Source organism: Noviherbaspirillum soli (assembly GCF_015352955.1).
Classification (GTDB): domain Bacteria; phylum Pseudomonadota; class Gammaproteobacteria; order Burkholderiales; family Burkholderiaceae_D; genus Noviherbaspirillum_A; species Noviherbaspirillum_A soli.
Genome location: NZ_JACYOX010000003.1, coordinates 112,663 through 169,238, shown reverse-complemented (window position 1 = coordinate 169,238; position 56,576 = coordinate 112,663). Strand labels below are relative to the sequence as shown.

Genomic DNA, 56,576 nt, shown 5'->3' with positions numbered 1-56,576 from the left:
CTGGCTGCCTTCAATGTTGAACGGGCCGGCACTGAAGGCACGCAAGCTGCCGCCGGCCGTCACGCTGCTGCCGACGCTGGTGCGGGTACTCGACTGGTAAGTGCTCTCGCGCCGCATGGATCCGAATATGCTGGGCAGGCCGTTCATGCCTGGCAGGCCGTAGGCTGACGACAGGTCGTACTCGCTACCGGTTTCCACGCCGCTTAACGTCAGCTTGCGGCCGGCTTTCATCGTCAGGTCGCCCGCCGCGCTGACCTGGGCGCCCTGCATGGTCAGGTCGCCACCGGTAGACATCGACAGGTCGCCGGTCGAGGCAATGCGGCTCACGGCTGTCACGCTGGTGGTGCTGCTAAACGCTGTCACGCTGGTGCTGCTGTTCTGCTTGCCTGTCAGGCTGCGCTCGGTGCCTGTGAGCGAGCGGGCAAGCAGGTTGTTGCCGGCCTGCAGGCTGACATTGCCGCCCAGGATGGCGCCGGCGCTGTTGTCGATGTCGCCCGTGGCCCGGATCACCAGCGCCTTGCTGGCCTGCAGCGTGCTACCGCGGTTGTCGACCTCGCTGGCCTGAATGCCCAGCGCATCGCCGGCCACCAGTGCGCCGGTCGGCGTGAGCTGCGCATGGCGCGCCAGGTAGACCTGCGGCGCAAGCACGGTCTGCCGGCTGCCGTCGGGCAGCGTCACGCTCTGCTCGACCAGCCAGACGATGTTGCTGGTGAGCTGCGCCATCTGCTCGTCGGTCAGGGCGATGCCGGGGGTGAGAGCGAAGCGCTCGGCGAAGGCGGCGCCGTTGGTCATCAGGTCGATGTACTGCGCTTCGGCGCTGGCATGGCCGTCGAGGAAGCGCTTGCCGGTCATGGCCGTGGCCTGGGAGAGTACCAGGCGCTGTTCGTGGAAGCCGTCGCCCAGCCGCTTTTGCGTGCGCTCGGGCTGGATGCCCAGGCGCTGCAGCAGGTAGTCGCTGGAAATAAAGGTCTTGTAGCTGGTGAAGCGCGGGTCGGTTTCGACCAGGTAGCGCCCTTGCGGTTGCGGTTCGATGCGGTACAGGCCGCTGGTGGGCAGCGTCTGGCTGAGCGCGCCGGCACGGGCGCCGTCGACCATGCGTGCCACGCCTGGCAGCGGCGCGGCTAGCGTGCCGGCCGCGGCCGCGACGGCTTGCATGATGCCCGGCATGCCCTGGATGGCCGGCTTCAGCTGCCGGTCGGCGGCGCTGCCGGTATAGACCGCGATATCCTCGCCCAGGCCGATGGCAAGCGGGCTGGCGCCACCAGGGCCGTTGACCCTGGTCACGGTTTGATTGACCAGCTTGCCGGCATTGATCACCACGGTTTGATTGGAGGTGATGGTGCCGCCCACGGTGCCGATGGGCTGGGTGATCGAGGGTTTGCTCCAGGACACCCAATCAACCGGTGGCGACGGCTCGGACAGGGCGCTGCCGAAGCCGGACTGGTTCTCGAAGGTGTAGGTGCGCTCCAGCCGTGTGCCGGTGTTGCGGATCAGCGCCTGGCTGCTGCTGTCGGACACGGCCAGGCCGTTGATGAGCAGGTTACCGCCAGCGGCAATCTGGCCATTGTCGTTATTGAGCAGCGTGCCGATCTGCAGTTGCATCGCGCCGCCGGAGGTGATGCTGGCCGCCTGGCCGCTGTCGGCTGCCAGGCGGCTTTCCATGACGGTCTGATGCGCCTTGCGCTGGACTTCCACCGGGTAGACGCCGGGCGCTCCGCCACCGGCGCGGGTGATGCGCTGGTTGGCCAATAGCTGCGTGGTGGGATCTGTATAGTCCGGCAGCGTTTCCAGGCGGACGCAGCTGGTGCTGCAATTGCCATAGTTGCCTGAGTAGCTGACCGATGCAAGTGTGTTACGGATCAGATAGTTGTTCTTGTCGGCCCACGGGTTGATGTCGGCAACCTGGTCGGGATTGGCCTCATTGTCACGCCGGTTGATGTAATAAATGGTCCGGGTGCCGCTTCCCACCGCAATGCGCGACTGGCTGCCATATTGCACATCCGACTGACCGTCCTCCAAGGGGTAGTTCAGGCCGCCCACCATCCACTGGAATGCCGAGTCGTTCGGGCTCAGCTTTACGGTCGCCTTGTGGATCACATGCCCGTCCGGCGTGAGCATGGCTTCATCGGACAGGATGGCTTTGGGATCGAGGTAGTAGGCGTCGAAGCGGTTGGTGTTGGAATTGCGTTCAGGCGTGCCCCTGCCGGGGGCGCGCGGCGTCCACCAGGGAAGCGGGTTGAGCGTAAAGGTCGCATCGGCCACCGTCACGTTCTCGGTGCGAACGTTTTCGCGGACGTTGTTGACGAGCTCGGCAGCCAGGTTGAGTTGGCCACCCGCTTCCACTGTCGACGACAGATTGTTGACCATGCCGATGCGATGCAGCAGCAGGCCGGCGCCATCCCTTGCCTCGTCGGCAGCCATATTGATGTCGCCCAGGCTGAACAAGGTGCCGCCGCGGCGGTTGGAGAGCGTGCTCCTGATCCAGAGATCGAGGTTGGACACAGCCGCGATCACCGCAGCCTGGCCATCGTTGTCGAGCCTGTCAGCCCTGAGGCTGACAAGGTCGCCGAGCACCATGCCGCGGTTATAAAAGCTGCTGCTGCGGCTGTCCACCCGATTGCCTTCGATACGGCCTGCATTGTCCACATCACCCGCAATGTTGAGCCGGGTCAGGCCGGTGGCCGGGTCGTCCGGGCTGCCCGATGCGATCACCGCGTTATTGAGATTGACCAGCCTTGCCGCGTCAAGCACGATGCTGTCCGCCGCACCCAGCGTGCCGGCATTGGTCAGCGTACCGGTGGTGGACAGGCGCAACTCACGGTTGGCGCTGATCAGGTTGCCGGCTTCGTTGGTGTAATCGCCTTGCAGACGCACATCGGCATCGCGGCCGCCCACCAGGCTGCCCTTGCCTATCAGGCGGTCTGCCACCACCAGCAAGTCGCGGTCGCTGCCTATCCGTCCGCCCCCATTGACCAGCTGGCCGGTATGGATGGCGACATGGCCAGCGCTGCCATTGGGGTTGGCGATGACGCCACTGCTGTTGTCCAGGCTGGCAGTGGTGAGATCGATGTCCGCCGCGCTGATTTCGCCGCCGTTATTGCGCAGGCTGGCGCCCGGCTGCCGCATCTGCAGCTTGCGGCCCGCAATCAGCTTGCCGCCATTGTCCGTCAGGCCAGTCACGGCAAGTGTCATGTCGCCACCCGCCACCAGGCTTGCCTGCGCCTGGTTCTGCAGCGTGCCGGCTGACACGAGCAGGTCGCCATTGCCGCCCATCAGGCCGGCATCCCGTGCGCCCTCGGGATTGGCATTGACGATGCTGCCGGCAGTCACCGAGGCAAGGCCCTGACCGGCATTGATTATCAAGCCGCCGCTATTGATCAGCTGGGCGCCACTGGCCTCCAGGGTGCTGCCCTGGCCCAACGCGCGCAACTTGCCGTTTGCATTGTCAAGCACCGTGGTGGCGCGCGCCGCAAGCTTGCTCCATGACTGCATCACGCCGCCACTGTTGCTGATCTGTGCGCTGGAAGCAATGGTGGCATCGCCCTGCGCGCTGACCATGCCGGCGCGATTGTCGATGCCGGCAGCATCAAGTTTCAGCTGGCCAAGACCGACGATGCTGCCCCCCTGGTTGCTGGCCGTGCCCCTGGCTTCCACGGTCAACGCCTCAGTGCCGCGATTGACGATCAGGCCGCCGTCGTTGCCTAGCTCACGTGCACGGACGCTGAGACTGCTGGCGCTCTCGATGGTGCCGCCGGCATTGTCCAGCTTGCCGGCGGCTGTGGTCAGCATGACCTGGTCACCGCTGACGATGCCGCCCTGGCTGCCCAGCAGGCCGTTGTCGATGCCGTCAGTGCTGCTGATATCGAGTTTTCCGACTGCGCTGATCCTGCCTGCGCGGTTCGATGTCGTGGCCGCCCGGAGCACGAGCTCGCCATTGGTGCGCAGCGCGCCGGCCTCGTTGCTCATTGCTGCCGTGCCCAGGGTCAGCAAGCCGCTGCCGGTATGGATGACGGCGCCGCCGTCGTTGCGGAATTGCTGGTCCGGGGTAAGCCGCAGGTCATGGGCTGCTGCGGCAATGTCGCCGTTACGGTTGTCCAGTTCGGCGTGGACATCGATCACGGCACGGCCAGCCGCATCGCTCTGCAGGATCAGGCCGCCATTGTTCTGCAGGGTGCCGGCATCCAGGTCAAGCGACGCCGCGCTGATCTGCCCGTCCCGGTTGTCGATCCGCCCGGCGCTGACCTGAATCCGTGCCGGGCTGGCAGCGTCACCGGCTTGCAGGCTGCCACCGGCATTGGCAAGCAAGGCGCCGGCCTCGACGGTGAGGTCGCCGCCGGAAACGAGAATGCCTTGGTTGTTGCGCAACGAGGTGGCCTCTACGCTCAGGCTGCGGGCGGCGCTGATGGTGCCGGCATTGCTGGCCTCGGTGGCATGGATGTCTGCCTGGCCATTGGTGGCTGCCGTGCCGCCGGCATTGACGAAGTCGCCGGTGTCTATCTTGAGCAGGCCGGTACCGGCATGGCGGATTGCGCCGGCATCGTTGTGCAACGCGCCGGCCGACAGCGTGAGCTTGTCGGCATTGGCCTCGATCAGGCCCTCGCTGTTGTCCAGCAGCCCCGACCGGGCATCGATGATGGCCGTGCTTGAACCCAACTGGCTGATCGATCCCTTGCGATTGTGGATGCTGGCGCCTGCCAGATGAAGCTGGTTGCCGCTGACGATGCCGCCGGCATTCCGCCAGCAGGCCCCGGCCTCGGCATGCAGCAGGCCGCCGGCCAGCAGGCGTCCGTCACTGTTGTCGAGCGTGTTGGCAATCATGGCTTGCAGATCGCCCGTGGCATGCATGACGCCGCTATTACTCAGCATGCCGGCGCGAAGGATGGCATTGCCCTTGCTGCCTATCACGCCGGACGGGCCACCCGCATTGGTCAGCAAGCCGTCTATCGTCAGGTCGAGCTGCTTGCCCAACGCATGCAGCTGGCCGCCGCTATTGTCCAGCTGCGCAGCACGCATGGTCAGATTTGCGCCGGCAGTCAATTTGCCATCCCGGTTGCCGGCTTGGTCGGTGATGGTCAGCGTGGCGTCGAGGACAGATGTGATTGCACCGCCTTTGTTGTCAAGCGAGGATGCGGCCAGGTCCAGCGTACCGTTGCTGCCGATGCTGCCGCCGTCGCGGTTCTCGAGCGCCCCAGCGCGGACCAGCAGCGTGCCTGAGCCGGCATGGCGGATGGCGCCGCCGTTGTTGAACAATGTGGCGCTTGCAATCGACAAGTCCTGTGCATTGCCCACGATCGTGCCTGCACTGTTATCGAGTTGTCCGTCAACATGAACCGTGTTGCCGGCTTCGTTGCCGGTCTGGCTGATGAGGCCGCCCCGGTTGCTCAAGGCTTGCGCGTCGATCTTGATCTGGGCGGCTTCGATGCGCGCGGCGTCGGGCTGTGTAGCGTTATTGAATACCGTGCCCTGCCGGGCCTGGATGGCGAGGCGCGTGCCGGCCAGGGTTTGCGCATCATTGAGCACGACATCGCCGCCCTGCGCCGTCAGCGTGAGCATGCCGCCAGCCTCGCTGCGGGCGCCGGCAAGGTCAAGCCTGGCGGCATCGAATGTGATGTCGCCGGCCGCCTGATTGCGCCCGCCCGCATGGATCTGGCCAGTGGCCTGGACAGACAGGCTGCCTCTGGCCGCCATGCTGCCATCAGCATGGACGCCGCCAGCCAGCATGCCCGAGGCGTAGACACTTGCGGCACGGATGGTCAGGTCGCCGCCGCTGGCAATGGTGCCGCCGTTGATGAGGCTCTCGCCGCTGCCAATGATGGCCTTCTGTGTGCCGTAGAGGGTGCCGCTGTTGTCCAGCACGCCGGCGCTGCTTGCCCTGATTGCGCCGGCAGCAGATAGGGCGCCGGCGAAGCGCAACCTGCCCTGGCTGTCGATGACCAGGTCGCCAGCCCTGGCATTGATCACCCCTTCGGTATTGACGCCGACGCCGGCTTCGGTGCCGATCAGACGGATCTTGTCGCCAAACATGCCGCCCAGCCGCGCCAGATCGATGGCGACCATCGGCCGATTGCCCTGGCCTTCGATGACAGTTGCCTCGAGCCCGGCATAAGCCACCTGGTTGGCGCCGGCAATGACGGAGACCCGCTTGCCCCACAGGCTGCCATTGATGTCAACGCTGCGGGCAATCAGGTCCAGTTGATCGAGCTCTGCCGCGTTCAGGCCGTTGGCGCCGATCCGCACCTGTCCGCGAACGACGCGCAGGCTGTCGAGCTCGCCGGCCGCCCCGATCACCGGCGTGCCAGTGCTGAGCACGGCGCGGCTGGTGTTGATGAAGCCGCAGCCATTGCAGCTGATGCCGTTCGGATTGGCAATCACGACCTCCGCCTTGCTGCCGGCCACTTCCGCATAACCAAGCAGCTGGCTGGGTGCCACGCCTGTGACTTCATTGAGGATCACGCGGGCGCTGCCGCCGGAGAGGTTGGGATTGCCGTCAATGAGCCCGGCCTGGCGCGTTTGCGTGATGGTGGCGGCATTGTTGAGCACCATGCCGCGCGCATCGATATTGAACTCGCTGTACTGGTTATGGGACACGCCGGCGGCGCTGGGCCTGGCAATGCGCACCAGCGGCAGGCCATTGGCGCTGGCTTCGACCAGCGGCCGCCGGCCGGCGGCTGCATTCGGATCGGCCACGATTTGCGCAAGCACCGGAGGAAACGCCAGGTACAGGCTGGCGAGCATCGGGCTGACGCGGTACAGCAGACGCTTGTTGCACGACGAGAACGGATGCCGACAGACGCGGCCGGCCGAAACCACGCCACCGCCGCAAGCCCGGGCCGTTTCGGCCACTGCCATCAGTAAGCCGCGGTGGCGGTTGAATATCACGCGAAAGGCAAGTTTGTTCATCGTTGCTCCTTGTCAGGCAATGCAGGCTTGTTTCGGTGAGACGGGTCAATACTGGACACTGAGGCTGAAGCCGAAGACCAGATGGGTGCCGGCAAATCCCGGCGGCTTCTTCACGGGCCAGCCGGTAAAGAGGTCATAGGAAACCTTGCCCAGATTGCCGCGCAGGCCAAGCGCGGCGCCCGCCAGATGCTTGCCCGCGAGCTGGCGGGTCGCCGGGCCTGAAACCTGCCCCGCATCCAGGCCCAGATAGATGGCATGCGCGCTGTCGGCAAGCGGCAGGCTGATGTCGTTGCGCAGATAGAAGCCGCGCTCCGCGGCCAGCACTGCTTCACCGTCAAAGCCGCGCACCGTGTAACGGCCGCCTATGCTGAACTGCTCGCTCAGGTACAGCGGCGAGCGGCTGGTTTGCAGGCGCAGCGTGGCGTTATGCAGGAAGGAATGGCCCGCCAGCTTGAAGGGGGTGGCCAGCGCGGCATCCAGCGTATGCAGGGTGTAGCGCAGCGTTGGCGCATCGGATGGACGGTCTGGCAGATCGGCCTGGCCGTTGAATCAGCTCACGCCCCAGCGCGTGGCTAGCGTCAGGTCCAGTTGCGACGGGCCAAGATAGTGCCGATGCAGCCAGCCGAGTTCCGCAAAGCTGGCATGGCGTCGCTGCACCGCGATTTCGGCATCGTCGATATAGGCCTGGCTCCAGCGCTTGCCCAGCCTGAGCTGCCAGCTGTTCTTTTGCGTCTGGTCGCGCTGGAACAGATGCTGCACTTTCCATTCGAGGTTGCGGGCATGGCCGCTGGAAAGGAAAGTCTGGTTATAGCCCGCGATGCGCTGGTGGTAGGCATGGCGGCTGGCGGATAGCGAGAAATTCCAGTAACCATACGGCACCGTATAGGCAAACTGGCCGCCGCCCGTGCCACGGGACGGGCCCGCGCGATCGGCGTCGCTCAGCAGGCCGGCACTAAGCATGTCATTCAGACCCAGGGGCCCGTCCAGCGCGAGTTGGACGCCAGCCTGTAGCTTGCCCGTGCTTCGGGTGCCGCCATCGTCCAGGCTGGCGACCAGGCGCCAGGGTTTGCCGCGCTTTACGCGCAAGACCACGTCGCTTTCGCCGACCTGCTCGCCCGGCGTGATGTCGATGTCGACGTCCTGGCTGGGAAGGCGTTTCATCTGTTCCAGGCCCTGCTCGAGGTCGCGCAGGTTCAGCAGGTCGCCCGGTGCGGCGGGAAAGGCCGTACGCCATTGGGCATCCCGGCCAGGCTCGGCAAACCGGATGCTGCGGATGATGCCGGGCAGCAGGGTCAGGGTCAGCGTGCCCGTCGACAAGTCCTGCTCGGGCACCATGATGCGGGTGGTGCTGTAGCCTTGCGCCAGCAGGCGCCGGCCGATGCGGGCAGCCAGCTCGCCGATGGCGGCCGGTCCCAGGCATTGCCCCTTGTATTGCTGCAGGTAGGCTTGCGCCCGCTGAAATGCGCCCTGTGCAAGATGGCGCTGGCCAGCCTCGCGCGCCGTGCCGGACAACTGCTCCGGCAGCGCCAGCACGATGCGCTGGATCGGGAAGCAGCTCGCATCGGTGGGCAAGGGCTGGCTGTCGGGATCGCCGTCACTCGGCGCCGGAAGCAGCCTGACTGCCGGCGCTTGCTGGCGCTGCCGCAGTTCCTGCTCGGCGTCTGCATCACGCCGGCGCAGCGCTTCGGTGTCGATGGTTGCCGGCGTTTGCGCCAATGCATGCGGTGCCGGCACGAGCAAGGCTGCCAGCATCATGTACAGCAGCGCCAGCAGGCTGATACGGCAAACGGGGTGATGACATAACCGGGATGTAGACGTCATGGAGACCATGCCTGGAGCCGGGAGCGGTGCGCACCATGTGCCGTGTCTGAGGCGGCTGCCTGCTTCACTCAGGCTTGAAACGGCACAGACAGCGAGACGCCATGTCGCGCGCTGTTGGCATGCGACATGGCTGTGCGCTCACGGCAAATACTGCGAGAGACCCGCACGGCGATCCACCGGCGGGAGGGTTGAGAGCTGGTTGTTAGCAGGCAGACGGCGGAAGTACCTTGCCGGCTACGCATGCAAGGACGTCAGCACCAGCTTCCGTGTCACGGAAGGGACGGGGTGGGTAACCCGAAGGACCGGTTATATCCCAACCGGGGTGGGTGTTTGAGGAGCAATCGCTCCTGCATGCCGCTGCCGTAGCGACAAGGCACCGGCATGCACCGCGAACTACGGGTTCAACAGCGTTTTACCCGTCAATGCCTATTACGCCATCCCCGCCCTCCTGTAGCGCGCTCACCATTTGCGCCCGCCGCGCCAGCATGGCGGACTGGTTGATATAGCCCTTGTCGGTGATCTCGCCGGCATCCACTGAAGCCGGCTCGCTCATTAGCAGTGCATGGATGGCATGGGTAGAACCGCCGCCCTGCTTGGGCAGGGATCTGATTCAGTTACCCGTAAGCAGTTGTGCTTTGCTTCGTTCGCTCTGGTCAGCTGGTGGCGGGACGTGCACCCGCAAGAGCGCCCAGGCTGGGCGCATAGGAAAAAAAAGGGGGATGGTCCACTGACCATCCCCCTTTGAAACGCGGCGGCAGCGCCCGCGCGCTGCCCGCCGTCCCGATCAGTCGGCGTAGACGCCGGCCTTCTTGATGATCGGCGCCCATTTATCCACTTCCGATTTCAGATGGCTGCGCAGCGCCTCCGGCGTGGCGCGGTTCTGCGCCACCGGCTCGGTGCCGAGGTCGCCGAAGCGCTGCTTGACGGCAGTGTCGGCCAGCGCGTACTGCAATGCGCTGCTGAGCTTGTCGATCACGGGCTTGGGCGTGCCCTTGGGGGCATACAGGCCATGCCAGACCGCTACTTCAAAACCCGGCAGGCCGGCTTCGTTCAGGGTCGGCACGCCCGGCAGCTGCGGCAGGCGGGTCTTGGTTGTCAGGCCATAGGCCTTGACCTTGTCGGACTTGATGTAGGCGCTGGTGTTGGTGGTCTGGTCGCACAGCAGGTCGACCTGGCCGCCGAGCAGATCGTTCATCGCCGGCGCGGTGCCCTTGTACGGCACGGTGGTCAGGTCGGTGTCGATCGCGTTCATGAACAGCATGCCGCACAGGTGCGACGCCGAGCCGACGCCGGCATTGGCCAGCGAGATCTTGTCCTTGTTGGCCTTGATGTAGGCCAGGGCCTCCTTGAAGTCCTTCGCCGGGAAGTCCTTGCGGGCGATCAGGGTCATCGGCACATCGGTCACCAGGCCGATCGGCTCGAAGCTGTCGAACACATTGTAGGGAAGCTTGCGGTACAGGCTGGGCGCGGTCGATTGGCCGATATGGTGCAGGAACAGCGTATAGCCGTCCGGCGCGGCCCGCGCCACCCTGGCGGCGGCAATCGTGCCGCCGGCGCCCGCGGTGTTCTCGATGATGACCTGCTGCTTCAGGCGGGTGCTCATGGACTGGGCGATCATGCGGCCCACGGTGTCGGTCGGACCGCCGGCGGCAAACGGCACCACCATCGTGATCGGCCGGGCCGGATATTCCTGCGCATGCGCGGATACAGCGGCGCCGATCAGGGCCAGGGCCAGCATGGTCAATACAGGTCGTCTCATTCTTCTCTCCAGTGCAGTGGGTTTGCTCGGAACAGCCGGCGGCGGATAAGGCCTTGCCAGCCATTGTTAATTCACGGGCGATACACTAGCTGCAATGTTTCTTGAGTGCAAGTGAATTGGCGCAGCAGGAATTTAGAGTGACATTTTTCGGCAACTGGTTCCCGAAGCTCAGCCATATAACCATGATTTGCTTGACAATGTATATATTCTCCGCCACCTTGTATACAAGAGCTGCCGTTATGTATGTCTGCAAACAAGCCAAATCATAAAGGAACATGCAGTCGGCGGTTTCCCACCCCTTTCTATGGATGGAGACAAACATGTTCAAACCTGCCCTGCTGCTTCTTGCCGGCCTCGGCTTTTGCGCCATGTCATCGGCGCAAACCTGGCCGGAACGCCCCGTGACCTTCATCGTGCCGTTCCCGGCCGGCGGCGGCACCGACACCTTTGCCCGCCCGCTGGCGGCCCAGCTTACCAAGCAGCTCGGCAAGACGGTGGTGATCGATAACCGCGGCGGCGCCGGCGGCACGCTGGGCGCTGGCCTGGCGGCCAAGGCGGCGCCGGACGGCTACACCTTCTTCATCGGCGCGGCGCACCATGCGATCGCGCCGGCTATCTATCCCAAGCTGGACTACAACATCCAGAAGGACTTCATACCGATCACCATGATCGCGACGCCGCCGCAGGTGATCGTGGTCAATCCGCAGCGCGTCACCGCGCCCGACCTGAAGTCCTTCATCGCCTATGCCAAGGAACATCCGGGCAAGATCAATTTCGGCTCGGCCGGCAACGGCACCTCGCACCATCTGGCCGGCGAACTGTTCAAGATCCAGACCAAGACCCAGCTGAGCCATGTGCCCTACCGCGGCGCCGGCCCGGCGCTGCAGGACCTGATGGGCGGCCAGATCGACATGATGTTCGACGGCCTGGGTTCCTCGTCGGGCCATATCAAGTCCGGCAAGCTCAAGGCGCTGGCGGTGGCCTCGGCCAAGCGCGCGCCCGGCTTCCCCGACGTGCCCACCACGGCCGAGGCCGGCGTGCCGGGCTATGAAGTGTCGACCTGGTACGGCCTGTGGGCGGTCAAGGGAACGCCGCAGCCCATCGTCGACAAGATGGCGGCGGAAGTAAGGAAGGCGCTGGCCAACCCGGACATCCAGACCCGCTGGCACGAGGCCGGCTCCGAGGTGCCGCAGATGTCGCAGCAGGAGTTCGCGGCCAAGGTGGATGCCGAGATCGAGCGCTGGGGTTCGGTGGTCAAGGCCGCCAACGTCAAGCTCGAATAAGCGGGCCGCGACGCGCCACCGACTCAACAATGACCTGGAAGGAATGAATGGGACATAGCGAACGCATCTGGAACCGGCAGCAGGCCAGCCGCGCCGCCCGCCACGCGCGGGCCGCGGCGGCGCTGGGCGGCGACCTCTCGGGCAAGCTGCTGCCGGCGGCGCGCATCGCCGACCTGCTGTATGCCGTGATCGAATGCGGCGACCGCGTCTGCCTGGAAGGCAATAACCAGAAACAGGCGGACTTCCTGTGCAAGGCGCTGGCCGGACTGGACGCTGCGCGCGTGAACCGGCTGCACATGCTGCAGTCGGTGATCGCGCTGCCCGAACATCTCGACGTGTTCGACAAGGGCATCGCCGAGCAGCTGGACTTTTCCTTTTCCGGCCCGCAGGCCACCCGGCTGGCGCGGCTGGTGTCGTCCGGCCGGATAAAGATCGGCGCCATCCATACCTACCTGGAGCTGTTCGGCCGCTACTTCATCGACCTGACGCCCCAGGTGGCGCTGGTGGCGGCCGAAGCGGCCGACCGCGACGGCAATCTCTACACCGGCCCCAACACCGAGGACACGCCGGCCATCGTCGAGGCCACCGCCTTCAAGAGCGGCATCGTGATCGCCCAGGTCAACCGCATCGTCGACAAGCTGCCGCGGGTGGACATCCCGGCCGACTGGGTCGACTACACGGTTCAGGCGCCGACGCCGAACTATATAGAACCGCTGTTTACCCGGGACCCGGCGCAGATTTCCGAGATCCAGGTGCTGATGGCGATGATGGCCATCAAGGGCATCTATGCCGAATACGAAGTCGCCCGGCTCAACCACGGCATCGGCTTCGACACCGCCGCCATCGAACTGATCCTGCCGACCTATGCCGAGTCGCTCGGACTGCGCGGCAAGATCGCCCGCCACTGGGCGCTCAATCCGCATCCGGCGCTGATCCCGGCGATCGAGGCCGGCTTCGTCGAGTCGGTGCATTCCTTCGGCTCCGAGCTGGGCATGGAGAACTATATCCGTGCCCGGCCCGACATCTTCTTCGTAGGCCCCGACGGCTCGATGCGCAGCAACCGCGCATTCAGCCAGGCCGCGGGCCACTATGCCTGCGACATGTTCATCGGCTCGACGCTGCAGATCGACCTGCAGGGCAATTCCTCCACCGCCACCGCCGGCCGCATTTCCGGCTTCGGCGGCGCGCCCAACATGGGCGCGGACGCCCGCGGCCGGCGCCATGCCAGCCCGGCCTGGCTGAAAGCGGGGCGCGAGGCCGGCGCCGGCCGCAACGGCATGCCGCGCGGCCAGAAGCTGGTGGTGCAGATGGTGGAAACCTTCCGCGAGCACATGCAGCCGGCCTTCGTCGAGCGGCTCGATGCCTGGACCCTGGCCGAGCAGGCCGGCATGGCGCTGCCGCCGGTGATGATCTACGGCGACGACGTGACCCATATCCTGACCGAGGAAGGCATCGCCAACCTGCTGCTGTGCCGCGGCGAGGAAGAGCGCGAGCAGGCCATCCGCGGCGTGGCCGGCTATACCGCCGTGGGCCTGGGGCGCGACAGGCGCATGGTGGAAAACCTGCGCGACCGCGGCGTGATCCGGCGCGCCGAAGACCTCGGCATCGACAAGCGGCAGGCCACGCGCGACCTGCTGGCCGCAAAGAACATGAAGGACCTGGTGCGGGCCTCGGGCGGCCTGTATGACCCGCCGGGCCGCTTCCGCAACTGGTGAGATCACGATGGAAACGCTGCAATTTCATTTTAAAAACCAGGGCGCGACGCGCCCGGTGGCCAAGGCCAGCCTGGTCGGCGTGGTCGGTTCGGGCAATCTCGAAGTGCTGATCGAGCCGGCGCCGGCCGGCGCCGGCTGCGCAATCGAAGTCCACACCGCCGCGCTCGGCTTCGCGCCGATCTGGCAGGCCGTGATGGAGGACTTCAACCAGCGCTGGCAGCTGGGCGACGTCTCGATCGCGATCAATGACATGGGCGCCACGCCCGCCGTGGTCAGCCTGCGGCTGGACCAGGCGGTGGAGGCGGTGGAGGCGGTGGCGCCGTCGGCGCCAGGCGGCAAGGGAGGTCATTAATGGGCAGTTATCTCGAAGCGAATGCACGGGAGCGGCTGCGCCAGCTGCTCGACGCCGGCAGCTTCACCGAATTCCTGCCGCCGCAGCGGCGGCTGATCAGCCCGCACCTGGCCCAGCTCGATGCGCCGGTATCGTTCGACGACGGCGTGGCGATCGGCAGCGGCCGGCTGCGCGGCAGGCCCGTGCTGGCCGCATCGCAGGAAGGCGGCTTCATGGGCGGCGCGGTCGGCGAGGTGCATGGCGCCAAGCTGGTGGGCCTGCTGCGGCGCGCCGTGCGCGAACGGCCAGAGGCCGTGCTGCTGCTGCTCGACTCCGGCGGCGTGAGGCTGCATGAAGCCAATGCCGGCCTGATCGCGGTCTCCGAGGTCATGCGCGCCCTGCTCGATGCACGCGACGCCGGCATCCCGGTCATCGTGATGATCGGGGGCGCCACCGGCTGCTTCGGCGGCATGGGCATCGTCGCCCGCTGCGCCAATGCGGTGCTGATGTCGGAGGAAGGCCGGCTGGCCATGTCGGGGCCGGAAGTGATCGAAACCACCCATGGCGTGGAGGAATACGACGCGCGCGACCGGGCGCTGGTCTGGCGCACCAGCGGCGGCAAGCACCGCTACCTGCTGGGCGACTGCGACGCGCTGCTGCCGGACAGCATGGATGCCTTCGCCGACGCCGCCGCCGAAGCCATCGACCGGCTGCATGCCGGCGCGGTGGCGCTGACGCTGGAAGAACTGGAGGCCGAGCAGCGCCTGCTCTCGCAGCGGCTGGACGCCTATGGCGGGCAAACCGAGCCGGCCGACATCTGGCGCGGCATGGGCATTGCCGACCCGGACGCGCTGCCGATGCTGGAAGCCGACGCATTCGTCGCGGCCGCCGCGCCGCACCGCAGGAGGGCCGCATGATGGACTGGAAGACACTGGCGGCGCAGCTGTTCCCGCAGGGCCACGAGATTACCGAGCGCGATCTGTTCCTGTCGGGCCAGGCCCGGGTGGCCGGGCGCGACGTGACCGTGATCGGCACCACCGGCCATGCGCCGATCGGCGTGGAGATCGCGCTGGCGCAGGCCGAGGCGGTGCTGCGCACGGTGCGCGAGCAGCCGGGCCGGCCCATCGTGATCCTGATCGACACCCAGGGCCAGCGCCTGCGGCACCGCGATGAAATGCTGGGCATTAACAGCTACATGGCCCATCTGGGCAAGTGCATCGACCTGGCGCGCCGGCGCGGCCACCGGGTGGTCGGCCTGGTGTATGACCAGGCGCTTTCCGGCGGCTTCATCACCAGCGGCCTGATGGCCGACGCCTGCTATGCGCTGCCGGAGGCCAGCATCCGCGTGATGGGCCTGCCGGCAATGGCGCGCATCACCAAGGTGCCGGAAGCCCTGCTGACCGAGCTGGCCCGCGACAACCCGGTATTTGCGCCCGGCGCCGAAAACTATCTGCGCATGGGCGGCGTGGTCGATCTGTGGCGCGGCGACCTGGCGCAGGCGCTGGCCGCGGCGCTAAACGAGGCCGGCCCTGCAGACCGGCGCAGCGAACTGGGCCGGGAACGCGGCGGCCGCAAGCTGGCCGCCAATGTGATCGAAGCGGTGATGGCCGATGACGGCGCGGCATGACCTGGTCTGGCTGTCCGACGCCGGCTGGGACGCCGCGCAGCGGGCGGCGGCACCGGCGCAGCAGCCGGTCCTGGCACAGTGGCGGCAGGCAGGCTGGCCCGCCACCGTGCGCCGTCGGGATGCCGACGCCGGGCCTGACCAGGTCTGCCTCGGCCTGACGCTGCCGATCGACGACACCGGCGCGGCGCGCATGCGGTTTGGCCTGCGCTGCATGCAGGCCGGAGTGGTGCGGCGCCGGCGGCCGCTGTCGCTGCAGGAAGCGGCCCCGGCATTGCCGACGGCCTGGCGTGCCGCCTATGCCAGCCTGGAACGGCAGGCCGCGGCGGCGCGGCTGGACATGCGCATCTATGGTTCCCTGGCGCTGCAGGCCGTCACCGGCGCGCCCTACCTCACCGCCCGCTCCGATATCGACCTGGCCTTCTTTCCCATTGATGCGGCGCAGCTGAACCACGGCCTGGCGCTGCTCGACGACCACAGCGAACAACTGCCGCTGGATGGCGAGATCGTCTTCCCGTCCGGCCAGGCGGTGGCCTGGAAGGAATGGCGCAATGCGGTGGCAGCGCCGGGCCGCACCCGGGTGCTGGTCAAGGACATCAACCGCGTGCTGCTGGCCGAGCCGGCCGACTTGCTGAATGAATTCACGGAGCGCGCGTGCCGGGCCTAGCCCTGCCATCGCTGTACGCCGCGCCGCGCGCCGGCCGTGCCTTCTGCGCCGCCGCGGCCCGGCTGGCGGTGCGCAGCCTCTATATCGAACTGGCGCTCTATCCCAAGCCCGGCCTGGTGTCCCTGGTGGACAACGGCAGCCATCGCGACATGCATGCCGGCACCTTCCTGCGCAGCCTGTTCGCGCTGCGCCATTACTTCGTGCGCATCACCCGCGCCGGCATGGACGGCGCGCCCTTCCCGGTGCTGCGCGAACTGGGCATTGCCGCCGAGCGGCGCATGCTGGCGGCGACCGGCGGCGTCAATACCCATCGCGGCGCGATCTTTTGCCTGGGCATGCTGTGCGCGGCCGCGGGCTGGCGCCACGGCCGCGGCATGGCGCCGTCGCCCGCCGGCCTGCGCCGCACACTGCTGGCGCAATGGGGCCATGCGCTGGGCATGCATCATGGCGGCGCCGGCGGCCAGTCGCACGGCCAGCGGGTGGCGGCGCTGCATGCAGTGGGCGGCGCCCGCGCCGAAATGGCGCGCGGCCTGCCTTCCGTGTTTGAACTGGCGCTGCCAAGGCTGAGAAGCACGCTGGCCGCCGGACGCGGCGAGCGCGCCGCCCGCATCGATGCGCTGTTCGCCTTGATGGCCGATCTGGGCGACACCAATGTCTACCACCGTGCCGGCGCGGCTGGCGCGCTGCTGGTGCGGCAAAGCGCGCAGGCCTTCCTGGCACGCGGCGGCACCGGCGCCGATGGCTGGGAGCGCATGGCGCTGGACTGCCACCGCCGCTTCGTCGCGCGCCGGTTGTCGCCGGGCGGCGCCGCCGACCTGCTGGCGGCTACCTGCTTCGTCCATCAACTGGACGGGATGGCCTGACCATGGCGGCGCGCCTGGCGATCCTGTGCCCTGGCCAGGGCGGGCAGCATGCCGGCATGTTCGATCTTGCGCTTTCCGACCCGGCGAGCGCCGCCGCGCTTGCCGGCTGGGGCGTGGAACGGGCCGCCGGCCTGGCGCCGCAGGCGCTGCCGGCTTCGCCCGAGGCGCTGCACGACAACGGCATCGCCCAGCCGCTGGTGGTGGCGGCCACGCTGGCAATGTGGCAGGCGCTGCGCGCCCACCTACCCGCGCCTGCGCTGGTTGCGGGCTACAGCATAGGCGAGCTGGCGGCGCATGGGGTGGCTGGCGCGCTGGCGTCGGCGGACGTGGTCGGACTGGCCGCGCGACGGGCGGCATTGATGGATGCATGCGTCGGGCCGGATCAGCCGCATGGCATGCTGGCGGTGTCCGGCCTCAAGGAAGCTGCGCTGCAGTCGCTGCTGCCTGCCGGCGCGCTGCATATCGCGATCGAGACCGGGGAAGCGAGCTTTATCGTTGCCGGCCTGCGCGAGGCATTGACGGAACTGGAAGCCGAATGCGAGAGCCGCGGCCTGCATGCGACCCGGCTGCCGGTGAAAATGGCTTCCCACACGCCGCTGATGCATGCGGCCGCGGAAAATTTCCGGCCGCTGCTCGAGGCGGCGACCTGGTCGGAACCCGCATTTGCGCCGCTTTCGGGGACCAGCGCCAACCCGGTCCGGCACCGCCGCGAGGCGCTGCAGGCACTGACGGAGCAGATCGAATCGCGGATACGCTGGTCGGCCTGCATGGATGCGATCGCCGAAGCGGGCGTGACCGTGGCGCTGGAACTGGGGCCGGGAGCAGCGCTGTCGCGCATGCTGCGGGAGCGGCATCCCCATATCGAAGCCCGTTCAGCATCAGAATTCCGCTCGCTGGCGGGGCTGGCGGGATGGCTGCGGCGGCGCTACGGCTGAGCGGCGCCGGAATGCGCCTGTGTGCCCGGCGGAATGCTGCCGGGCGGCGCGTCGTCCTGATCAATAGACCTGGTAAGCGGCTTCGAACGCGGATTTGGAGAAGGAGATCGTGCCCGTCGCCTGGAGCTTGCCCGGCATGTCTTGCGCGCCGGCCGGCGCGTTTGCAACGTCCACATAGCCGCTCAGCTTGCCGCTGCCGTAAGCGCCCTCGAAAACGCCGGTGCCACCGGTGATGGTGAATTTCGCATCCTTGTTCATCGTCAGGATGGATGAGCCGGCGGAGCCGCTGAAACTGCCCGAGTAATCGGCGGTCAGCGTCGAGCCGTTGACAGCGGTGATTGTCATCTTGCCTTTTGAAAACACGAAGGTCGGCGTGGCACAGTCTCGGGCGTTGGCGGTCACTGGGCCGACATAGCCACGGTTCTTGTAACCCACGCTCATGGTTCCCGAACCGGTCGTCATGCCAACGGATTCAGTCAGCGTGTTGCAGGTAACGCCTGGCACTTCTTGCTGCACAAGCGATTCCAGCGTGTTGACGGAAATGCTTAATGGCAAATTACGCAGTTCAGCCGCCGCATTTCCGGAGTGAAATGCAAAGGCAGCGAATAAAATGGATGTCGAGCACTTGACAAGATTGTTGACTATTTTCATTGAGATTCCGGTAATAAAGAAGTTTCAAACGGGCGACATGGTAACGGCAAAGCCTTTTATTACAAAGACAGCATCGTTAAAAAAGAGCAAAAACTTGATCAATTTACTGTTTTTGATGCGTCAAAAATACGTTAATTAAGCGAAATATTTCCTGAAAGATCAATTACTTGAAATATTTCCTGTTGTGCGAATTAATCCCGGTTGCGGAAAAACTTTTCCGTTAATGCACCAATAACCAAAAATGCAAGAATCTGCAGCTTATTCCCGCCCCCTTTTAATTTGGCGCTCATATTTGAAATTCAATCCCTGTTTTTATGCATGAAACAGGAATCGGTTAAATTTTCGACGCAATCGATTCATGCAGTGCCGATTCGATGCGTCATTGATAAGGCTTTACGAAAATCGTTTCCTGCGCGATTCGCTGGAGAAACAATATCGTTTCCAGCAGGCGGAATAACGACAATCATCAAGCTTTCTCGAAAAATATTGGCATACGGCATCATTTTTTTCGAGAATATTTTATCTTTCGACAAGAGCAGGATGTCGTCAAAGGGGCGGTTGCGCCCATCCAAATTACAATGAGGCCGGATTAATTCTTACCGTGACTCCATGGATGAACGCGCTGCGCATGACGTGCTGATGATCAAGGCGATCGAGACCAGCGATGGCGAGCGCCGCATCCTGAGCGAGGACGACCGGCGTTACGCCAGCCGCACCGCGCGCGAACTGGCGCAGTGGACGGCAGCCGAGCGCAAACAGGCGCCCACGCCTGACCTGTTCCTGCACAAGCGCGCCCAGCAACTGCTGGCGCGCCTGGCGGAACGCACGCCGGCGGCCGCCGGCATGCTGCGTCCGCGCCCCTGGCTGCGCATTGCCGGCATCGTGCTGCCGGCGCTGGCATTGCTGTTCGGCGTGCTGGCTGATCGTATCGGCGACGTGCACCGCGTCAACCTGCTGTCGGCGCCCCTGCTGCTGATCCTGCTGTGGAATCTGGCGGTGTACCTGTTGCTGCTGCTGCGGCCGCTGCTGCCGCGCCGCGCGGCGCGGCGGCGCTTCGGCGCCCTGCACTGGCCGGCGCTGCCGCGGGTTCGCCGCGCGCAGGCCAGGTTCGGCGCCGCGCTCGCCCGCTTCGCCGAGGAATGGCTGTCGCTGTCGGCGCCGCTGACCCTGGCCCGCGGCGCGCGCATCCTGCATCTCTGCGCCGCACTGCTGGCCGCGGGCGCGGCAATGTCGCTGTACCTGCGCGGCGTGCTGGCGGCCTACCGGGTCGGCTGGGAAAGCACCTTCCTCGATGCCGGCCAGGTGCATGCGCTCCTGTCCTGGCTGTTCCTGCCCGCGGTGTCGCTGCTGGGCCTGAATGGCTTCACGCCGCAGCAGGTGGAAGCGCTGCGCTTCGGGCAGCCGGCGCCGCCCGACTCCGGAGCCCAGTGGGTGCATCTGTATGCCGCCACCCTGCTCCTCCTGGTGGTGCTGCCGCGCCTGGCGCTGGCCGCGTTCGCCTGGCTGCGCGAGCGGCGGCTGGCCGCGCGCTTTCCGCTTGACCTGGCCCAGCCCTATTTCCAGCGCCTGTGCGCCGGCCTTGCGCCGGGCACCGCCACCCTGCGGGTTTGTCCCTACAGCATGCGGGTTGACGAGGCGCGTCAGGCCGGCCTTGCCGGCGCAGCGCGCACGCTGCTGGGCGAGCAGGCCGAGCTGATTATGCTGCCGGTGACGGCCTATGGCGACGCGCCGCCGGCGCCGGCTGCAGGCCAGGCGGTGACGGCGGCGCTGTTTGCGCTGTCGGCGACGCCGGAGCCGGAGAATCACGGCCAGTTCCTGGACCAGCTGCGCGGCAGCCATGCCGCCGGGGTGGTGGCCCTGATCGACGAGTCCGGCTATCTGGAGCGGCTGGGTCCGCAGGCCGCCGCCCGCGCCGCCGAGCGGGCCGGCCTCTGGCGCCAGTTCTGCGCGCAGCACCAAGTTCCCGCGGCCATTGTCAATCTTCTCGCGCCCGACGCCGGCGGCGAGGAGCTGGAGCGGCTGCTGGGCGCGGCCCGGAGCGCGCCATGAGTGCGGCGCAGGGGCAGCAAGGCCAGCAGATCCAGCTGGTGTTGATTTCCCATACCAATGCCGGCAAGACCACGCTGGCCCGTACCCTGGTCGGCATGGACCTGGGCGAAGTGCGCGACGCCGCGCATGTGACCGTCGCGTCCGAGTCGCATCCGCTGCTGCGCACCGCCGGGGGCGATGCGCTGCTGCTGTGGGATACACCCGGTTTTGGCGACTCGGTGCGGCTGGCGAAGCGTCTGGCCACGGCCGACAACCCGATAGGCTGGCTGCTGCGCGAGGTCATCGACCGCTACCGCGACCGGCCGTTCTGGCTCAGCCAGCAGGCGCTGCGCACCGCGCGCGAGGAAGCCGACCTGGTGCTGTACCTGGTCAACGCCTCCGAAGATCCGCACGACGCCGGTTACCTGGCGCCGGAAATGAAGGTGCTGGACTGGCTGGGCAAGCCGGTGGTGGTCCTGCTGAACCAGATGGGGCCGCCACGCCCGGCCGCGCAGGAACAGTCCGAGCAGGCGCGCTGGGCCGAGGCGCTGGCCGACTGTCCGGCAGTGCGCCGGGTGCTGGCGCTGGACGCCTTCGCCCGCTGCTGGGTGCATGAACGCGTGCTGTTCGAAGCGCTGGCGGCGCTGGTGCCGGCCGACAAGCGGGCCGCCTGCGACCGGTTGCTGGCGCAATGGGCGCATGACAACCAGTCTCGCTTCCATGACGCCATGCAGCTGCTCGGCCGGCAGCTGTGCGCCGCCGCCGCCGACAGCGAGCCGGTGCCGCCGGCCGGGCGGCCCATGCTCGACAGCGTGGCGCGCACCGTCGGACTCGGGCAGAAGCTCGGCGCCAGGCGCGAGGAACAGGCGATGAAGGCGCTGATGGCGCGCCTGGAACAGGGCATCGCCGACAGCACCGCGCAGTTGCTGCGGCTGCACCGGCTCGACGCCGGCGCGGCGCAGCGGATACACGAGCGGGTGCAGAAAGCCTATGTGGTGCGCACGCCGGTCGACGCCCGCCAGGCGGGACTGCTGGGCGCGGTGGTGTCGGGCGCGGCCACCGGCCTGTCGGCCGACCTGATGGCCGGCGGCCTGAGTTTCGGCGCCGGCGCGCTGCTGGGCGGCATCGTCGGCGCGCTGACCTTCTCCGGCGCCGCCTGGACCTTCAACACCACGACCAGCCGCAACGAGGCGCGGGTGCGGTTCTCGCCGGAATTCCTGCGCTCGCTGCTGGTGGCGGCGCTGCTGCGCTACCTGGCGGTGGCGCATTTCGGACGCGGCCGCGGCGGCTTCGTCGAGAGCGAGGCGCCGTCCTTCTGGCAGGCGGAGGTCGAAGCCGAGGTGGCGCGCCATGCGGCCAGGCTGCCGGCGCTCTGGGGCAATGCCGCCTGCGATACGCAGCTTGGTGAACTGCTGGAACAGATGACCAGCGCCATCCTGCAGCGGCTCTATCCGCGCTGAATGCCGCCGGCATCCGTAAAACTTGTAACAAGGCATAAGAAGCGAACACCGCTGCGCGGGAAGACCGTATATTCAGGTCCTCGCCGGTCCTTGCCGGCGTTTCCTGGAAAGGACATAGCCATGCGCAGCAAGACCCTGATTTCCACCGTCGCCGCCGCCGGACTGCTGGCGGCCTCCCTGTCCAGCCCGGCCCTTGCCGATGGCGGCCGCTACCATGGCAACGGCGGCTATCGCGGCCACGGCGGACACGGTGGCCACGGCAACAATGGCGCAGCGGTGGTGGCCGGCGTGCTGGGCGCGCTCGTTGTCGGCTCCCTGATCGCCAATGCCACTGCAGCGCCCAGCTACGCGCCGCCGCAAACCTACTACCAGCCGCCGGCCCCTGCCTACTACGAAGCGCCGCGCACCTATTACCAGCCGGCGCCGCCGCCACAGGTGTATTACCAGCCGGCCCCCGTCTACCAGGCCCAGCCTGCGGCCGTGGTGGTGGAAAGCGGCTATGAGCGGCCTTACTGGCGCGAGCGTCATCAGCGTTATTACTACGGCTACTGAAGCTGTCGCTCCCGTTGCGGGAAGGAGGGGCCTGCCGAAACCGGCAGGCCCCTCCTGCTTGAAACGCCGCTTCGCACGAGCGTTCTATTGCGTGTGATCAACGGTTTTCCGGAACAAGTTTTTCTCCTTTATGGTCTGATTATTGCTGCACAAAAACAGATCAAGCGGCAGTCGCAGATTGCCGCTACACGGAGGAAGACAAATGACATCCCTATCATGGCGCGCCGCCGGCGCATTCACCCTGTCTGCAGCGCTTGCCGCCTGCGGCAATAACGAGCCTGGCGCGGCCTTGGCCCCCAAAACCGCCGCCACCCTGCTTGCCGACACCACCCAGACCCTGGTTTCCACGATCGACCAGGCCGGGCTGCTGCCGCTGAACGATACCGCGCCGGCGCAGACCGCGCGCCGCTTCGACGCCAGCACGGTCTCGGCTGACGGCGCGGTGATTGCGTTCACCGTATATGTGCCCGACATCCCGGTCGGCAGCAGCGCGCCGCTGCTGCTGGAAGGCCACGGATGGGGTGGCAAGCGCACCCGCGATCTCGACACCACTTCCTACGATGCCGCCGCCAATACGCCGCTGCAGACCGCCAAGCTGGCCCTGACCAGCGGCGCCCAGGGCGGCAAGGCCGGCGGACGCGGCTGGTATGTGATCAGTTTCGACCAGCGCGGCTTCGGCGACTCCGGCGGCTTTGCCAATGTGATGGACCCGGAGATCGAAGGCCGCGACGTGAAGGCCATCATCGATTGGGCGGAGGCCAATCTGCCCCGGCTGGCGCATCGCAAGAACCGCGACGGCGTGCCGGACCCGGTGGTGGGCGGCGTAGGCCTCAGCTATGGCGGCGGCTTCCAGACGATTGGCGCCGGCGTCGACAAACGGATCGACGCCATCGTGCCCACTTCCACCTGGTACGACCTGCGCTACAGCCTCTACAACACGCCCAAGAGCGAATACCTGGCGCTGCTGGTCGGCGTCGGCGCGGCCGGGCTGGGCCGCGCCGAACCCTTCACCTACCAGGCCTTCGTCGATGCCAGCACCTTCAACCGGGTCAGCCCGAATTTCAGCCAGACCATGTACCGGCACAGCGCGGTGTCCTACTGCGAGAACGACAGCGCCAGCATGCAGCAGCCCGGCATACCGGGGTTCTTCATCCAGTCGTCCAACGACATCCTGTTCAACCTGAACGAAGGCTTCGACGCCTTCCAGTGCTACCGCAAGGCCAATCCCAACTCCAAGTTCATGGCGGTGCGCTTCGGCCATCCCGACGTCCTGGTCAGCAGCACCAGCGGGACCAAGTTCACCGAGGAAAACGTCTCCTGCGGCGGCGCCTCCATCCCGGTGGCCCGCCTGGCGTTTTCCTTCCTCTCGCAGAACCTGGTCGATGCGCGGCTCAACGCCAGCTATTCCGCCGACTACCTGACCGTGCCCGACCTGCGCGCCGTGCTGGAGGATGGCAGCGCCACCAACGGCGCGAAAGGCGAGACTGCCGAGGGCGGCTGCCATGAAGTGGCGAAGCTGGGCACGAATCCGTCCGGCGCGCCGCTGATCCGGCGCGGCGGCGCGAGCGCCACGGCCACGCCTTCGTCGGTGCAGAACATGGTGGCCGGCGTTCCTGCCCTGCTGGCGCCGGCGATCATTCCGAACGACCCTGCCACACTGGCCTCGCCGCTGATGAAGTCCTTTACCGGCCCCGAGGCCGGCACGGTGGTAAGGCTGGCGCAGCCCTCGGGTAGCGACCGCAAGCTGCTGGGCACGCCCACGGTCACGCTCACCGTCGCACCGACCGATCCGCTGCAGGCAGCCATCGACAACCCGCCTATCCTGTTCCTCGGCCTGGTACGCAAGACCGCCGACGGCCGCCAGCAACTGGTGCACGACCAGGTGCAGCCGATCCTGGGATTCGGCACCCAGACGGTGACCTTGCCGGGCGTGAGCATGCTGCTGCATGGCAGCGATGAGCTGGGGCTGGTGGTGTTTGGCTACCATCCGCAGTACTTCAACTATTACACCCGCATTCCGCTGAGCGTGAATGTGAACGGGATCAGCGCGGGTCTGCCATTCGTTGATTGAGCGAAGAGCCCGGCTGCCGTCCGGGTAGCGGGATGAGGCTGCGGGGCCTGGGGAAGCGAGCGCGGTTGCCGTTGCTGTTGCAATTCAACCGGATCTAACTGCAACGGCAACGGCCACTTCAAAAGCAACGGCAACGGCAACTGCCCCCTTCCCGTCTCCCGGCACAAGCCCCATCCAAAAACAAAAGCCCGTTGCGCCTTCCAGCGCAACGGGCTTGCCGAGCCACCGAACGCGGCTCGCAAGTCAGGACATCAGGCCTGCTCCACCACCACACCAGCCGGCGCGATGCCTGCAGCCGGCTTCCTGAGCTTGCGGAAAGCCAGCGGCACGATCACCATCGCGGCGGCGCAGATCCAGAGGCCGACCGAGATCGGGCTTTCCCACAGGATGCCGAGTTCACCGTTGGTGATGGACAGCGCGCGGCGCAGGTTCTGCTCCATCATCTCGCCCAGCACGAAGCCCAGGATCAGCGGCGCCATCGGCATCTCGCACTTGCGCAGCGCATAGCCCACCACGCCAAGGATGGACATCAGCACCAGGTCGAAGGTGGTCGAGTGCACCGCATACACGCCGACCGCCGAGACGGCCAGGATGCCCGGCACCAGCGCCCAGTTCGGCACCTTCAGCATGCGGGTGAACACGCCCACCATCGGGATGTTCATCACCAGCAGGATCACGTTGCCGATGAACATCGATGCGATCAGGCCCCACACCAGCGTCGGCTGCTGCTGGAACAGCGCCGGGCCCGGCGTGATGTTGTACAGCGTCAGCGCGCCCATCATCACTGCGGTGGTGCCGGAACCGGGCACGCCCAGCGTCAGCATCGGGATGAACGAGGCATTGGCCGAGGCGTTGTTGGCCGCCTCCGGCGCGGCCACGCCGCGGATGTCGCCTTCGCCGAAGGAGCCGCTGGCGCCGGCGATGCGCTTTTCCATCGAGTAGGTGATGGCGCTTGCCACCGTGGCGCCGGCGCCAGGCAGGATACCGACCACGAAGCCCACCAGCGACGAGCGCACAGTGCCCCACCAGGTCTCCGCCACTTCGCGGCGGTTGAACAGCGTGCGGCCGGTTTCCGGGATCACCGCCTTGCCATGCACCGCCTCCTCCAGCATCAGCAGCAGTTCGCTGATGGAGAACAGGCCGATGACGACCACGATGAACTGGATGCCGTCCGACAGGTTGATCGAGTCGAAGGTGAAGCGGTAGACGCCGGAATTGGCGTCCACGCCCACGGTGGCCAGCGCCAAACCGATCAGGGTCGCCAGCAGCGCCTTGACGGGCTGGTCGCCCAGGAGGCCGGTCAGGCAGGCGAATGCGAACACCATCAGCGCGAAGTACTCGGCCGGGCCGAACGCCAGCGCCCATTTCGACAGCAGCGGCGTCATCATCACGATGCCGACGGTGGCAATCATCGAGCCGACGAAGGAGCTCCAGGCCGAGATCGACAGCGCCACGCCGCCCATGCCCTTCCTGGCCATCGGATAGCCGTCCATCGCCGTCATGATGGCCGCGGCGTCGCCCGGCACGTTGAGCAGGATGGACGAGATGCGCCCGCCATATTCGCAGCCGATGTACACCGCCGCCAGCAGGATCAGCGCGGTTTCCGGCGGCAGCTTCAGCGCGAATGCCAGCGGCATCAGGATCGCCACGCCATTGATGGGGCCGAGGCCGGGCAGCAGGCCGACCACGGTGCCGATGAAGGCGCCGATGGCCGCCATCAGCAGGTTCATCGGCTGCAACGCGACCGCGAAGCCCGAGGTGAGGAATGAAAGGGTATCCATGATCAGAGTCCAATCGCGGTGAAGAGCGGCTTCGCGATGCCGGCCGGCAGCACCACGTCGAGCAGGGTGTCAAACAGCACGAACAGCACCAGGCCCATGCCCACGCCGGTCAGCACCGATTGCTTCCAGGTGCCGCCAAAGATGCGGCCGACGGGAATCGACATCAGCGCTGTGGCGATCACGAATCCCAGCAGCTGGAACAGCACCGCATACAGCACCACGAACAGGGCGCACAGCGCAACGCTGCGCATCTGCAGCGTGCTGCCGAAATGGGCGCGGTGCGAAGGCTTGACGACGAGCCACAAGCCGCACAGCACGATCAGCCCCGCCAGCAGCAGCGGGAAGGCGCGCGGCCCGACCGGCTCGTATTCGACCTGGGCCACGTAGCCCCAGGACATCGCGGCCATGCCGGCGCCCATCACGACGGCAAGAATGCCGAGGACGCGGTCGCTGGTCATTTCGGTTGTCCCATCAGGCCGAAGTCGCCGGCCAGCTTGCGGTACTTCTCGGTGGCGCTCTTGATGTAGCTATTGAGTTCCGGGCCGGTCAGGGTCATCGGGTACAGGCCGCGCTCGTCCAGCAGCTTGGAAAACTCCTTGGTCTTGGTGACCTTGGCGAAGGCTTCCGACCAGGTGTTGAAGTCGGCGTCGCTGACCTTGGGTCCCATGTAGAAGCCGCGCACGATGGCCCAGTCGATGTCATAGCCCTGCTCCTTGGCGGTCGGCACGTCGGCCAGCGCGCCCGGCAGGCGCTTGTCCGACATCACCGCCAGCACGCGGATGTTGGCGCCGGCCTTGATCTGCGACGAGGCTTCGCCGGCATCGCCGAAGTAGGCGCTGATATGGCCGCCCTGCAGCGCGGCGATCGCCTCGCCGCCGCCCTCGAATGCGACGAAGCGCATGGTCTTGTGGTTCACGCCGGCGGCCTTGGCGGTCAGCGCGGCCTTCATCCAGTCCTGGCTGCCCACGGTGCCGCCGGCGCCCAGCACCACCTTGGTGGCGTCAGTCTTGAGCGCGTTGGCGAGGTCGGCCATGGTCTTGTAGGGCGAATCCTTGCGCACCACCACCGCGCCATAGTCGGCGCCGATGACGGCCAGCCAGCGCACGTCGTTCTCGCTGTAGCGGCCGAACTTGCCCTGCGCGATGTTGAGCAGCGAGCCGCCCGAGAAGGCGACGATGGTGTTGGGCTCGGCCGGACGCTGCGCGACGATGGCGTTGTAGGCCACGGCGCCGATGCCGCCCGGCATGTACGTCACCCGCATCGGGTCCTTGATCACATGGGCGTCGAACAGCGCGGTCTGGGCCAGCTTGCAGGTCAGGTCGAAGCCGCCGCCCGGCTTGGCGGCCGCGATGCATTCGGTCTTGTCCAGCGGGCCGGCGAAGGCGCCGGCGGGGGCAACAGCGGCGGCGGCGAGCGTAAAGACGCAGAGGATCTTTTTCATGATTGTCTCCAGTGACGGTTGTGATGGCGGCTGACTGGGCGCCAGCCCGCTTTTTGAATGAGCGGTATGCACCGCATTGAGGCGAACTCTAGCAACCGAAGCTGTCAGTCGGCTGTCAGTTCGCCGGATTTTCGAAAGGCAGGATGAGGCTGGCGCAGAAGCCGGCGCCGTCGATCAGGTTGGACAGCACCAGTTCGCCGCCATGGCGCTCGGCCACGGCCCGCGCGATCGCCAGGCCCAGGCCGGAGCCGCCCGAGGCGCTGTTGCTGGCCCGGAAAAACCGCCCGCCGAGCTGCGACAGCTGCTCGGGCGGCACGCCCGGGCCGTCATCCATCACCGTGAACACGGCGCGGTCATCGCGGCAGGCCAGGCTCAGCGACACATGGCCACGCTCGGGCGCATAACGGATCGCATTGTGCAGCAGGTTCAGCAGCGCCTCGCGCAGCAGGCCGGCATGGCCGCGCATCAGGACGGCCTGTTCCGGCTCGCTGTAGGCCAGGTCGATGCGCTTCTCGCGCGCGGCCAGCACCACGTCGCGCGCGGCCTGCTCGGCCAGCTGCGCCAGGTCCACCTGCCCCATCTCCAGCTCGGCCGCGTCGGCCTTGGCCAGCGCCAGCATCTGGTTGGTGCGGTGCGTGGCGTCATCCAGCTGGCGCGACACGGCGTCGAGCGCGTCGCTGACATTGCGCGGATCGGATTCCCGCAGCGCGTAGTCGAGCTGGGTGCGCAGCGTCGCCAGCGGCGTGCGCAGCTGGTGCGATGCGTCGTCGACGAAGCGGCGCCGTCCTTCCATGAACTCGCGGTTGCGCGCCATGTGCAGGTTGATCGCGGCCACCAGCGGCTGCACGTCGGCCGGCACCGAACTGGTGTCGATAGGGGTCATGTCATGGTCGGAGCGGGCGCTGACGGCATTGCGCAGCGCGGTCAGGGGCCGCAGCGTCAGGAATAGCACCAGGGCCAGCATGGCGCCCGCCACCACCAGCAGCAGCAGGTCGCGCTGCAGGGCGGCCACCAGCAGCAGCCGGATGAATTCCTGGCGCGAGCCCAGGGTTTCGGCAACCTGGATCACCACCCGGTGATGCGGCGTTCCGTTCGCACCGGCCGGCTGCTTCAGTTCGCGCGCATAGGCGCCAACCCGCACCTTCTGGCCGAAATAGACCGCGTCATAGAACTGCGGCTTGCCGGTCTGCAGCGGGCGCGGCGGCGGCGGCAGGTCGGCGCTGCCGATCTCCACCAGGCGGTCTTCACTGGCGACGCGGAAGAACACCTGGCCGGAAGCGGTCAGCTCGAAGAACTCGAACAGGGTATAGGGCGTTTCCACCGCCAGGCCGCCGCCCGGCGTGGTGATATTGGCGTCGAGCGCCTTGAGGGCGCCCAGCAGCGAGCGGTCATAGGCGGAATTGGCGGCGTCGGTGGCGGTGCGGTTGGCCGTCACCAGCTCCAGCGCGGTGATCAGGGTCAGGGTCGGCAGCAGCAGCGTGAGCACGGTGCGCCGCAGGCTCCAGCGGAAAACGATGTTGCGCCACATCAGGCGAGTTCGAGCAGGTAACCCAGGCCGCGCAGGGTGACGATGTGCAGCGGGCTGCCTTCGAGCTTCTTGCGCACCCGGTAGACCAGCACTTCCACCGCCTCCGGCATCGCATCGACCTCGTCCTCGAACACCTTGTCGTAGATGTCCTTCTTCGGCAGCGGCTGGCCGCTGCAGCGCAGCAGCGCATGCAGCAGCGCATGCTCGCGCCTGGACAGCGACAGCGGCTTGTCGTCCAGCGTGAACTGGCGGGTGACGGCGTCATAGGCCAGCGGCCCGCAGCTCAGGCGCGGATGCTCGCTGCCGCGCGCGCGCCGGATCAGCGCGGTGAGCCTGGCTTCCAGCTCGTCGATGGCGAACGGCTTGGCCATGAAATCGTCGGCGCCCTTCTTCAGCGTGCTGACCCGCTCCAGCAGCGAGTCGCGCGCCGTCAGGATCAGCACCGGCAGGCGCGCATCGATTTCGCGCAGCCGGGCCAGCACCCGGTGGCCGTCCATGCCGGGCAGGCCCAGGTCCAGGATCAGCGCGTCATAGCTGACGCGGCCGACGCTGCTTTCCACCAGCCGGCCATCATCGACCCAGTCGACGATATAGCCGTTCTGCTTCAGCGCGCGGCACAGCCAGTTCGCCAGTTCCGGCTCGTCTTCCGCCAGCAGCAGCCTCATCTTCCCAGTTTCCCCATGATCGTGATTCAAGCCCGGCAGGACCAGCCGGGACTTTAGAGCGCTCCAGCCCTGCATTGTGCGCATCCAAGCTGTCAGCAGCCTGTCACCGGCGCCGGTCGACGCGCATGCCGGGTTTGGCCTATTCTATTGCAGCCCACGCCAGAAGCCCGAGGAGAACGCATGAACGGTCACGATCAGAAAGCAGCACCGGACGCCACCGGCACGCTCGCCGCGCTGTGGCGGCTGTCAGGCGAGGACGAACGCGCGCTGGAGCGGGTCCGGCTGTCCGGAAAGGAACCCGGGCTGCCGTCATCGTTCGCCGTCGGCACCGCGGCCCAGGCCAGCATCGCGGCGTCGGCGCTGGCGGCGGCCGAGCTGCACCGGCAGCGCACCGGCATCGCGCAGCAGATCGATGTGGACATGCGCAATGCGGCGATTGAATTCCGCGCCGAGCAATACCTGCGGGTCGACGGCGCGCCGGCGCCGGAATTCCGCGACAGGCTCACCCGCACCTTCCAATGCGGCGACGGCCGCTGGGTGCGCATCCATGCCAATTTTCCGCATCACCGCGACGGCGTGCTGCGCCTGCTCGGGTGCAGCCATGACACCGAAGCGGTCAGCCGCGCGCTGCAGTCATGGGATGCCTTCCGCTTCGAGGACGCGGCCGCCGCGGCCGGCATGGTGGTGACGGCGATGCGCTCCTTTGACGAGTGGGATGCCCATCCGCAAAGGCAGGCAGTGGCCGGCCTGCCGCTGCTGTCGATCGAGCGTATCGGCGACGCGCCGCCGCAGCCGCTGCCGCCGGCCTCGCGGCCGCTGTCGGGCGTGCGGGTGCTGGACCTGACCAGGGTGATCGCCGGCCCCGTCTGCGGCCGCACCTTGACGGGACACGGCGCCGACGTGCTGCTGGTGAGCGCGCCGCACCTGCCGGCGATCGAGCCGCTGGTGATGGAAACCGGCCTGGGCAAGCGGGCCTGCTGGCTGGACCTGCGCAACGCGCCGGGCCGGCAGGCATTCGATGCGCTGCTGCGCGACGCCGACGTGCTGGTGCAGGGCTACCGGCCGGGCGGCCTGGATGCGCTGGGCGTGGATGCGGAAACGGCGGCCCGAAAGCGGCCGGGCCTGATCTACGTCAGCCTGTGCGCCTACGGCCATGCCGGGCCCTGGGCCGCGCGGCGCGGCTTCGATTCGCTGGTGCAGACCGCCAGCGGCTTCAACCATGCCGAGGCCCAGGCTGGCGGAAGCACTGCGCCCGCCCCCTTGCCGGCGCAGGCGCTGGACCGCGCCACCGGCTATCTGATGGCGTATGCGGTGATGGCCGCGCTGATGCGCCGCAGCCGGGAAGGCGGAAGCTGGCACGTGCGCCTGTCGCTGGCGCAGACCGGGCACTGGCTGCGCCATCTGGGACGCGTCGAGGGCGGCTTGCAGACGGCCATGCCCGGCTTCGGCGACATCGCCGACCTGACCGAGCAGCATGCGTCCGGCTTCGGCATGCTGACCACCGTCCGCCATGCAGCCCGGATGTCGGCCACGCCGGTTTGCTGGGACTTGCCGGCCATGCCGCTGGGCAGCCATGCGCCGGCCTGGCTGCCCGGCGCAGGCGCCTACAGCGCGTTGTGAACCCGCTCGCTGTTGATGCTGCTGCGGCTGCCCTTCAGGTGCATCTCGACATCGCTTGCGAGGTCGCCCACCGCCGCCACCGCCTCCTTCAGCTCGTCCGGCGTGGCATCGAGCTTCTTGGACCATTCCCGCAGCGCGGATTCATCCTGGACATCGATGCGAATTTGATCCGGTTCCTGCGCCTTGCCCGCTGAACTGCCCGTGTTGTAGTCCGACATGCTGTGCTCCTTCTATTGACTGTCTGTGGTGGGACACGATCCTCACATGCCTTTCCCCGCAAGGTCAAAGAACTGCGGCATGGCCTTAAGCGTGATCAATGGATGACGGGGGAAAGCAGGCGCAGGCCCGGCAAGGGCGGCATGCTTTTCCTGCATCCACCGCATCATGCGATGCCAGGGTTCGTGCAAGAATTCCGGTCCTGGCCCCGCAGCCACTCTCCGCCACCAACACTTTCGACAAGGACGGCATGCATCATGGAAATGAAAAAGATCAACGCCGGCAAACTGCGCGCCATCGGATACGACCCGCGCGAGCGCATGCTGCGGGTGGAATTCGATGACGGCAGCGCGATCGATTACTCAGGCGTCGGCACCGAGGTCTGGCGCAAGCTCTCGACCTCCGGTTCGGCATGGAGCTACTACCGCGACAATATCGAGGAAGAATTCACCGGCCGCCGCGGCACGGTGCGGCCGAAGGCGGCAAGCCAGGCGCTGGAAGACCTTTTCAGGGCGCCTGACAAGGAAGCGGACAGCTAGGAGAATTCCAGCGCTGAAGCAAAGTCGTCCGTACCAGCCTCGTGATGCAGTCCTCCCCCATCAGGGCGCCGACGGCCAGCTTGCCACGCGGTTGATGGCCAGAGCCGCGTAGGGTGGAATACCCCAAAGGGGCATTCCACCTTTCGTCGACCAGGGTTAGGGCTCTGGAAGACGTAGCCTGGGTGGAGCGCTGCGCTCCACCCAGGCTACGAGTTCTACGATTTCCGCCCGGCCAGCCCTGACCAAAAAGCAGTCTGCGCTGCCGCGCTCAGGTCCATGATCCATGCGACCTTGCCAGCCACTCTTCCAAAAACTGCACGCACACCCGCACATTGGCCGACAGATTCAGGCGCGTCGGATAGATCGCCCATACATTGGCCTCCTGGCTGTAGGCCGGCAGCACCCGCACCAGGCGGCCATCGGCAATGCTCTGCCCCACGTCCCACATCGAGCGCAGGATGATGCCGTGGCCGTCGATGGCCCATTGATGCACCAGCTCGCCGTTGTTGGTCGACAGCGGGCCGCCCACCTTCACGGTCTCGGGGCCATCCGGCCCGTCCAGCTTCCAGCGCCCGAAGTCCTGGTCGCGCTCGCGGATCGCGATGCACTTGTGGCCGGCGAGTTCCTCCAGCCGCTGCGGCATGCCATGGCTTTCCAGGTAGGCCGGCGAGGCGCACAGCACGCGCGCATTGGCGGCGATGCTTCTTGCGATCAGATGGGTTTCCTGCACCTGGCCGATGCGGATATCCAGGTGGAATCCCTCGGCAAGCAGATCCACCGGCCGGTCCAGCAGTTCGAGCTGTATCACCAGTTCCGGATGCTGCCGGGCCAGCAGCGACATGGCCGGCGCGATCCAGTTGCGGCCGAACCCTGAGCTGGTGCACAGGCGCAAAACGCCATGCGGCGCCCCGCCCTTGGCCGACACGGCTTCCTCCAGGTGGCTCACGTCCTCCAGGATGCGCTGGGCCCACTGGTGCACCACGCTGCCATGCTCGGTCAACGACACCCTGCGCGTAGTCCGGTGCAGCAGGCGCACCTGCAGCGTCGCCTCCAGGATCGCGATGCGCTTGCTCACCAGCGCATTGGACACGCCCAGTTCAAGCGCCGCCGCGGCAAAGCCCTGCCGCCTCACTACGGCGCAGAACAGGTCGAGATCGCCGAGAAGCGGCTTGCCCGCCTTGAAGTCAAGCTGCATTGTTCACGTTCCGTGTTCTTTCAGATTACAAATAGCCCCATTATAAAACGCATCGTATTGAGTATGATCGCCTTCCATCGCCATCCCCACTTAGAGGTTCAGACATGAAGACGCACAAGATCGCAGTGATCGCCGGTGACGGCATCGGTAATGAAGTCATGCCGGAAGGCTTGCGGGTGCTGCAGGCCGCCGCCGCCAAGTTCAACATCGGCCTTGATCTGACGACGATGGAATGGGCCAACTGCGACTACTACCTGCAGCATGGAAAGATGATGCCGGACGACTGGCGCGAGCAGCTCGAAGGCTTCGACGCGATCTATTTCGGCGCGGCCGGCATGCCGAGCAAGGTGCCGGACCATATCTCGCTGTGGGGCTCGCTGATCAAGTTCCGCCGCGACTTCGACCAGTATGTGAACCTGCGCCCGGTGCGTCTGATGCCCGGCGTGCCCTGCCCGCTGGCCAACCGCAAGCCGGGCGACATCGATTTCTACGTGGTCCGCGAGAACACCGAAGGCGAGTATTCCTCGGTGGGCGGCCGGATGTTCGAAGGCACCGACCGTGAATTCGTGGTGCAGGAGTCGGTCTTCTCGCGCAAGGGCACCGACCGCATCCTGAAGTATGCGTTCGAGTTGGCTCGGAAGCGTCCGAAGAAGCACCTGACCGCGGCCACCAAGTCCAATGGCATCTCGATCAGCATGCCTTACTGGGACGAGCGGGTCGATGCGATGGGCGCGCAGTTCCCCGACGTGCGCCATGACCGTTACCACATCGATATCCTGTGCGCCCGCTTCGTGCTGTCGCCGGAGCGCTTCGACGTGGTGGTGGCGTCCAACCTGTTCGGCGACATCCTGTCCGACCTCGGCCCGGCATGCACCGGCACCATCGGCATCGCGCCCTCGGCCAACCTGAACCCGGAGCGCAGCTTCCCGTCGCTGTTCGAGCCGGTGCATGGCTCCGCGCCGGACATCTTCGGCCAGAATATCGCCAACCCGATCGGCATGATCTGGTCCGGCGCAATGATGCTGGACTTCCTCGGCAACGGCGACGCCAGCCATACGGCCGCGCATGATGCGATCGTGCGCGCCATCGAGACCGTGCTGGTGCAGGGCCCGACCACGCCCGACCTCGGCGGCAGCAGCAACACCACCGAGGTCGGCAAGGCGATCGCCGCCGCGCTCTGATGCAACGATCCTGCTCCACCAGGGGCAGGCGGTAACGCTATGGCCAACATCAGCGCAGGCAGCCGGCTCGTGTCCGGCTGCCTGCGCTGGCTCATCTGAATTTCCTACAGGTCGCGCAGCGCGGCCCGCACATGGCTGGCGAAAACCTCCGCCTCGCCCAGCGCATTCGCATTGAGCAGCGCAAGCTTGACCAGGAACAGCTCGCTCCTTGCCGGCCCGGCTTCATCGATGGCGCCGGCCAGCAGGTCGTAGGCGGATTCCAGGTCTGCTATCGCAAGGGTCTTGTCGGTACGGATCATCATGTTCTCCTGTTACTGCGGCAAGGCCGCGTCGATTGCGGCGCGCAGGCGGCCGGCGTCCAGCGTCAGCCAGCGGGCGCAGACATGCTGGTCGGGCCGCAGCAGATAGGCAGCGCCGCTGGCAGCGACGCCATAGCGTTCACGGAAATGGCCGTCGGCATCGGCGAAGGCCAGGTCGGCGCCCGCCACCTCGCCGCCGGCGCCAATGGCCACCACGCGCAGCGGCACGCCGCGCGCGCGTATCCTCGCCACTTCCTGCAGCAGCGGCGCCGGCACCGCATCCTGCTGCGTGAAATACAGCAGGTCGAAGCCGCCGCCCAAGTGGTCCAGCAGGTAGTCGTCGGCGCCCAGGCGGATGTTGCGCGGCGGCGCGCCATGCGCCGGGCCGGCCGCGAACAGCGCATTGTCGTCGCCGCTGCTGTTGAGCACGGAGCCGGCATATTCATGCGGCCGCGAGGTGCGCCAGTGGTACAGCGGACCCACGAAGGCTTCGGACAGCGACAGCGACAGCACGGCGTCGCGCAGCAGCCGGAAGCCGCGCGTGGGCGGCGTCATGAAGCGGGTGCTCTTGCCGGCCTCGTCGATGATCTCGCGCGCCGCGCCGACCCGTTCGGCGCTGTAATTGGCCAGCAGGCTTTCGCCGGCCCAGCCGCGCGCCACGAAGCCCAGGTGCCAGCCGAGCGACTGCGCATCCTGGAAGGCGGTATTGGCGCCGCGCACGCCGAAGATGGGCAGCAGGTGCGCCGCATCGCCGGCGAACAGCACCCTGCCATGCCGATAGTCTGGCAGCGTCAGCGTGCGTGCCGAATAGACCGAGCACCAGTCCATTTCCCATGGCGCGCCGGCATGGCCAATCATCGCAAGCTGGGCGTCGATGCGCGCCTTCAATGATTCCGGCCGCAGCGCATCTTCCGGCGTTTCGCCGGGCGGCAGCTGGTAGTCCACGCGCCAGATCCCGTGCGGCTCGCGGTGCATCAGGATGGTGTTGCCGGGATTCCAGTCCGGGTCGAAATAGGCCAGCCGCTCGGTCGGCAGCGGCAGGTCGATGCGGATGTCGGCAATCACGAAATAGCCTTCGTAGGACGAGCCTTCCATCTGCAGGCCCAGCGCGGTGCGGACGCCGGAACGGCCGCCGTCGGCGGCGACCAGCCACTCGGCTTCCAGCGCATATGGCCCTTCCGGCGTGTCGATGGACAGGCCGACGACGCCATCGCCCTGTTCCAGCTGCACCAGCTTGTTTCCCCAGCGGAAATCGATCAGCGCATTCGCCTGGCAGGCATCGTGCAGGTACTCTTCCAGGTATTGCTGCTGGATGTTGAGCATCGGGTAGAAACGGTCGTCGGCATCATGCGGCGCTTCCATGCGGAACACCCGCTGGCCGCGGTAGTACGAATTGCCGGAGCGCCATGGCAGGCCGTTCTCGCTCATGCGCTGCGCCACGCCGACCTGCTGCAGGATCTCCATCGAGCGGCGGGTGAATACGATCGCACGGCTGCCCTGCGACACCTGCAGCTCGGACGACAGCACCACGGAGGGCACGCCGAGCCGCGCCAGTTCCAGCGCGGTGACCATGCCGGCCGGGCCGGCGCCGGCAATGACGACGCGCTTGCGCTGCTGGGCCTGATGCCGTGACGGCAGCCAGGGCTCGAATACCCGGTAAGGGTAGTAGATCGAAGAACGTGCTTCCTTGCTTGGTTGATGCATGATGATCTCCTCGTAGGCTTTGGACGGATGCAGGCGCCCGGCTATTGGCGTGCGGACGGGCGGCGGACGCCCTGGTCCAGCGGAAGCAGGAACACGAACAGCACGCCCGCAGCCATCAGCGCGGCGGCATACAGCAGGCCGGCCGTGAAGCTGTGGGTGGTGTCGCGCAGCCAGCCGACGACCAGCGGATTGAGCGCGGAGCCGATATTGCCGATCGCATTGATCACCGCGATGCCGAGCGCTCTTGCCTGCGGGCTGAGCGCCTGGTCCGGCGTGGTCCAGAAGATCGACATCGCGGTATAGGAACCGGCCGAGGCCAGGCACACGCCCAGCAGCTGCACCATGGGGCTGGCCGACATCGCGGTCAGCATCCAGCCGGCGGCCGCGGCCAGCATGGGCAGCGCGAGGTGCCAGCGGCGTTCCTGCCTGCGGTCCGAGCGGCGGCCCCAGACGATCATGGCCGCCACGGTGACGACCTGCGGTATCGCCGCCAGCAGGCCGACGGTCTGGTTGCTGGCATTGGCGCTGAAGCTCTTGACGATCAGCGGCGCCCATACCGCCACCATGGCCAGCGTATTGACCAGGCAGAAATAGGCCAGCGCAAACTTCAGCACGATGGGCGAGCACAGTTCGGCAAGCAGGCCCTTGCCCGCCGCGGCGGCAGGCGCGGCGGCGCCGGTCTGCAGGCTGCGCGCCAGCACTGCCTTTTCGTCGGCGGACAGCCATGCCGCCTGCTGCGGCTTGTCGTCCAGGTACCAGAACACCGCCAGGCCCAGCAGCACCGACGGCAGGCCCTCCAGCATGAACAGCCATTGCCACCCGGCCAGGTTCCAGGCGCCATCGAGCGAAAGAATGTAGCCCGACACCGCCGAGCCGATCGCCGCCGTGACCGGCATCGCAATCATGAACAGCGCATTGGCACGGGCCCGGTAGGCCGGCGGGAACCATAGCGTCAGGTAGACCAGCATGCCGGGCAGGAAGCCGGCTTCGGTGATGCCGACCAGCACCCGCAGCAGGTACAGCGTGCTGGCGTCGGTGGCGAACATGGTGGCGGTGGACGCGAGGCCCCAGGCGACCATGATCGCGCCTATCCAGCGCCGGGCGCCGAAGCGGGCCAGCGCCATGTTGCCCGGTATGCCGCAGGCGATATAGGCGATGTAGAACAGGGTGGTGGCCAGGCCGAACTGGGTGGACGTCAGGCCCAGGTCGCGCGTCATGGTCAGGCCGGCGAAGCCGATGTTGATGCGGTCGAGGAAGGAAAAGACGAACAGCAGGAAGATGAACCACAGCAGCCGCCGCGACACCTTGGCCACGACCTGCTGTTCTGCCTCATCGGCGCGGGATGCTTCTGTCCTGCCGGAAGCGGGAACGCTTTCCGGAAAGGCGGTGGTATGCGACATCGTGCAGTCTCCAGGAGGATTGAACGCGCAGGCACATGCGGTGCCTGCCCATCGCGCGGTTTCTTGTTGTTCGAGCGCTGAAGGCGAGTATAGGAAGGGTGAACGACGCGGCTGTCCCCATTTTGGGTACATGCCGGAGAGGCCGGCCTGGCCGGCCTTTCAGGGCGCTTCGGAGGACAGGCAGAGCGCGAACAATTGCCGCTGGCTGGAGATGCCGAGCCGTTGATAGGCGCGTTTCTGGTAGGTGGTGACACTGGCCGGCTTGATGCCGAGCAGCTCGCCGATGTCGGCAGCGGTGCGGCCTTCGAGCACGCCGCGGATCACATCGAGTTCGCGCTTGGGCAAGCCCGGGCAGAGCGTGCGTATGCGCGCCAGCATCAGTTGCGGAATGCCGAGCTGGGCCTGTCCATGCAGCGCGTAGTGGTGCCTGGCCGCATGCCCGATCAGCGGCGCCAGCGCTTCGATCAGCGCGATCTCGCCGGGCTGGAAATTCGCATGATCGCTGTCCCGGTACAGGTTGACCGACAGCCAGATCTCATCGGCCGGCTGCAGCAGCAAGGCCAGGCGGTCGCTGACATGCGGATGCCGGTAGCAGGCGGCGCGATAGGCTTCATGCGCGATGTCCTCGCTGGACTGGCGGTGCATCAGCAGCGCGGCCGGCGCCGCGCCCGCCGCGCCCGTGACGATCTTCTGGTTGCCGTCGAGCGCATAGAACAGCCGGGAATAGGTTTCCGCGACATTGTGCAGGAAGCGCCCGCCCCTGTGGTCCGCCACCGACACCGTGCGCGGACGGTTGCCGAATTCATAGGCAAAGATGGTGCACTGGGAAATCTGCGCGACCGAGCCCAGCGTCTTCAGCACCTCGGTGGCGAAGGAGGTCGCATCGGCCTGGCCGACCGCGGCCATCAGGCTGGTGACGCGCGACAGGTCGAGCTGGCCGGCGGGCCGGGCTCTATCGAGGCTCCAGTAGCGCATGGCGGAAGGAGGGTGAACGGTGGGAATGGCTGAAGAGGCTAGCACCACGGCCGGTGGGGGTCAACAAGGCAGCGGCCGGCGCGCCCGGCTGCGCTCAGGCTGCTGCGGAGCGCCGCGCCGGGCCTTCCGCCCTCTTTCGTCCGGCGCTGCTGCCACACTGAAAATATTGCAGGCCGCAGCCGCTTTTTACACGGGCAGCAAGTCTTCCGCCGGCACTTCCAGCACCCGGAATGCCGGCTGGCCGGGGTAGGAGCGGTGCAGCAGCGGCCGGGCGACGTTGAACACCGGAATGTTATTGACGGTGCGCCCCTCCGGCGTGCCGCGGTGCGCATGGCCATGCACCACGTAATCGACCGGGTAATGGATCAGCGGATCTTCCAGCCGGCTGGTGCCGAGGAAGGGAAAGATCTCCGGCGGCTCGCCCTGCACGGTGCCGACGATGGGCGAGTAATGCAGCATCGCGATGCGGTGCCGGGTGCGCAGCTTGGCCAGCGCCGTTTCCAGCTTCATCACTTCCTGCAGCGCTTCATTGACGAAGGCCTTGATCGACGCCTCGCCCCACGGCCCGAGCGCGCTGCGGCCGAATCCGCCGGCGAACCCCTTCGCGCCGGCAATGCCCACGCCGTGGATCTCGCAGGCTTCGCCGTCGAGCATGCGCACGCCGGCTTCGGTCAAAATGCGCCTGACCTGGTCCGGATCGCCCGATTCATAGTCATGGTTGCCCAGCACGGCGATCACCGGGATGCGGGTGTGGGCAAGCTCCTCGGCCAGCACATGGGCTTCCTCGGCCAGGCCGTAGTCGGTCAGGTCGCCGCACAGCAGCAGCGCGTCGGCCGCTTCGCCGGCCTGGGAAAAGAATTCGCGCAGGCTGCCCGCCGAGTCCTTGGTGCAATGCAGGTCGCCCACTGCGGCGAAACGGATCTTGTCCTTTGAAACCACGACATCCTCCTTGCTGATTGTTGAATGGTTAACACTGTTCATGCAGGACAGACCGCATTGCGTGGCATAAGTTTTGCTGACTTTCAATGCCAGACCACCATGCCAAGGCCGCCATGAACCTTACCGACCCGATCCCGGCACACGTTGCGACGGAAGAACCGGATGCTGCCGTCGCCGCGTTCTACCGCGATGTCCTGCTCCGGCTCAATGCAGCATCCGTGCCATACCTGGTGGGAGGCACCTATGCCTTCAACCGCTACACCGGCATCAACCGGCCGACCAAGGACCTCGACCTGTTCATCCGGCGCGGCGACTTCGATCGGGTCAGCGAGGTGTTCCAGGCGGCGGGATACCGTTGCGAACTGACCTTCCCGCACTGGCTGGGAAAGATCCACCTCGACGGGAACTACATTGACCTGATCTTCAGTTCCGGCAATGCGGTGGCCCATGTCGACGATGCCTGGTTCGAATTCGCCGCCGATGCCCAGGTGCTGGGCCTGCCGGCGCGGATCTCGCCGATCGAGGAAATGATCTGGTCCAAGGCCTTCATCATGGAGAAGGAACGCTTCGACGGCGCCGACATTGCCCACCTGATCCAGGCCTGCAGCGAGCGCATCGACTGGCCGCGCCTCGTGCGGCGCTTCGGCGAACACTGGCGGGTGCTGCTGTCGCACCTGATCCTGTTCGGCTTTGCCTATCCCGCCCAGCGCGACCTGGTGCCGGTGGGCGTGATGGACGAGCTGATCCGCCGCCTGAACTACGAAACCCACGCGCCGCCGCCCGCCACCGACCTGTGCCTGGGCACCCTGCTGTCGCGCGAACAATACCTGAATGACATCCACCGGCAGGGCCTGCAGGACGCCAGGGTGCAGCCGGTGGGCAACATGACGCCGGAGGACACGGCCAGCTGGACCCGCGCCATCGCCGACGACCACGAGCCGGAAGCGTAGGACTGCGGGCGGAACAGCGGCCGGCGGCCGGCTGCCGCTGAAGGGCGCTGCCGCCGATCCGTCGGTGCAATACCCCGAAGGGGCATTGCACCGGGCCGCCGGTCCACGGAAGCGCAAAACGGCGGCATGCCCTTCGGGTATGCCGCCCTACGCCGACCCGCTTCGGCAAAACCCTGTGGACGACCTGTGCATGGGCCGAAGGGACTTGCTGTGGATTGTCCGCTGGAAAAACTTGTGGACGGCCGCGCAGCGGGTTTTTGAGCAGGTCGGATTCTTTCCATGAAATCAGTAGCTTGGCAATTTGCGCCCATAGATATCCACAGGCTTGTTCACGGTTTTTGTGCGTAACTTTTGCTGATTTTTCGAGCAGCGGTGCGAATTTCTTTAGTGAGTCCGGCGAGGATTGGCGCGCATGCCTATAATCTGCGTTCCCGGCTTTATAAAAAATCTACAGAACCTACAGCGAACCAAGAGGAAAGAGACACCATGACTTATCCCAATACCCAGCTCATGATCGGTGGCCAATGGCAGGATGCGGCGGACGGCCGCACGCTCGCCGTCGTCAATCCGGCCACCGGCAGCGAGATCGGCCGCGTTGCCCACGCCGGCATTGCCGACCTGGACCGCGCGCTGGAAGCGGCGCAGAAAGGTTTTGAAGCCTGGCGCGATGTGTCGGCCGCCGAGCGTTCCAAGACGATGCGCCGCGCCGCCGCGCTGATGCGCGAGCGCGCAGGCGAGATCGCAAAAATCCTGACCCAGGAGCAGGGCAAGCCGCTGGCCGAAGCCAAGGTCGAGGCGATGGCTTCTGCCGACATCATCGAATGGGCCGCCGAAGAAGGCCTGCGCGTCTACGGCCGCATCGTCCAGTCGCGCAACCTGGCGGTGCGCCAGATGGTGCTGAAGGACCCGGTCGGCCCGGTCGCGGCCTTCACGCCGTGGAACTTCCCGATCAACCAGGCGGTGCGCAAGATCGCCGCGGCGCTCGCCACCGGCTGCTCTATCATCGTGAAAGCGCCGGAAGAAACCCCGGCATCGCCGGCCGCGCTGGTGCAGGCCTTCATCGACGCCGGCCTGCCGCCGGGCGTGGTGGGCCTGGTGTTCGGCAATCCGGCTGAAATCTCGGAATACCTGATCGCCCATCCCGTCATCCGCAAGATCACCTTCACCGGCTCGACCCCGGTCGGCAAGCAGCTGGCCGCGCTGGCGGGCAGGCACATGAAGCGCGTCACGATGGAACTGGGCGGCCATGCGCCCGTGATCGTGGCCGAGGATGCCGACGTGAACCTGGCGGTCAAGGCCGCCGGCGGCGCCAAGTTCCGCAATGCCGGCCAGGTCTGCATCTCCCCGACCCGTTTCCTCGTGCATGAAAGCCTGCGCAATGACTTCGCCGCGGCGCTGGCCAAGTATGCGCAGGGCCTGAAGGTGGGCGAAGGCAGCGGCGAGGGCATCCAGATGGGCCCGCTGGCCAACAGCCGCCGCCTGACCGCGATGGCCGACTTCGCGCGCGACGCCGTCGAGCGCGGCGCCTCCATCGTGGCCGGCGGCGAACGCATCGGCGAGGTCGGCAACTTCTATGCGCCGACCATCCTGAACGACGTGCCGCTGGACGCCAAGGTGTTCAACGAGGAGCCGTTCGGACCGATGGCCGCGATACGTCCCTTCAACACGCTGGAAGAAGCGATCGCCGAAGCCAACCGCCTGCCCTTCGGCCTGGCCGGCTATGCCTTCACAAGCTCGCTGAAGAATGCGCACCTGCTGTCGCAGCGCCTGGAAGTCGGCATGCTGTGGATCAACCAGCCGGCCGCGCCCTGGCCTGAAATGCCGTTCGGCGGCATCAAGGATTCCGGCTACGGCTCCGAGGGCGGACCGGAAGCGCTGGAAGCGTATCTCAACACCCGCTCCATTTCCATCATGAACGTGTAAGGACGCCTGCCGGCCCGCCCGTGCGGGCCGGCAGCGGCCCCGGCCATGAAACTGATACAACTCTTCCTGCCGGTCTACGACCGGCACGGCCAACCCTTTCCCAGGGCATTCTTCGACCAGGCACGCAGCGAGCTCACAGAGCGCTTTGGCGGCGTCACCGCCTTCCTGCGCTCCCCGGCGGTGGGTGCGTGGCAGGAGCCCGGCGGCGCAGTATGCCGCGACGACGTCTACCTGTATGAAGTGCTGGCCGATGCGCTGGACCGCGTCTGGTGGCAAGCCTACCGCGCCCGCCTGGAACGGCAGTTCAGCCAGGACGTTATCCTGGTGCGGGTGAGCGACACCGAGGTGCTCTAAGCCCCCCGCTTGCGCAGCCGGCGCAGCACGGCGCCGATATCGTCCAGCATCGGCACCAGGGCCAGGCCGGAGAGGATCAGCGCCAGCGGCACGGTGGACAGGTAGCCGGCATGCTTGAAGCCGAGCGCGCCGCTGATGCCGCCGACGAAGAAGGCCAGCAGCAGCAGCGTCAGCAGCTTGAGCCGGCTGCGGTCGGCCAGCACCCTGGGCCGGTCCGGCCGCTCATGCATGTTCCAGTAAAACAGCTTGCCGAGCTCGACGCCGATGTCGGTGATGGTGCCGGTCAGGTGGGTGGTCCGTATCTCGGCCTTGGAGATCTTGGTGATCAGCGCATTCTGCAGGCCCATGATGAAGCACAGCAGCATCACTGTCGCCGGAATGAACAGCCCTTCTATCGTCGACAGCCGCGCGCCCAGCAGGCCAAAGCCCAGCAGCAGCAGCGCCTCGATCAGCAGCGGCAGCGCGTACTCGCTGTACAGGCCGCGCCGGCGCGCATAGTTCACCAGGATCGCGGTGAACGCGGCGCCAGACAGGAAGGACAGCAGCGCGCCGGCGCCGGCCAGCACCGGGCCATAGCTGCCCAGCACCAGGCTGTCGGCCATGGCCGACACGATGCCTGTCATGTGCGAGGTGTACTGATGCACCGCGAGGAAGCCGCCGGCATTGGTGGCGCCGGCCACGAAGGCCAGGGCAATGCCCAGGTGCCAGTTCGCCTGCCTGGTGCGTTGGGGTGCGGTAAGCCTTCTTGCGTAATGGATTGGCACTGACTGGCCCTGTCATCAAGAGTCGCGGTGAGACTGCGGTTATATTACTTGACGTAACCCTTTTCCCAACAGGCATGCATGTCTACCCAGATCAAACGCAGTGACCCGATGAGCCCGACCGTCGTTAACGCATCCCCTCTTCCACGATGAATTATCTTTTGCTCAAACATCTGCACATGAGCTGCGCCGCGCTGAGCGGCGCGCTGTTCCTGCTGCGCGGCCTGTGGATGCTGCAGGACTCGCCGCGGCTCCGCCAGCGCTGGGTGCGCACGCTGCCGCACCTGATCGATACCGTGCTGCTGGCCAGCGCGGTGGCGCTGGCGGTCTGGAGCGCGCAGTATCCGCTGGCCCAGCCATGGCTCACGGCCAAGGTCTGCGCATTGCTGCTGTATATCGTGCTGGGTTCGGTGGCGCTGAAGCGCGGACGCAGCAATGGCATCCGGGCCGCCGCGTTCCTGGCGGCGCTGGCCACCTTTGCCTACATCGTGGCGGTGGCGCTGAGCAAGACTCCCTTTCCGCTAGCCTGATCAGCCGGCGGCGCCGGCCTCGGCCGATTCCAGCAGCGACAGCACCTCGCCAGCCCATTGCAGCCAGCTGCGCTCGGCCACGATGCCGGCGCGCAGCACCGCATGCCGCAGCTGCTGCGACTTGGAAAGGGACGGCGCGCCGAAATCGCGCTGCTCGATGCCGAGATAGGTATCGAGCTTGGCCTGGTGCTCGGCGATCATGCGCCGCAGCGCCCGGTCCAGGCCATGCGGGCCGATCACGGCCTCGGCCCGCATCTTGATCAGCAGGGCGCGGTCGGCATTGCTGTCGGTTTCCGGCTGCGCCACCCAGCGCGCCAGTTCCGCCCGGCCCGCCTCCAGCACCTGATACAGCCGCCGGCGACGCTTGCCGGCGTCGTTGTCGTCCGTCGCCACGATCCAGCCGGCATCGGCCATCCGGCCCAGTTCGCGGTAGATCTGCTGATGGCTGGCATGCCAGAAATAGCCCATGGACTTGTCGAAGCGCCGAGCAAGGTCGTAACCGGTGGACGGCTTTTCAAGCAGCGAGGTCAGCAGGGCATGTTGGATCGACATAGCCGGTATTTTAACGGCTGGCCCGGGCAAGCTGCGAAACTTTATGCAACCAGTTGCATAGCCGATTTGGCTTTGCTATGCTTTATGCAACCAGTTGCGTATTGATGCAGCAGCATTCCGCGACGACGGCGGAAAAGACCAAGGAGACCGAAATGAAAGCGAATCAACTGTCCGACGCCGCGCAGCGCACGCTGGCCGCCTGGCACCAGATACTGGAACGCAATGCAATGGAGGAACTCGACCCGCTGCTGTCGGAGCGCATCGTGTTCCGCTCGCCGGTGGCGCACACGCCCTATCCCGGCAAGGCCGCCATCCGCCTGGTGCTCAAGACCGTCAACACCGTATTCGAGAATTTTCACTATCACCGCAGCTTCGTCAGCGAGGACGGCCACAGCATCGTGCTGGAATTCAGCGCCGAGGTCAGCGGCAAGGCGTTGAAGGGCATCGACATGCTGCGCTTCGACGACCAGGGCCTGATCGAGGAATTCGAGGTGATGGTGCGCCCGATGAGCGGCCTGCAGGCGCTGGCGGCGAAGATGGGTGCGCAGCTGTCGTCGTCCACCGCCACGCTCAAGGGCAACAGCATTCCCGGCTGAATACCGAAACACCTACTTCAACCATTTCCCACCCGGAGCCATCATGTCACTGCCACCCATCCTCGAAGGCCGCCTCTCGCTGCCCATGATCTGTTCGCCGCTGTTCATCATTTCCAACCCGGACCTGGTCATTGCCCAGTGCAAGGCCGGCGTGGTCGGCTCCTTCCCCGCGCTGAATGCGCGGCCCGAACCGGCGCTGGAGCAGTGGCTGGAGCGCATTACCAGCGAGCTGGCCGAACACAATGCCCGCCACCCGGACCGGCCGGCGGCGCCGTTCGCGGTGAACCAGATCGTCCACAAGTCCAATGACAGGCTGGAGCGCGACCTGGAGCTGTGCGCAAAGTACAAGGTGCCCATCACCATCACGTCTCTCGGCGCGCGCGAGGACGTGAACCGCTCGGTGCATTCCTACGGCGGCATCGTGCTGCATGACGTGATCGACAACGCCTTTGCCAAGAAGGCGATCGACAAGGGCGCGGACGGCCTGATCGCGGTGGCTTCCGGCGCCGGCGGCCATGCCGGCCGGCTCTCGCCATTCGCGCTGCTGCACGAGATCCGGGAATGGTTCGACGGCCCGCTGGCCTTGTCGGGCGCCATTGCCAGCGGCAACGCCATCCTCGCCGCGCAAGCCGCCGGCGCCGACCTGGCCTATATCGGGTCGGCCTTCATCGCCACCGCCGAAGCCAATGCCGACGAGCGCTACAAGCAGATGATCGTCGACAGCAGCGCGGCCGACATCGTCTATTCCAACCTGTTTACCGGCGTGCATGGCAACTACCTGCGCCAGAGCATCGTCAATGCCGGCCTGGACCCGGAGGCATTGCCGCAATCCGATCCGTCGAAGATGAACTTCGGCTCCGGCGGCGGCAGCAAGGCCAAGGCCTGGCGCGACATCTGGGGCGCCGGCCAGGGCGTGGGCGCGATCAAGCGCGTGGTGCCGGCCGCCGAGCTGGTGGCCCGTTTCGCCGACGAGTACCAGGCCGCGCGCCACCGGCTCAACCTCGCCATTGCACCGGCGGCCGGCAGCGCCAGGCCGCAGGCTGTAAGCGCCTGACCGGCGGGATCAGCGGACGAAGACGCGGCGTCTCAGCAGCAGACCGAGCCAGCCAAGCAAGCCGGCGCCCAGCAGGGCCGGCATTGGCGGCTCTGGCACGCCGTGGGCATCATCCCCATCCCGTGCCTCGCGCACCAGCCAGTGCGTCTGAGGGCTGTCGAGCCGGACGCCAAACAGCTGGCTGTCGTATTCGACTGGAAACTGGGCGCCGGGGTAATAGTAGAAGCGCGCGCCAAAGGTGGCGGCGTAATCGTCAATCCAGCCGAATTGCCTGCTCTGCTCTGGCGAAAACACGGAATACAGCGACCATTCCGTAAAGCCGGTGCCGAACAGGTTGAGGAAGGCCCGGACCCGCGCCTCGTCCGTCGAGGCCGAAAAATCGCCGCAGCCGAATCCGGTCTGCGGCTTCAGCAAGCCGCAGCTGAATTCATCCTGCGTGGAATAGCGGAACCCTTCGAACATCCCACCGGGCGCCATGGCGGCACGGACCTGATTGACGGAGAGATTGCGCGTGTACGGCAGCTTCAGCCATTCAAGACCGGAGCTGGTGTCCTGCACCGTACTGGCCGGACCCAACGCAGAAGCGACTTCAATCAGTGCCGCGTGGGCAGTGCCAAGGGACAGAAGGAACGCGGCCAACAGCGTGAACAGCGCTTTCATGGTTTTTTTTCCTCAAACATGGCCGCCGAACGGCGGCGCGACCCGAAAATGGTCCGGCAGGCAAACCCAGACGGCTCTGATCAATGGCAAACATGGGAGACCCCGCCGCGGGCAATCATCCACGCACTGCGTCGGATCAAGGCGCGGGCTTGCATGGGCCCAGCAGGTGAGGCTTTCTCGCCACGGCCGCAGCCAGTACACTGCTGCGCACACACCGATAAACTCACGAGGAGAACACATGGCTAGCATCGGATTCATCGGGCTGGGCGTCATGGGCGCACCGATGGCATTGAACCTGCAGAACGGCGGACACCAGCTGTTCGTGCATACCCGCACCCGGCGCGAACCGGATCCGCTGGATGGCAAGGCCAGCTATTGCGCATCCGCCGCCGAGGTGGCGCGCCAGGCCGAGATCATTTTCCTGATGCTGCCCGACACGCCGGACGTGCAGAAAGTGCTGTTCGACGAGCAAGGCGTGGCAGCCGGACTGTCGGCCGGCAAGGTGGTGGTCGACATGAGCTCGATCTCGCCGATCGACACCAAGGCTTTCGCGGAACGCATCAATGCCCTCGGCTGCGCCTATCTCGACGCGCCGGTGTCGGGCGGCGAGGTCGGCGCCAAGGCGGCTTCGCTGACCATCATGGTTGGCGGCCCGGACGATGCCTTCGAGCGGGTGCGTCCCCTGTTCGAGCTGATGGGCAGGAACATCACGCTGGTCGGGGGCAACGGCGCCGGCCAGACCACCAAGGTCGCCAACCAGATCATCGTGGCGCTGACCATCGAGGCCGTCAGCGAAGCGCTGCTGTTCGCTTCCAAGGCGGGCGCCGACCCGGCCAAGGTGCGCCAGGCGCTGATGGGCGGCTTCGCCTCGTCGCGCATCCTCGAAGTGCATGGCGAGCGCATGATCAAGCGCACCTTCAATCCGGGCTTCCGGATCGACCTGCACCAGAAGGACCTGAACCTGGCGCTGCAGGGCGCACGGGCGCTGGGCGTGGCGCTGCCCAACACCGCCACCGCGCAGGAACTCTTCAACACCTGCGCCGCCAACGGCATGGGCCGTCTCGACCATTCAGCGCTGTGCCGGGCGCTGGAACTGATGGCCAACCATCCGATTGCGCCTGACGCGCCATCGCAATGAGCGCGCCGGCGAAGCAGCAGCCATCCCGGCCAGCCATGCCCGACGGCAGCCCGCGCGCGGTGCTGGTCACCGGCGGCGGCCGCGGCATCGGCGCCGCTGTGTGCCGCCTGGCTGCCCGGCGGGGCTATGCGGTGGCCATCAACTACCTGCATGACGAGCAGGCCGCGCGCCGGCTTGCCGACGAGATCGCTGCCGCCGGCGGCACCGTTTGCCTGGCGCAGGGAGATGTCGGCGGGCAGGCCGATGTCGAGCGCATGTTCGACACCGCGCAGGCACATCTGGGCTCCTTGTTCGGGCTGATCAACAATGCCGGCATCACCGGCCGCCTGGGCCGTTTCGCCGATGCCGACCCGGCATCGATCGAGCAGGTGTTCCGCACCAATGTGCTGGGCACGATGCACTGCAGCCGCGCCGCCCTGAAGCGCTTCCGTGATGCCGGCACCCATGGCGTGATCGTCAACCTGTCGTCGATCGCGGCCGTTACCGCCAGCCCGAATGAGTATGTGCATTACGCCGCCAGCAAGAGCGCGGTGGAGACCTTCACGCTGGGCCTGGCGCGCGAGGTCGCCGCGAACGGCATCCGCGTCTGCGCGGTCGCGCCCGGCTCGACGCTGACCGGCATCCACGCGGCCGCCGGCGAACCCGACCGGCCGCTGCGGGTAGCGCCCAAGATCCCGATGGGCAGGCTGGCCACGCCGGAAGAGATTGCGGCGCCGGTGGTGTGGCTGCTGTCGGATGAGGCTTCCTACATGACCGGGGCGGTGGTGCGCTGCGCGGGAGGGCTGTAGAGGGAAGGCAGCCGCTTCTGTAGGGTGCAATACCCGAAGGGCATTGCACCATGCGTCGCAGACCGGCATCGCAATGGCAGCCGGCTTCCCCGATCGACCAATGGTGCAATGCCCCTTCGGGGTATTGCACCCTACTGACGCCGCACCTTGTCCGCTTCAGGCCTGGCCGCCACGGCACGCCTGACGCGGCCTTGAACGGCAACGGCAAAGGCAGCCGCTTCTGTAGGGTGCAATACCCGAAGGGCATTGCACCATGCGTCGCAGACTGGCATAGCAATGGCGGCCGGCTTCCCCGATCGACCGCTGGTGCAATGCCCCTCCGGGGTATTGCACCCTACTGACGCCGCACCTTGTCCGCTTCAGGCCTGGCCGCCATGGCACGCCTGACGCGGCCTTGAACGGCAACGGCTATCCTCCCTGCTTCAGCTCAACCGTATCTACATCAGCCTGCCAAGACCCCGCCTGACTCCTTCCGGCACTTTTTGACCTGGGTCAACCGCGCCGCCCCCTTCTTTCCTAACATGGCCGCACGCCCCGCCGGCCGCAAGCCGCGACCGGCCCGAACCTGCAAGGAGAGTCAAGCGATGCGTACCATGAAAGCAGCGGTATTCAAGGGCCCAGGACGGATCGTCCTGGAAGAAAAGCCGATTCCCGCGCCAGGCGCGGGCGAGGCGCTGGTGAAGATCACCACCACGACCATCTGCGGCACCGACGTGCATATCCTCAAGGGCGAATATCCGGTGGCGCAGGGCTTGACGATAGGCCATGAGCCGGTCGGCGTGATCGAGGCGCTCGGTCCGGGCGTGACGGGCTATGCGGTCGGGCAGCGCGTGGTGGCCGGCGCCATCACGCCATGCGGCCAGTGCCATACCTGCCTCGATGGCCACCCGTCGCAATGCGGCGGCAAGGCCATGGGCGGCTGGCGCTTCGGCAATACCATCGACGGCGCCCAGGCCGAATACCTGCTGGTGCCCAATGCCATGGCGAATCTCGAAGTGATACCCGATGGCCTGACCGATGAGGAAGTGCTGATGTGCCCGGATATCATGAGCACCGGCTTCGGCGGCGCCGAAAGCGGCGGAATACGGATAGGCGACACCGTGGTGGTGTTTGCGCAGGGGCCGATTGGCCTGTGCGCCACCGCCGGCGCGAAGTTGAAGGGCGCCAGCCGCATCATCGTGGTCGACGGCGTGCCGGCGCGGCTGGCAATGGCCAGGCGCCTCGGCGCCGATATCGTGGTGGATTACACCAAGGTCAACCCGGTCGACGAGATCATGCGGCTCACCCATGGCCAGGGAGCCGACGTGGCGATCGAGGCGCTGGGCACGCAACAGACGTTCGAAAGCTGCCTGCGGGTGCTGAAGCCGGGCGGCACGCTGTCGAGCCTCGGCGTGTATTCCGGCAAGCTGTCGCTGCCGCTGGATGCCTTTGCCGCCGGCCTGGGCGACCACAAGATCATCACCACGCTCTGCCCCGGCGGCAAGGAACGCATGCGCCGGCTGATGAACGTGGTCGCCTCCGGCCGCGTCGACCTGAAGCCCATGGTCACGCACCGCTTCCGGCTGGACCAGATCGAACAGGCTTACGAGCTGTTTGCCAATCAGCGCGACGGCGTGCTGAAGGTGGCGATCACGCCCTGATGCAGATGGCGAGCCGCGGCGCCTACTTCGCCGCCGCCACCGGCAGGCCGGCCAGGTAGTCTGCCAGCACGTCGATGTCGTCCGGCGTCAGCGCCTGGGCGGCGGAGGTCATCACGCCATCCATCTCGCCGCGGGTCGATGCCTTGAAGCTGGCAAGCTGGGCCCGCAGGTAGTCCTTGTGCTGCCCGGCCAGGCGCGGGATGTGCTGCTGGCCCATCAGGTTGGCCGCATGGCAGGCAACGCAATTGTTCTGCACCGACAGCTGCCTGCCTTTCTCGACATTGGCCGGCGCGGTCTTGTGCTGCGTGGCCGGGGCCGGCTGTGCCGCATAGTAGGCGGCGAGGTCGTTCATGTCGGCATTGCTGAGCTTGGCCGCCATCGGCGACATGATCTCGTTCTGCCGCTTGCCTTCGCGGAACTGGTACAGCGCCGAGACGATGAACTGCTTGGGCTGGCCCGACAGCGACGGGAAGGCGGGGCTGGTCGAATTGCCGTTCTCGCCATGGCAGGCCGCGCAGGCCTGGGCCTTGGCGCGGCCTTCCTCGGCGCCGGCCACGGCCTGGCCGGCATGGGCTGACAGCAGGAGCGCGGCGGCCCAGGCCGCCGCGCCCGCCCGCCTGGACAACAGGGAGCGGGACATCGTCATTTCTTGTAGCTCACGCGGTAGATGATGCCGTTATAGTCGTCCGACACCAGCAGCGAGCCATCGGCCATCTGCAGCACGTCGGCCGGCCGGCCCCACATCGGCGGGTCGGCCTTCTCGTCGGTCATGAAGCCTTCCAGGAAGGGCTCGGACTTGGCATTGCCCTTGCCGTCCATGGTCACGCGCACCACGTTGTAGCCCTGCTTCGTCGTTCGGTTCCAGGAGCCGTGCTGGGCAATGAAGACGTTGTTGGCATAGGTGGCCGGGAACATCTTGCCGGTGTAGAAGCGCATGCCCAGCGGCGCCACGTGAGCGCCGAGGTTGAGCTTGGGCTTGGTGAAGTCGGCGCAGGAGCGGTTCTTGCCATATTGCGGATCAAGGAAATCGCCCTGGAAGCAATAGGGGAAGCCGAAATGCTCGCCCTGCTTGCTCACCACGTTGAGCTCGTCGGAGGGCATGTCGTCGCCGATCCAGTCGCGCGCATGCTCGGTGAACCACAGCTGCTTGGTCTTGGGATGGAAGGCCATGCCAACGCTGTTGCGCACGCCCTGCGCATAGTTTTCCAGCACGCCGGTCTTCGGGTCGACCCGCATGATGACCGCTTCCATATAGGTCGGCATCGTGATGTTCTGCGGCGAGCCGATATTGAAGTAGAGCTTGCCGTCCGGCCCCATCGCCAGGTACTTCCAGAAGTGGCCCGGCTGCTTGTGCGGGTCGAGGTTGTCCACCACCACCACCGCCTGCGGCGGGCTGTCGAGCTGGCTCTCGATGTTGTCGTAGCGGGTGATGCGGTGACGTTCGGCCACATACAGCGTGCCCTTGTCGAACACCACGCCGTTGGGGCTGTTCATGCCCTTGAACAGGGTCTTGACCTCGCGCTTGCCGTCCTTGTCGACGATCGCATACACATTCGACAGGTTGCGGTTGCTGACGAATACCGTGCCCTTGTCGCCCAGTGCCAGCGAGCGCGCCTCGGGCACGCCTTCGGCCCAGACCTCCACCTTGAAGCCGGCCGGCACCTTGAGCTTGTCGATCGGCAGTTCGCTGGCGGCGCGGCCGGTCATGTGCGGGGCAAAAGGATGCAGCGGCGAGCTGGCCTGCCCCTCCGCCATGCCCTGCTTCCAGGCCGGCGCCGGCGCGGCGGCGGGGGTGGCGGCCGGTGCAGCGGCGGGGGCGGCGGCCGGTGCGGCCGCGGGAGCGGCTGCCTGCTGCGCCATTGCGGCGGGTCCGAACACAATGGCGGCGCAGAGCGCGCTCAGCTTCCATGCATGATTCATGCGGGTTCTCCTCTTCTTCTGGTTGTGCGCCCGATACCGGGCTGGTGGTTGAATAGCTTCAATACATCGTCCATGCGCTGCAGCGCAGCCTGCAAGGGCGTGGCAAGAAAGGGGGTGATGGAAATGTCTCCGTGCCTGTACTTTTGATTGTGCGGTCGATTATACGGAGAAGTACAACGCCTTGCCCAGCCCACTGGCGTGCCGCATGTCCAGGCGCAAGACCCGCTTCGGGACGGACCATGATTGCTGTAGACTCGCGCCACGAGCAACCGGAAAGCAGCAGAGGAAGCATGACCGAGAATGGCCCCGATACCCGCGCCGCGCGCGACAGGCTGCTGTGGCAGGTGACGCAGGGCAGCGAGCTCCCGGCGCTTGGGGCGTCGGTGTCGGAAGTGGTACGCATGGCGTCGGCGGAAGATGACTCGGTGCGCGAACTGGCGTCCTTCCTGCTCAACGACGTGGCCCTGACGCAGAAGATGCTGCGTCTTGCCAATACCGCCTCTTACCGGACCGCTGGCGGCATGCCGGTCACAACGATATCGCGCGCGATCTTCCTGCTCGGCTTCGAGACAGTCAAGACCAGCGCGCTGGCGATGCTGCTGGTCGATGGCATGAAGGGCAGAAAAGGCCAGAGCGTGCGCAACGAGCTGTCGCTGGCGCTGTGCGCCAGCGTCTTCGGCCGCGCGATGGCGCGCCGCGCGCCGTTCAAGGATGCCGAGGAAGCGGCGGTCGCTGCGCTGTTCAAGAACCTGGGGCGGGTATTGGTGGCCGCGCACGATCACCTGCTTTACGGCCGCATCGCCGAGCTGGCGGAGAGCGCCGGCCTGTCGCAGTCGCAGTCATCGGCCCGCATTCTCGGCTGCAGTTTCGACGACCTGACCGAGACGGCGCTGCGTTCCTGGAACATGCCCGATTCCATCGTCCACGCCCTGGCGCCGCTGCCGGCCGGCATGCTCAAGCCGGCCAGGAGCCGCGCCGAGTGGATGCAGCAGGTGGCTGGGTTCAGCGCAAGCATGGCCGCCCTGCTGCCGCGCATGACCGATCCCGGCAAGGATGCCGACAGCCGCGCCGTGCTGGCCCGTTACGGCGCGGCGCTGAACCTCGATGCCCAGGGCATGGCCGAGCTGGTTCAGGCAGTCGCCACGGAAGCCCGCGCGCTGAGGCTCAATGCCGACATCGTCTTCAAGGAAGATGCCATCGCCGAGCCAGTCCCTGTCCCGGTCGCGCCGCAGTCCGTGGCCAGGGCCGACCCCCTGGCGGAGTTCCTGATGGCCGGCGACAGCGCCGCGCCGTCCGCAGAGCGCCATCCGAGCGGCAAGCCGGTGCAGGCGCGCGAGCTGCTGATGGCAGGTGCCCAGTCCATGTCCGAGATGATCGCCAGCGGCGCGGGCAATATCAACGACCTGATGTTCCTGGCCTTGGAAACCCTTTACGCCGGCATGGGATTTCGCTACGCCACGGTCTGTCTGCGCGACATGCAGACCGGCCTGTACAAATCGCGCCTGGCGCTGGGCACGGCAACGCCGAGGCTGCAGAGGCATTTTGCCTTTGCCGCAAGCGGCAACAAGGACCTGTTCTTCCTGTCGATGCAGAACAATGCCGACCTGCTGATCTCGGACGCGTCGACGATGAAGATCGCATCGCTGCTGCCGGTCTGGCACAGGACCATGCTCCCGGAAGCGCGCAGCTTCATCATCCTGCCGCTGGTGGTCAAGGGCGCGCCGGTCGGCTACTTCTACGCGGACCGCACCGTTACCGCGCCTGAGGGCATCACGCCCGAGGAAACCTCGCTGCTCAGGATGATCAAGTCACAGGTCATTGCGCGCATGGCTGCGCGCGTGCCATGAGCGCGGGGCTCTTGCTTCATGTGAGGCAGGAGAAGGTGGTTATGACATCGGGGAAGCGCTGTGGTCCTGATGGCCCGGCAAAGGATTTCGCCCGTTGACTTGATGCGGGTGGCGCTGTCGCCAGGTCAGCGGATGGAGGCCAGGTCAGCAGCTGACGTCGCAGTCAAGTCCCGTTGAATGCACCGTGTCAGCGGTGTCCGGAGCGCGAGAAGGTGCGAGGTCGGCAAGGGCGCAATATCCCGAAGGGGCATTGCGCCATGGGCAGTTGAACAACAGGAAAATACCGCGCCTTGCAGTGATCACCGGTTCGGTGGAATGCCCCTTCGGGGTATTCCACCCTACGCCATTTTGACTCCACAGCCGCCGCGACCGCGCCAGCTCCAATCCTGGCAGGGTGCAATCCCCGAAGTGTCATTGCACCGACGGCCGCGCGGACGCCGCACGACAATGCTGCTGCGGGCTGCGACGCATGGCGCAATGCCCTGCGGGTATTGCGCCCCACCGAATCGGCGGGCGACGCATCGCCCACTTCTGTCCTATACCGCTCGCGGCGCAGTTTCCTGCTTCAGCATCGCCGCATTCACCACATGCACCGGCGTGCCCGCCGCAAAAGCCAGGATCTGCTCGAACACCTTCTCGAACCCAAACTCGTAGGCATCCCGCTCGACATAGCCCAGGTGCGGCGTGCACAGCGCATTTGGCAGCGCCAGCAATGGATGGTCCGCGCCCACCGGCTCATGCTCGTACACGTCCACCGCGGCGCGGCCCGGCCGTCCTGCCCGCAGCGCCGCTTCCAGCGCACCGGCGGCAATCAGCCCGGCACGGCTGGTATTGACGATCAGCGCGTCGGGCTTCATCAGGGCCAGGTGTCCGGCAGTGACGATGCCGCGCGTGGCATCGGTCAGCCGGACATGCAGGCTCAGCACGTCGGCGTGTTCGAACAGCTCGCGCTGGCTGGCGGCGGTGAGATGGCCGTCGGCGCGTGCCTTGTCCAGCGTGGTGTCGCGGCCCCAGACCAGCACCCGCATGCCGAATGCCCTGCCATAGCCGGCAACCAGCGCGCCGATGCGGCCGTAGCCGAAGATGCCCAGGGTGCGGCCATGCAGCACGTCGCCCATGGTCGACTGCCAGTGCCCGGCCTTGAGCCGCGCCGCTTCCTGCGGTATGTGGCGCAGCGCGCCGAGGATCAGGCCCCAGGTGAATTCCGCCGTTGCATACGAGGGCCGGCCATACTGCCCGGCCGACACCAGCACGCCATGCCGGCTGCAGGCGGCCAGGTCGATGTGGGGCGTCACGCCATGCTGGCTGATCAGCTTGAGAAGCGGCAGCCGCTCCAGCAGCGCAGCGCTGATGGTGGAGCGCTCGCGGATCAGCACCAGCACCTCGGTGTCGGCCAGGCGGCTGGCCAGCAGGTCGATGTCTTCAACATGGTCGTTCCAGACCGTGACGTCATGGTCCTTCAACAGCTGGAAGCAAGCCAGCGAACGCACGGCATTCTGGTAGTCGTCGAGGATGGTGATCTTCATGCCTGTGCCCCACTGAAGAAGCGCAGCGCGAGCGCATTGAAGCGCGCCGCCTGCTCGTATTGCAGCCAGTGGCCGGCGTCGGCAATCACGCTGACCGATGCCGGCCCGAGGTGCTGCGCCAGCCAGTCGCGGCGCTCGGCCAGTTCATGCCGCTGGTGCGGGTCGTCCTGCCCCAGCATTACATGCACCGGCAC

The 56,576-nt window shown here is 66.5% G+C and carries 49 protein-coding genes and 1 pseudogene (2 of these 50 only partly in view); 25 read left to right on the top strand and 25 right to left on the bottom strand.

All coding sequences use genetic code 11. The features are described 5' to 3' along the window. From IGW04_RS04830 to IGW04_RS04815, 4 genes and pseudogenes are all read right to left on the bottom strand, one after another. Positions 1-6,900 carry the 5' portion of a two-partner secretion domain-containing protein gene (locus IGW04_RS04830; protein WP_194711903.1) on the bottom strand. It extends 3,447 nt beyond the left edge of the window, so 6,900 of the gene's 10,347 nt are visible here — the first part of the coding sequence; it begins with the start codon at positions 6,898-6,900; its stop codon lies off the left edge, out of view. Positions 6,901-6,945: 45 nt separating this feature from the next. Next, positions 6,946-8,652: pseudogene (locus IGW04_RS04825) on the bottom strand (ShlB/FhaC/HecB family hemolysin secretion/activation protein). A gap of 481 nt (positions 8,653-9,133) precedes the next feature. After that, positions 9,134-9,274 carry a hypothetical protein gene (locus IGW04_RS04820; protein ID WP_194711902.1) on the bottom strand — a complete coding sequence of 47 codons (141 nt, stop codon included), beginning with the start codon at positions 9,272-9,274 and terminating at the stop codon, positions 9,134-9,136. Positions 9,275-9,505: 231 nt separating this feature from the next. Further along, the gene (locus IGW04_RS04815) at positions 9,506-10,480 is read right to left on the bottom strand and encodes a tripartite tricarboxylate transporter substrate binding protein BugD (protein WP_194711901.1); all 975 of its coding nucleotides are present in this window, start codon (positions 10,478-10,480) and stop codon (positions 9,506-9,508) included. Between the two features lie 320 nt (positions 10,481-10,800). Here IGW04_RS04815 and IGW04_RS04810 point away from each other — a divergent pair, with 320 nt between their 5' ends. Genes IGW04_RS04810 through IGW04_RS04775 form a run of 8 tightly spaced genes read left to right on the top strand, consistent with a single transcriptional unit; the run spans position 10,801 to position 17,898 of the window. Further along, positions 10,801-11,763 carry a Bug family tripartite tricarboxylate transporter substrate binding protein gene (locus tag IGW04_RS04810; RefSeq protein ID WP_228526855.1) on the top strand — a complete coding sequence of 321 codons (963 nt, stop codon included), beginning with the start codon at positions 10,801-10,803 and terminating at the stop codon, positions 11,761-11,763. Positions 11,764-11,810: 47 nt separating this feature from the next. Beyond that, positions 11,811-13,478, top strand: a complete 1,668-nt coding sequence (mdcA, locus tag IGW04_RS04805) for a malonate decarboxylase subunit alpha (protein ID WP_194711899.1) — start codon at positions 11,811-11,813, stop codon at positions 13,476-13,478. Positions 13,479-13,485: 7 nt separating this feature from the next. Then, positions 13,486-13,830 (top strand): malonate decarboxylase acyl carrier protein, encoded by a 345-nt coding sequence (gene mdcC / locus IGW04_RS04800; protein ID WP_194711898.1) that lies wholly within the window; start codon positions 13,486-13,488, stop codon positions 13,828-13,830. After that, positions 13,830-14,726 carry a biotin-independent malonate decarboxylase subunit beta gene (locus IGW04_RS04795; protein ID WP_194711897.1) on the top strand — a complete coding sequence of 299 codons (897 nt, stop codon included), beginning with the start codon at positions 13,830-13,832 and terminating at the stop codon, positions 14,724-14,726. The genes mdcC and IGW04_RS04795 overlap by 1 nt, the downstream gene beginning before the upstream one ends. Next, complete coding sequence (gene mdcE / locus IGW04_RS04790; RefSeq protein ID WP_194712034.1) at positions 14,726-15,436, top strand: biotin-independent malonate decarboxylase subunit gamma; 711 nt, start codon at positions 14,726-14,728, stop codon at positions 15,434-15,436. Before IGW04_RS04795 ends, mdcE begins: the two co-directional genes overlap by 1 nt. Beyond that, the gene (gene mdcG, locus IGW04_RS04785; RefSeq protein ID WP_194711896.1) at positions 15,420-16,100 is read left to right on the top strand and encodes a malonate decarboxylase holo-[acyl-carrier-protein] synthase; all 681 of its coding nucleotides are present in this window, start codon (positions 15,420-15,422) and stop codon (positions 16,098-16,100) included. Before mdcE ends, mdcG begins: the two co-directional genes overlap by 17 nt. After that, complete coding sequence (gene mdcB / locus IGW04_RS04780) at positions 16,088-16,963, top strand: triphosphoribosyl-dephospho-CoA synthase MdcB (protein WP_323744811.1); 876 nt, start codon at positions 16,088-16,090, stop codon at positions 16,961-16,963. The genes mdcG and mdcB overlap by 13 nt, the downstream gene beginning before the upstream one ends. A gap of 2 nt (positions 16,964-16,965) precedes the next feature. Then, positions 16,966-17,898, top strand: a complete 933-nt coding sequence (locus tag IGW04_RS04775) for an ACP S-malonyltransferase (RefSeq protein WP_194711895.1) — start codon at positions 16,966-16,968, stop codon at positions 17,896-17,898. A 60-nt stretch (positions 17,899-17,958) separates the two neighbouring features. Here the strand turns inward: IGW04_RS04775 and IGW04_RS04770 are convergent, their stop codons facing one another. After that, positions 17,959-18,549: a hypothetical protein gene (locus IGW04_RS04770; protein WP_194711894.1), complete on the bottom strand. Its 591-nt coding sequence runs from the start codon at positions 18,547-18,549 to the stop codon at positions 17,959-17,961. A 356-nt stretch (positions 18,550-18,905) separates the two neighbouring features. After that, the gene (locus IGW04_RS04765; protein WP_194711893.1) at positions 18,906-19,121 is read right to left on the bottom strand and encodes a hypothetical protein; all 216 of its coding nucleotides are present in this window, start codon (positions 19,119-19,121) and stop codon (positions 18,906-18,908) included. A gap of 37 nt (positions 19,122-19,158) precedes the next feature. Between IGW04_RS04765 and IGW04_RS04760 the strand changes: the two genes are divergently transcribed. The 4 genes from IGW04_RS04760 to IGW04_RS04745 all read left to right on the top strand — a co-directional run bounded on the left by IGW04_RS04760 (position 19,159) and on the right by IGW04_RS04745 (position 24,660). Then, on the top strand, positions 19,159-20,598 hold the full coding sequence (locus IGW04_RS04760; RefSeq protein WP_194711892.1) for a DUF2868 domain-containing protein: 1,440 nt from the start codon (positions 19,159-19,161) through the stop codon (positions 20,596-20,598). Next, a complete protein-coding gene (locus IGW04_RS04755) occupies positions 20,595-22,037 on the top strand; it encodes a DUF3482 domain-containing protein (protein WP_194711891.1) in 1,443 nt (480 codons plus the stop codon). Before IGW04_RS04760 ends, IGW04_RS04755 begins: the two co-directional genes overlap by 4 nt. Positions 22,038-22,157: 120 nt before the next feature. Then, the gene (locus tag IGW04_RS04750) at positions 22,158-22,589 is read left to right on the top strand and encodes a hypothetical protein (RefSeq protein ID WP_194711890.1); all 432 of its coding nucleotides are present in this window, start codon (positions 22,158-22,160) and stop codon (positions 22,587-22,589) included. 202 nt (positions 22,590-22,791) lie between these two features. Continuing rightward, on the top strand, positions 22,792-24,660 hold the full coding sequence (locus IGW04_RS04745) for a CocE/NonD family hydrolase (RefSeq protein ID WP_194711889.1): 1,869 nt from the start codon (positions 22,792-22,794) through the stop codon (positions 24,658-24,660). Positions 24,661-24,911: 251 nt separating this feature from the next. Here IGW04_RS04745 and IGW04_RS04740 read toward each other — a convergent pair whose 3' ends face one another. The 5 genes from IGW04_RS04740 to IGW04_RS04720 form a co-directional block, all read right to left on the bottom strand. Beyond that, positions 24,912-26,441 (bottom strand): tripartite tricarboxylate transporter permease, encoded by a 1,530-nt coding sequence (locus tag IGW04_RS04740; protein WP_194711888.1) that lies wholly within the window; start codon positions 26,439-26,441, stop codon positions 24,912-24,914. Between the two features lie 2 nt (positions 26,442-26,443). After that, positions 26,444-26,899 (bottom strand): tripartite tricarboxylate transporter TctB family protein, encoded by a 456-nt coding sequence (locus tag IGW04_RS04735; RefSeq protein ID WP_194711887.1) that lies wholly within the window; start codon positions 26,897-26,899, stop codon positions 26,444-26,446. Then, positions 26,896-27,882, bottom strand: coding sequence for a Bug family tripartite tricarboxylate transporter substrate binding protein (locus IGW04_RS04730; protein WP_194711886.1), 987 nt, complete (start codon positions 27,880-27,882; stop codon positions 26,896-26,898). Before IGW04_RS04730 ends, IGW04_RS04735 begins: the two co-directional genes overlap by 4 nt. A 115-nt stretch (positions 27,883-27,997) precedes the next feature. Next, complete coding sequence (locus IGW04_RS04725) at positions 27,998-29,410, bottom strand: sensor histidine kinase (RefSeq protein ID WP_194711885.1); 1,413 nt, start codon at positions 29,408-29,410, stop codon at positions 27,998-28,000. Continuing rightward, on the bottom strand, positions 29,410-30,075 hold the full coding sequence (locus IGW04_RS04720; RefSeq protein ID WP_194711884.1) for a response regulator: 666 nt from the start codon (positions 30,073-30,075) through the stop codon (positions 29,410-29,412). The genes IGW04_RS04725 and IGW04_RS04720 overlap by 1 nt, the downstream gene beginning before the upstream one ends. Positions 30,076-30,255: 180 nt before the next feature. On the opposite strand from IGW04_RS04720, the gene IGW04_RS04715 reads away from it, so the two are divergent. Next, a complete protein-coding gene (locus IGW04_RS04715; RefSeq protein ID WP_194711883.1) occupies positions 30,256-31,695 on the top strand; it encodes a CoA transferase in 1,440 nt (479 codons plus the stop codon). On the opposite strand, the gene IGW04_RS04710 is transcribed toward IGW04_RS04715, so the two are convergent. Continuing rightward, positions 31,680-31,913, bottom strand: coding sequence for a DUF3606 domain-containing protein (locus tag IGW04_RS04710; protein ID WP_194711882.1), 234 nt, complete (start codon positions 31,911-31,913; stop codon positions 31,680-31,682). The genes IGW04_RS04715 and IGW04_RS04710 overlap by 16 nt on opposite strands. Positions 31,914-32,174: 261 nt before the next feature. Between IGW04_RS04710 and IGW04_RS04705 the strand changes: the two genes are divergently transcribed. Then, entirely contained in the window at positions 32,175-32,450 is a 276-nt protein-coding gene (locus IGW04_RS04705; RefSeq protein ID WP_228526854.1) for a KTSC domain-containing protein, read from the top strand. A 268-nt stretch (positions 32,451-32,718) separates the two neighbouring features. On the opposite strand, the gene IGW04_RS04700 is transcribed toward IGW04_RS04705, so the two are convergent. Then, on the bottom strand, positions 32,719-33,645 hold the full coding sequence (locus tag IGW04_RS04700; protein ID WP_194711880.1) for a LysR family transcriptional regulator: 927 nt from the start codon (positions 33,643-33,645) through the stop codon (positions 32,719-32,721). Between the two features lie 104 nt (positions 33,646-33,749). Between IGW04_RS04700 and IGW04_RS04695 the strand changes: the two genes are divergently transcribed. Next, positions 33,750-34,826, top strand: a complete 1,077-nt coding sequence (locus IGW04_RS04695) for a tartrate dehydrogenase (protein WP_194711879.1) — start codon at positions 33,750-33,752, stop codon at positions 34,824-34,826. Between the two features lie 104 nt (positions 34,827-34,930). Here the strand turns inward: IGW04_RS04695 and IGW04_RS04690 are convergent, their stop codons facing one another. The 5 genes from IGW04_RS04690 to IGW04_RS04670 all read right to left on the bottom strand — a co-directional run bounded on the left by IGW04_RS04690 (position 34,931) and on the right by IGW04_RS04670 (position 40,143). After that, on the bottom strand, positions 34,931-35,125 hold the full coding sequence (locus IGW04_RS04690; protein ID WP_194712032.1) for a DUF2783 domain-containing protein: 195 nt from the start codon (positions 35,123-35,125) through the stop codon (positions 34,931-34,933). 12 nt (positions 35,126-35,137) lie between these two features. After that, positions 35,138-36,829, bottom strand: a complete 1,692-nt coding sequence (locus tag IGW04_RS04685) for an FAD-dependent monooxygenase (RefSeq protein ID WP_194711878.1) — start codon at positions 36,827-36,829, stop codon at positions 35,138-35,140. A 41-nt stretch (positions 36,830-36,870) separates the two neighbouring features. Beyond that, a complete protein-coding gene (locus IGW04_RS04680) occupies positions 36,871-38,229 on the bottom strand; it encodes an MFS transporter (RefSeq protein ID WP_194711877.1) in 1,359 nt (452 codons plus the stop codon). Positions 38,230-38,388: 159 nt separating this feature from the next. Then, positions 38,389-39,204 carry a helix-turn-helix transcriptional regulator gene (locus IGW04_RS04675; protein ID WP_194711876.1) on the bottom strand — a complete coding sequence of 272 codons (816 nt, stop codon included), beginning with the start codon at positions 39,202-39,204 and terminating at the stop codon, positions 38,389-38,391. Positions 39,205-39,390: 186 nt separating this feature from the next. After that, positions 39,391-40,143, bottom strand: coding sequence for a metallophosphoesterase family protein (locus IGW04_RS04670; RefSeq protein ID WP_323744810.1), 753 nt, complete (start codon positions 40,141-40,143; stop codon positions 39,391-39,393). 86 nt (positions 40,144-40,229) lie between these two features. Between IGW04_RS04670 and IGW04_RS04665 the strand changes: the two genes are divergently transcribed. From IGW04_RS04665 to IGW04_RS04655, 3 genes are all read left to right on the top strand, one after another. Further along, entirely contained in the window at positions 40,230-41,093 is an 864-nt protein-coding gene (locus IGW04_RS04665) for a nucleotidyltransferase family protein (RefSeq protein ID WP_228526853.1), read from the top strand. 486 nt (positions 41,094-41,579) lie between these two features. After that, entirely contained in the window at positions 41,580-43,016 is a 1,437-nt protein-coding gene (locus IGW04_RS04660) for an NAD-dependent succinate-semialdehyde dehydrogenase (RefSeq protein ID WP_194711874.1), read from the top strand. Between the two features lie 45 nt (positions 43,017-43,061). Then, a complete protein-coding gene (locus IGW04_RS04655; RefSeq protein WP_194711873.1) occupies positions 43,062-43,370 on the top strand; it encodes a hypothetical protein in 309 nt (102 codons plus the stop codon). Here the strand turns inward: IGW04_RS04655 and IGW04_RS04650 are convergent. After that, positions 43,367-44,134 (bottom strand): YoaK family protein, encoded by a 768-nt coding sequence (locus tag IGW04_RS04650; RefSeq protein ID WP_194711872.1) that lies wholly within the window; start codon positions 44,132-44,134, stop codon positions 43,367-43,369. The two genes, IGW04_RS04655 and IGW04_RS04650, sit on opposite strands and share 4 nt — an antisense overlap. 158 nt (positions 44,135-44,292) lie before the next feature. On the opposite strand from IGW04_RS04650, the gene IGW04_RS04645 reads away from it, so the two are divergent. Further along, a complete protein-coding gene (locus tag IGW04_RS04645; protein WP_323744809.1) occupies positions 44,293-44,661 on the top strand; it encodes a SirB2 family protein in 369 nt (122 codons plus the stop codon). Here IGW04_RS04645 and IGW04_RS04640 read toward each other — a convergent pair whose 3' ends face one another. Then, the gene (locus IGW04_RS04640; protein WP_194711870.1) at positions 44,662-45,213 is read right to left on the bottom strand and encodes a PadR family transcriptional regulator; all 552 of its coding nucleotides are present in this window, start codon (positions 45,211-45,213) and stop codon (positions 44,662-44,664) included. Between the two features lie 152 nt (positions 45,214-45,365). Between IGW04_RS04640 and IGW04_RS04635 the strand changes: the two genes are divergently transcribed. Both IGW04_RS04635 and IGW04_RS04630 read left to right on the top strand, forming a co-directional pair. After that, the gene (locus IGW04_RS04635; RefSeq protein WP_194711869.1) at positions 45,366-45,809 is read left to right on the top strand and encodes a nuclear transport factor 2 family protein; all 444 of its coding nucleotides are present in this window, start codon (positions 45,366-45,368) and stop codon (positions 45,807-45,809) included. A 43-nt stretch (positions 45,810-45,852) separates the two neighbouring features. Next, complete coding sequence (locus IGW04_RS04630; protein ID WP_194711868.1) at positions 45,853-46,863, top strand: NAD(P)H-dependent flavin oxidoreductase; 1,011 nt, start codon at positions 45,853-45,855, stop codon at positions 46,861-46,863. 9 nt (positions 46,864-46,872) lie between these two features. Here the strand turns inward: IGW04_RS04630 and IGW04_RS04625 are convergent, their stop codons facing one another. Beyond that, positions 46,873-47,523 carry a hypothetical protein gene (locus IGW04_RS04625; RefSeq protein WP_194711867.1) on the bottom strand — a complete coding sequence of 217 codons (651 nt, stop codon included), beginning with the start codon at positions 47,521-47,523 and terminating at the stop codon, positions 46,873-46,875. Between IGW04_RS04625 and glxR the strand changes: the two genes are divergently transcribed. The 3 genes from glxR to IGW04_RS04610 all read left to right on the top strand — a co-directional run bounded on the left by glxR (position 47,522) and on the right by IGW04_RS04610 (position 51,089). After that, positions 47,522-48,661, top strand: coding sequence for a 2-hydroxy-3-oxopropionate reductase (gene glxR / locus IGW04_RS04620; protein WP_194711866.1), 1,140 nt, complete (start codon positions 47,522-47,524; stop codon positions 48,659-48,661). The genes IGW04_RS04625 and glxR overlap by 2 nt on opposite strands. After that, positions 48,658-49,449 carry an SDR family oxidoreductase gene (locus IGW04_RS04615; RefSeq protein ID WP_228526851.1) on the top strand — a complete coding sequence of 264 codons (792 nt, stop codon included), beginning with the start codon at positions 48,658-48,660 and terminating at the stop codon, positions 49,447-49,449. Before glxR ends, IGW04_RS04615 begins: the two co-directional genes overlap by 4 nt. Before the next feature lie 584 nt (positions 49,450-50,033). Further along, positions 50,034-51,089: an NAD(P)-dependent alcohol dehydrogenase gene (locus IGW04_RS04610; RefSeq protein WP_194711865.1), complete on the top strand. Its 1,056-nt coding sequence runs from the start codon at positions 50,034-50,036 to the stop codon at positions 51,087-51,089. Positions 51,090-51,111: 22 nt separating this feature from the next. Here IGW04_RS04610 and IGW04_RS04605 read toward each other — a convergent pair whose 3' ends face one another. Both IGW04_RS04605 and IGW04_RS04600 read right to left on the bottom strand, forming a co-directional pair. Next, positions 51,112-51,729, bottom strand: a complete 618-nt coding sequence (locus IGW04_RS04605) for a c-type cytochrome (RefSeq protein WP_194711864.1) — start codon at positions 51,727-51,729, stop codon at positions 51,112-51,114. 2 nt (positions 51,730-51,731) lie between these two features. Next, entirely contained in the window at positions 51,732-53,009 is a 1,278-nt protein-coding gene (locus IGW04_RS04600; RefSeq protein WP_228526850.1) for a PQQ-dependent sugar dehydrogenase, read from the bottom strand. A 290-nt stretch (positions 53,010-53,299) separates the two neighbouring features. Here IGW04_RS04600 and IGW04_RS04595 point away from each other — a divergent pair, with 290 nt between their 5' ends. After that, positions 53,300-54,856, top strand: coding sequence for an HDOD domain-containing protein (locus IGW04_RS04595; RefSeq protein ID WP_194711863.1), 1,557 nt, complete (start codon positions 53,300-53,302; stop codon positions 54,854-54,856). 536 nt (positions 54,857-55,392) lie between these two features. Here IGW04_RS04595 and IGW04_RS04590 read toward each other — a convergent pair. Then, complete coding sequence (locus IGW04_RS04590; RefSeq protein ID WP_194711862.1) at positions 55,393-56,382, bottom strand: D-2-hydroxyacid dehydrogenase family protein; 990 nt, start codon at positions 56,380-56,382, stop codon at positions 55,393-55,395. After that, positions 56,379-56,576: the end of an alpha/beta fold hydrolase gene (locus IGW04_RS04585; RefSeq protein WP_194711861.1), read on the bottom strand. 657 nt of this gene lie beyond the right edge of the window; 198 of the gene's 855 nt are visible here — the last part of the coding sequence; its start codon lies beyond the right edge, outside the window — the gene reads right to left on this strand; its stop codon occupies positions 56,379-56,381. The genes IGW04_RS04590 and IGW04_RS04585 overlap by 4 nt, the downstream gene beginning before the upstream one ends.

Excerpts from the sequence above, each read along its gene's own strand:
- IGW04_RS04775 (WP_194711895.1), top strand. The coding sequence starts at position 16,966 with ATGGCGGCGCGCCTGGCGATCCTGTGCCCTGGCCAGGGCGGGCAGCAT.
- IGW04_RS04720 (WP_194711884.1), bottom strand. The coding sequence starts at position 30,075 with ATGAGGCTGCTGCTGGCGGAAGACGAGCCGGAACTGGCGAACTGGCTG.
- IGW04_RS04655 (WP_194711873.1), top strand. The coding sequence starts at position 43,062 with ATGAAACTGATACAACTCTTCCTGCCGGTCTACGACCGGCACGGCCAA.
- IGW04_RS04605 (WP_194711864.1), bottom strand. The coding sequence starts at position 51,729 with ATGTCCCGCTCCCTGTTGTCCAGGCGGGCGGGCGCGGCGGCCTGGGCC.
- IGW04_RS04630 (WP_194711868.1), top strand. The coding sequence starts at position 45,853 with ATGTCACTGCCACCCATCCTCGAAGGCCGCCTCTCGCTGCCCATGATC.
- IGW04_RS04660 (WP_194711874.1), top strand. The coding sequence starts at position 41,580 with ATGACTTATCCCAATACCCAGCTCATGATCGGTGGCCAATGGCAGGAT.
- IGW04_RS04745 (WP_194711889.1), top strand. The coding sequence starts at position 22,792 with ATGACATCCCTATCATGGCGCGCCGCCGGCGCATTCACCCTGTCTGCA.
- IGW04_RS04795 (WP_194711897.1), top strand. The coding sequence starts at position 13,830 with ATGGGCAGTTATCTCGAAGCGAATGCACGGGAGCGGCTGCGCCAGCTG.
- IGW04_RS04770 (WP_194711894.1), bottom strand. The coding sequence starts at position 18,549 with ATGAAAATAGTCAACAATCTTGTCAAGTGCTCGACATCCATTTTATTC.
- IGW04_RS04595 (WP_194711863.1), top strand. The coding sequence starts at position 53,300 with ATGACCGAGAATGGCCCCGATACCCGCGCCGCGCGCGACAGGCTGCTG.
- mdcC (WP_194711898.1), top strand. The coding sequence starts at position 13,486 with ATGGAAACGCTGCAATTTCATTTTAAAAACCAGGGCGCGACGCGCCCG.
- IGW04_RS04760 (WP_194711892.1), top strand. The coding sequence starts at position 19,159 with ATGGATGAACGCGCTGCGCATGACGTGCTGATGATCAAGGCGATCGAG.
- IGW04_RS04695 (WP_194711879.1), top strand. The coding sequence starts at position 33,750 with ATGAAGACGCACAAGATCGCAGTGATCGCCGGTGACGGCATCGGTAAT.
- IGW04_RS04665 (WP_228526853.1), top strand. The coding sequence starts at position 40,230 with ATGCCAGACCACCATGCCAAGGCCGCCATGAACCTTACCGACCCGATC.
- IGW04_RS04680 (WP_194711877.1), bottom strand. The coding sequence starts at position 38,229 with ATGTCGCATACCACCGCCTTTCCGGAAAGCGTTCCCGCTTCCGGCAGG.
- IGW04_RS04600 (WP_228526850.1), bottom strand. The coding sequence starts at position 53,009 with ATGAATCATGCATGGAAGCTGAGCGCGCTCTGCGCCGCCATTGTGTTC.
- IGW04_RS04625 (WP_194711867.1), bottom strand. The coding sequence starts at position 47,523 with ATGAAAGCGCTGTTCACGCTGTTGGCCGCGTTCCTTCTGTCCCTTGGC.
- IGW04_RS04810 (WP_228526855.1), top strand. The coding sequence starts at position 10,801 with ATGTTCAAACCTGCCCTGCTGCTTCTTGCCGGCCTCGGCTTTTGCGCC.
- IGW04_RS04735 (WP_194711887.1), bottom strand. The coding sequence starts at position 26,899 with ATGACCAGCGACCGCGTCCTCGGCATTCTTGCCGTCGTGATGGGCGCC.
- IGW04_RS04750 (WP_194711890.1), top strand. The coding sequence starts at position 22,158 with ATGCGCAGCAAGACCCTGATTTCCACCGTCGCCGCCGCCGGACTGCTG.
- mdcE (WP_194712034.1), top strand. The coding sequence starts at position 14,726 with ATGGACTGGAAGACACTGGCGGCGCAGCTGTTCCCGCAGGGCCACGAG.
- IGW04_RS04820 (WP_194711902.1), bottom strand. The coding sequence starts at position 9,274 with ATGAGCGAGCCGGCTTCAGTGGATGCCGGCGAGATCACCGACAAGGGC.
- IGW04_RS04755 (WP_194711891.1), top strand. The coding sequence starts at position 20,595 with ATGAGTGCGGCGCAGGGGCAGCAAGGCCAGCAGATCCAGCTGGTGTTG.
- IGW04_RS04710 (WP_194711882.1), bottom strand. The coding sequence starts at position 31,913 with ATGTCGGACTACAACACGGGCAGTTCAGCGGGCAAGGCGCAGGAACCG.
- IGW04_RS04685 (WP_194711878.1), bottom strand. The coding sequence starts at position 36,829 with ATGCATCAACCAAGCAAGGAAGCACGTTCTTCGATCTACTACCCTTAC.
- IGW04_RS04715 (WP_194711883.1), top strand. The coding sequence starts at position 30,256 with ATGAACGGTCACGATCAGAAAGCAGCACCGGACGCCACCGGCACGCTC.
- mdcG (WP_194711896.1), top strand. The coding sequence starts at position 15,420 with ATGACGGCGCGGCATGACCTGGTCTGGCTGTCCGACGCCGGCTGGGAC.
- IGW04_RS04730 (WP_194711886.1), bottom strand. The coding sequence starts at position 27,882 with ATGAAAAAGATCCTCTGCGTCTTTACGCTCGCCGCCGCCGCTGTTGCC.
- IGW04_RS04690 (WP_194712032.1), bottom strand. The coding sequence starts at position 35,125 with ATGATCCGTACCGACAAGACCCTTGCGATAGCAGACCTGGAATCCGCC.
- IGW04_RS04615 (WP_228526851.1), top strand. The coding sequence starts at position 48,658 with ATGAGCGCGCCGGCGAAGCAGCAGCCATCCCGGCCAGCCATGCCCGAC.
- IGW04_RS04725 (WP_194711885.1), bottom strand. The coding sequence starts at position 29,410 with ATGTGGCGCAACATCGTTTTCCGCTGGAGCCTGCGGCGCACCGTGCTC.
- IGW04_RS04700 (WP_194711880.1), bottom strand. The coding sequence starts at position 33,645 with ATGCAGCTTGACTTCAAGGCGGGCAAGCCGCTTCTCGGCGATCTCGAC.
- IGW04_RS04640 (WP_194711870.1), bottom strand. The coding sequence starts at position 45,213 with ATGTCGATCCAACATGCCCTGCTGACCTCGCTGCTTGAAAAGCCGTCC.
- IGW04_RS04705 (WP_228526854.1), top strand. The coding sequence starts at position 32,175 with ATGAAAAAGATCAACGCCGGCAAACTGCGCGCCATCGGATACGACCCG.
- mdcA (WP_194711899.1), top strand. The coding sequence starts at position 11,811 with ATGGGACATAGCGAACGCATCTGGAACCGGCAGCAGGCCAGCCGCGCC.
- IGW04_RS04610 (WP_194711865.1), top strand. The coding sequence starts at position 50,034 with ATGCGTACCATGAAAGCAGCGGTATTCAAGGGCCCAGGACGGATCGTC.
- IGW04_RS04815 (WP_194711901.1), bottom strand. The coding sequence starts at position 10,480 with ATGAGACGACCTGTATTGACCATGCTGGCCCTGGCCCTGATCGGCGCC.
- IGW04_RS04590 (WP_194711862.1), bottom strand. The coding sequence starts at position 56,382 with ATGAAGATCACCATCCTCGACGACTACCAGAATGCCGTGCGTTCGCTG.
- IGW04_RS04740 (WP_194711888.1), bottom strand. The coding sequence starts at position 26,441 with ATGGATACCCTTTCATTCCTCACCTCGGGCTTCGCGGTCGCGTTGCAG.
- IGW04_RS04675 (WP_194711876.1), bottom strand. The coding sequence starts at position 39,204 with ATGCGCTACTGGAGCCTCGATAGAGCCCGGCCCGCCGGCCAGCTCGAC.
- IGW04_RS04635 (WP_194711869.1), top strand. The coding sequence starts at position 45,366 with ATGAAAGCGAATCAACTGTCCGACGCCGCGCAGCGCACGCTGGCCGCC.
- glxR (WP_194711866.1), top strand. The coding sequence starts at position 47,522 with ATGGTTTTTTTTCCTCAAACATGGCCGCCGAACGGCGGCGCGACCCGA.